Below are 54,807 nucleotides of genomic sequence, written 5' to 3' on the forward strand. Positions count from 1 at the left end.
CCCCCCCCCCCCCCCCGCGCCCCCGCCCACAAACCACCACCCCAAAACCCCAAGCCCCCCCCCCGGGGGCCTGGCCCACCACCGCCACCCCCGCCACGCCCCCGACCGCATGGGCCACCGCCCGGTCAGTCGGCTTGATCGCTGCCACCTGCCGGTCGGTCAGCATCTTTGCAACACGCGCCATCGAACCACCGTTCCGCCAATCCGTCCCGCCAATAGACATAAGATTTGCCGATAAGACGTGATAGGACGTGCAAGGGGTAGCCGACAGAAATTCGCGCAAGATATTGACAGAGTAGGAAAAAAATAGTGTCACCGCATCTTGACGCCTATCAGGGAATGACGCAGTTTGAATGCAGGGTCGCCCACCATTTTCTCCCCCCAATCGACGGCACCCCGACCCCGCTCCTCATGGCGTGATAAGGATCGCGCCCTCGATCCGGCGGGCTTCGGCGGCGCGGTGGACCTCGACGATGTCGGCCAGGGCAAAGCGGGCGCCGATGTCGACCGCGACATGGCCCCGCGCGGTGGCGTCGAACAGGTCGGCGGCGTTGGCTTGCAGATCCTGCGGATCGGCGTCGCGGGGAAAGATGCTGGTCGAGGTCAGATACAGCTCGCCCTTGGCGCGCAGCAGGCCCGGGTCGATGGCCGGCGGGGCGCCCGAGGCGGCGCCGAAGCTGACCACCGTCCCGCGCGGCGCGGATGGCGTCGGCCTTGTGCGGGCTGCCGGTGGTGCCCACGACCTCGGCCCCCAGCGCCGTCGCCCAGCGGGTCAGGATCTGGCCCACGCCCCCCGCCGCGGCATGGACGAGGATCAGGTCGCCCGGCTTCACCGGACAGGCCGCCCGCAGCAAGTATTGCGCAGTCAGCCCCTTGAACAGCAGCGTGGCCGCGGACTCGTCGCTGACGCCGTCGGGCAGCGGCACCAGCCGGTCGGCCGCGACGTTGCGGGCGTCGGCATAGGCGCCCAGCCCCGCCACCGCATAGGCGACCCGCTCGCCCGGCGCCGGGCTGGTGACGCCCGGGCCCACGGCTGCTACCACGCCCGCGGCCTCGAACCCCAGCGGCGAGGGGAATTGCAGCGGATAGACGCCGCTGCGCTGATAGACGTCGATATAGTTGAAGCCGATGGCGGTGTGGTGGACCCGCACCTCGCCCGCGGCGGGCGGGGGCAGGTGGGTGGAGGTCAGAGACATGACCTCGGGCGGGCCGGCGTTCGGAATGATGACCTGGCGCGTCGTGGTCTCGGCGAGGCTCCTGGTGCGGCGGGGGCGGGTAAGGCGATCCTAACTGGCCCGGGGTGATAGTCCACGTCCTGCGGGCGCCGGCGGCCGGTGTCGGGTTCCGGTCGGTTGCGATGATCGCTATGGTGCCGCCGGGGTCATGCGAGTGGGGCAGATGGTCAAGCGAACGGTCAAGGCAACGGAAACGACGAAGCCCGCGCGCAAACGCGCCGCGCCCAAGGCTGGGCCGGAGGCTTCGACCAGCGTCGAGCCCGCTGAGGCCGCGCCGGTCAAGCCGCGCGCCCGCAAGCCGGCGGTCAAGCGGGCCGTCGACGCCCCGGCGCCGACCGTCGAGGCACCCGCGCCGGCCTCCAAGCCGACCGACCCCGACCGCGCAGCGCAGCGGGCCGAGAAGCAGGCGGCCCGCGCCGCAGCCGCGGCAGAGCGCCAAGCCGCGCGGCAGGCCGAGCGCGCGGCGCGGCGGGCCGAGAAACAGGCGGCGCGGGGCGCACAGGGCCGCGGCGCCGAAGGCCGCGGCGCCGAAGGCCGGGGCGGTCAGGCCAAACCGAAGACCGGCGCCAAATCTGACGCGGGTGTCTCGAAGCCCGACCGCAACCTCGTCGACGCGGCCGCGCAGAAACCCGCCCCCCGCCTCGCGGCCCAGCAGGATTTCGACATCCTCATCGTCGCCCAGGGCGGCGGCATCGACCGCGAGGCGGCGATCCTGGCCGCCAGCCTGCGCCGCAACGCGCCAGGTTTCCGCGGCCGGCTGATCGTCGCCGAGCCGCAGCCCGAGGGCGCCTGGGCGGGGACCGATCCGCGCATGTCGGGGGCCGCGCGCGCGGCGCTTACCCAGTTCGGCGCCGAGATCCGACCGCTGGTCGCGCAGGATTTCGGCGAAAGCTACCCGCACGGCAACAAGATCGAGGCGCTGGGGCTGCTCGATCCCGGGCGGCCGTTCCTGTTCCTGGACAGCGACACGCTGGTGCTGGGCGAGATCGGCGCGGTGCCGTTCGACTTTGCCCGGCCCGCGGCCTCGATGCGGCGCACCAACACCTGGCCCGAGCCGCCCGCCTATCGCGAAACCTACGATTCGATCTGGCGGTCGCTGTATGACCGCTTCGGGCTGGACATGGACGGATCGCTGGACCTGACCCAGCCCGAGGAACACTGGGAGCGGTTCCTCTATTTCAACGCCGGCTGGTTCTTCGGCGTCGATCCGGCCGAGTTCGGGCGGCGGCTCCGCGACTGGGCGGTGGCGGTGCGCGACGAGCCGGGCGAGGCGCTGGCCTGCCAGTCGCTGGACCCGTGGCTGGACCAGATCGTGCTGCCGCTGGTCGTCCACAGCCTGGGCGGCGGGCGTCCGGGGCCGGAACTGGACGGGATGGACGGCGACGTCACCTGCCACTGGCGCAACCTGCCGCTGCTGTATGCCCGCGGCCCCCAGCGCGCCATCGACGAGGTCGAGGCGATCGCCGCGCTGCCGGAAATCGCGCCGCTGCTGGACGGCTGGGAACCCGCGCAGCGGCTGATCGGCGACGGGCTGGGGCGCCGGCGCATCCAGCCGATGTTCGCGCACGACGACCCCGCGCCCACCGAACAGTCCCTTCGGCACCGGCTGCGTCAGGCCGAGCTGTGGCTGGTGTGACGCGCCGCCGCGGTCCGTCACACGCCCACAGATTGCGCCGCCCGGCGGTCCTGGGCTAAGCGGGGCCGTCCCCAACCGCATGAGGTAGTCATGGATCCGCGCCGCGCCTCGGTCAGCCGCACCACCGCCGAAACCGAGATTTCGATAGCGGTGAACCTCGACGGCCGCGGCCACAGCCGCAGCCAGACCGGGGTCGGCTTCTTCGATCACATGATCGACCAGCTGGCCCGCCATTCGCTGATCGATATCGAGCTGACCTGCGCCGGCGACCACCACATCGACGACCACCACTCGGTCGAGGATTGCGGCATCGCCCTGGGGCAGGCGCTGCGCGAGGCGCTGGGGGACAAGCGCGGCATCCGCCGCTATGGCGCCTTCCACCTGGCGATGGACGACACGCTGGTGCGCGCGGCGCTGGACCTGTCGGGGCGGCCGTTCCTGGTCTGGAACCTGCCGTTTCCGGCAGAAAAGATCGGCTCGTTCGACACCGAGCTGGTGCGCGAGTTCTTCCAGGCGCTGTCCACGCATGGCGGCATCACTTTGCACGTCGACCTGCTGCACGGGCTGAACGCTCACCACATCGCCGAGGCCGCCTTCAAGGCCGTGGCGCGTGCGCTGCGCGAGGCGGTCGAGCCAGATCCGCGCATGGCCGGAGAGCTGCCCTCGACCAAGGGCGCGCTCTGATCCCATGCGCGTCGCGATCATCGACTATGACAGCGGCAACCTGCATTCGGCGGAAAAGGCCGTGGCGCTGGTCGGGCGCGACCGGGGGGCGGAGGTCGCGGTGACCTCGGACCCCGCGGCGGTGGCGCGCGCCGACCGGATCGTCCTGCCCGGCGACGGCGCCTTTCCGGCCTGCCGGGCGGCCTTCGACGCGGTGCCGGGGATGATGGAGGTGCTGAGCGAGGCCGTCCTGCGGCGCGGCGTGCCGTTCCTCGGCATCTGCGTCGGAATGCAGATGCTGGCCGACGAAGGGCTGGAATACCGGCCGACTCCGGGTTTCGGCTGGATCGGCGGGCGGGTTGAGCGGATCACCCCCGCCGACCCCGCGCTGAAGGTGCCGCACATGGGCTGGAACGACCTGCAGGTCCGCCGCCCGCATCCGATCCTGGCCGGCATCCCCGAGGCGGCGCACGCCTATTTTGTCCATTCCTGGCAGTTCCGGGTCGCCGATCCCGCCGATCTGGTGGCGAGCGTCGATTACGGCGGCCCGGTCACCGCGGTCGTCGCGCGCGACAATATCGTGGGTCTGCAGTTCCACCCCGAGAAATCGCAGCGCGCCGGGCTGCAGATGCTGGGCAATTTCCTCGACTGGCGGCCCTGAGGCGCGACGGGCGCTGCCTTATTCGTCCGAATCAGGCTCGGTCGGCGGGCCGAAGCGGGCGAGCATCCGGTCGCGGATCTGGTCGCGGACCTGGCGATAGATCGTCAGCTTGGCCTCGCGGCTTTCGCCCAGGCCCGTCGGGTCCATGATCGGCCAGTATTCCACGTCGAGGTGAAAATGCCGCGTCAGCTCCAGCGCCTGGCGCTGGCTGGCCGGGGTCAGCGCGATCACCAGGTCGAACTGGCCCAGGTCGTCGCCCCAGTCGCGCATCTCCTCGAAGCTGCGGGTGCGGTGGCGGGACAGCTCGACCCCGATCTCGTCGCAGACGGCGATGGCGAAGCCGTCGATCTCCATGTCGTTATGGACGCCCGCCGACTGCACATAGGCGCGGCGGCCATACAGCTTCTTCATCATCCCCTCGGCCATGGGCGAGCGGATGGCGTTGTGATCACAGCAGAACAGGACCGAGGCCGGGATCCGGGCCGCAGCGCTGTCCGGGGTTGCGCCGGGGTCCAACCGCTCAGTCCGACAGAAGCGCGCAGATCAGGGTGAACAGGCGGCGCGAGGTGTCGATGTCGATCGCGGCCTTGCCGTCCAGCCGCTCCTGCAGCGTCCGCGCGCCCTCGTTGTGGATGCCGCGGCGGGCCATGTCGATCGCCTCGATCTGCGCAGGCGGCAGGCGTTTCACCGCGTCGAAATAGCTTTCGCAGATCTGGAAGTAGTCCTTGACCACCTGCCGGAACGGACCCATCGACAGGTGGAACTCGGCCACCGGGTCGTCGGCTTCGGATTTCAGGTCAAAGACCAGCCGCCGGTCGCGCACCGCCAGCAGCAGCGCATAGGGCCCGGTGGGGGCCGGTGCGTCGCCCCGCGCGGGCAGGCGGATCGAGTTGTCCTCGAGCAGGTCGAAGATCGCCACGCGGCGTTCCTGTTCCATCTCGGGCGTGGCCGGGGGCAGGGCGGAATCGTCGATCTCGACACGGATCAGGCGGTCGGTGGACATAGGCTTCCCTTGCTTGGCAATCGCGCGCCCGCACCTTCCCCGGCGGGACGGGGTGAATCAAGGGGCCTCGTTCAGCGTGTCGAGCCGCACCTGCACCGAGCGGGCGTGGGCCGACAGCCCCTCGGACATCGCGAGCGTCACCGCCGCCGGGCCGATCGCCGCCAGCGCGGCCGGGTTCAGCCGCGACAGGGTGGTGCGCTTGAGGAAATCCAGCACCGACAGGCCCGAGGAGAACCGCGCCGAGCGCGCCGTGGGCAGCACGTGGTTCGGGCCCGAGACGTAATCCCCCGCCGCCTCGGGCGTCCAGCCGCCCAGGAAGATCGCGCCGGCGTGGCGGACCTGCGCCACCAGCGCCTGCGGGTCGTCGACGCAGAGTTCGAGATGCTCGGGCGCGATGCGGTCGCTGAGCGCGGCAGCCTCGGCCAGGTCGCGGGTGAGGATGACCGTGCCGTGATCGCGCCAGCTGGCCCCGGCGATGGCGGCGCGGGGCAGGGTGGGCAGGATGCGGTCCACGGCGGCGACCACGGCCTGCGCCAGGGCCGCGTCGGGGGTCATCAGGATCGCCTGCGCGTCGGCGTCGTGTTCGGCCTGCGCCAGCAGGTCCAGCGCCAGCCAGTCGGGATGCTGGGCGCCGTCGGCGATCACCAGCACCTCGGAGGGGCCGGCGATGCTGTCGATGCCGACCCGGCCGAAGACCTGCCGTTTCGCCGCCGCGACATAGGCGTTGCCCGGCCCGGTGATCTTGTCGACCGGGCGTATGGTTTCGGTGCCATAGGCCATCGCCGCGACCGCCTGCGCGCCGCCGACGCGCCAGATTTCATCGACGCCGGCGATGCGGCAGGCGAGCAGCACCAGCGGGTTGATCTCGCCCCCCGGGGTCGGCACGCAGACCGCCAGCCGCGGCACCCCGGCCACCCGCGCCGGGATCGCGTTCATCAGGACCGAGGACGGATAGCTGGCCTGGCCGCCCGGCACATACAGCCCCGCCGCCGCGACCGGCGTCCAGCGCCAGCCGAGTTCGGCGCCGGTCTCGTCGGTCCACAGCGCGTCGGGCGGCATCTGGCGGGCGTGATAGGCGCGGATGCGCTCGGCCGCGAGTTCCAGCGCGGCGCGGTCGTCGGCCGCGACGCCCGCACAGGCGGCGTCGATCTCGGCGGGGGTGAAACGCAGCCGGTCCGCGGTCAGGTCGGTGCGGTCGAAGCGGTTGGTCAGCTCGACCAGCGCCGCGTCGCCGCGCGCCCGGACCTCGGCGATGATCCCGGCGACCACGTCGCCTACATCGGCGGCATCCTCGCGCTTGGCGGCCAGCATGGCGGCGAAACCCGCCTCGAAATCGGGATCGGTGGTGGTCAGGGTGACGGGCATGAGCGTTCCTTCCGGCTTGGGCGCGGTGTTAGCGGCTGGGGGCAGGGGGCTCAAGCGAGGGGCGGTGCATCTCGATCTCGGCGATGCCGCGGTCATTGACGAAGGGCGCGCCGGTTTCGGTGAACCCTGCCCGGCGATAGACCGCGCGCGCGGCCGTATTCGCAAGGCCGACATGCAGCCCCAGCCGGACCATGCGCGCCGCGGCGGCCCGGTCGGCGATTTGCCGCAGCAACGCGGACATCAGGCCGCGGCGGCGGGCGGCGGGGCGGCTATAGACGGCGGTGATCCAGCCTATGTCCTCGGTCCCCGGCGTCCAGCCCGGCTGCCAGCCTACGACAGCCAAAGACTGACCGGGCGGCTCAGGTTTCGATCGCATCAAGACGCGCCGTGAAGTCAGACAGCGGCCGCACAGACCATTCCGCGAAGGTCGGATCGAACGCGTCCGGGGCCAGCCGCAAGGCTTCCAGCCGGATCTCGCGCCACGTGTCGGCCTGCACGGCCCTCACCTGCCAGATGACAGGCGGGGTCTCACTCATGCGCGGGCATGTCGCCCGACACCGCCCGATACGGGCGGGTCACGTCGCGCAGGTCGACTCCCAGGGCCTCGGCCTCGACGGCGATGGTGCCGTCGCCGGCAAAGCGCAGCAGCAGCGTGCCGGTGCCGTCCTCGCCCGGTTGCCAGGCGAGATCGAGCAGCGACAGCACCGTCGCCTTGTCGCGGTCGATGCCGTCATGGCGGACGCGGGTCACGTCGGCGGCGACGAGCAGGCTGCGCACCCGCTCGAACGGGCGGCGCTCGGCCCGGGCGGCGTCAGCGTCCTCCCACCGGAAGCGGTTGAGCAGCAAGGCGAAATGGCGGCTCTTGCGGTCCCAGACGATGTCGCCGACGGTCAGCACCGCGTCCTGCGCCAGCGCCGCCAGCACCGCCAGATCGTCGGTATCGGCGGCGCGCAGAGCCAGCGGCTGGTCGGGATCGGCATCGGCGAAGCGGGCGTCGGGCCGGGGATCGGACGCGTCAGTCATGGGCGGTCGGTTCCTTGATCCGTTCGATGTCAGCGCCGACGCCGCGCAGCTTGCGGACCACCTTCTCGTAGCCGCGATCCAGATGATAGACCCGGCTGATCAGGGTTTCCCCCTCGGCCGCGAGCCCGGCGAGGATCAGGCTGACCGAGGCGCGCAGGTCGGTGGCCATCACCGGCGCGCCCTTGAGCCGCTCGACCCCGGTGACGCGGGCGTGGCCGCCATGCACCTCGATCCGCGCGCCCATCCTGGTCAGTTCCGGGGCGTGCATGAAGCGGTTCTCGAAGATGGTTTCCTCAAGGTCGCTGACGCCCTCGGCGGTGCACAGAAGCGCCATCATCTGCGCCTGCAGGTCGGTCGGGAAGCCGGGGAAGGGCTCGGTGGTGACGTTCACCGCCCGGACCCCGCCGTTCTTGCGCGATACGGTCAGGCCGCGCGGGGTTTCGGTGACGGAAATCCCCGCCTCGTCAAGCTTTTCGCAGAAGGACTGCACCAGCTCGATCCGCCCGCCGAGACAGGTGACCTCGCCGCCGCAGATGGCGGGGGCGAGCATGTAGGTGCCCAGTTCGATCCGGTCGGTCACCACCCGGTGGGTCGCGCCGTGCAAGCGGTCGACGCCCTGGATGGTGATGGTCGAGCCGCCCTCGCCGTCGATCTGCGCGCCCATCGCGCGCAGGCAGCGGACCAGATCGACGATCTCGGGTTCGCGGGCGGCGTTCTTGAGCACCGTGGTGCCCTTGGCGAGCGTCGCGGCCATGACGATGTTCTCGGTCGCGCCGACGCTGGCAAAGCGCATCTCGTAGACCGCGCCCTTCAGCCCGCGGGGGGCGCGGGCGTGCAGATAGCCGTCCTGCAGGTCGATTTCGGCCCCCAGCGCCATCAGCCCCTCGATATGCAGGTCCATCGGCCGCGCCCCGATGGCGCAGCCGCCGGGCAGCGACACCACCGCCTCGCCGAACCGGGCAAGCAGCGGGCCCAGCACCAGGTTCGAGGCGCGCATCTTGCGCACGATCTCGTAATCGGCGGTGTGGCTGGTCAGGTCGTGGCTGGACATGGCCAGCACCTGGCCGTCCTGCAGGCTCGCGACCTCGGCCCCCAGCGAGCCGAGCAGCTCGGTCATGGTGCGGATGTCCGACAGCCGCGGCGCGTTGGTCAGCGTCAGCGGTTCCTCGGTCAGAAGCGTGGCCGGCATCAGCGTGAGGCAGGCGTTCTTGGCGCCCGCGATCGGAATCTCGCCGTTCAGCGGGCCGTTGCCGCGCACCAGAATCGTGTCCATCAGTCCTCGCTCGCTTCCCCGGAAGGCGCCGGGTCCGGGGGCTGACGCCCGGCCTGCGGCTTGTCAGTCATGCCTGTATCGTCGTCTATCGCGGCGCCTGTCTCCTCAGGGGAACCGGCCGCGCGGCCGCGCGCCTGCGCCTTGCGACGGGCCAGATTGGCCCGCAGCGCGGCGCCAAGGCGGGCGTCCCGGCCCTGGCCGGGGCGGTCTGTGCGACGGTCGCTGTTCATCCGCCCCTGTTAATCGCCTTGCCTAGTGTCGTCCAGCCGCAGCGGGCAGTCCGAGCGCGCAGCGCAGCCGGGCCAGCGTGTCGGGAACATCGCCCGAGACGTCGATCCGGGGCCAGTCGTCGGGCATCGCCGCCTGCGCGGCGATCTGGCGGTCCAGCACCGCGGCATCGGCGTCCGAGGCGCCGGCGCTGCGTGCCCCGATCCGCGCCCGCAGGACGCCCGGCGCCGCCGACAGCCAGATGCCGTCGAACCGATGCCCGCCCGCCGCCGCGGCAAGCGCCTCCCGGTCCGCCCGGCGGTCCAGAACAGCGGTGGCGATGACGGCCGCCTGCTGGTCCGCCAGCACCGCGACGCGGTCCGACAGGCCCGCATAGACGCGCTGCGACACGGCCGGGGCATAGGCCTCGGCGGGCAGCCGCCGGGTCGCGGCGACGCCGAACAGCGCCTTGCGGATGCGGTCGGTTTCCAGGATGCGCGCCCCCGGCGGCGGCGCGAGTTCCGGGGCCAACCTCTCGGCCAGCGTGGTCTTGCCGCTGCCCGACAGCCCGGCCAGCGCGATCACCCGCCCCCTGGCCGGGTCCAGCAGCGTCCGGGCCAGGTCGAGATAGCGCCGCGCGCGGCCCGCCAGATCGTCAAAGCCGGCCGCGCCCCGCGATTCCTCGGCCTGGGTGGCGGTGACATGGGCACGCACCGCGGCGCGGATCGCCATGAAGAAGGGCAGCAGCGTCCAGCCCGAGACGTCCTCGCCCTCGACCGCATCCATGTAGCGGTTGGCCAGCCGGTTCGCGTGCTGGTGCAGCCCGGTGTCCCACAGGTCCATCAGGATGAAGGCGAGGTCATAGAGCGTGTCGGTCGTGGCGAGGTCGTCGTTGAATTCCAGGCAGTCGAACAGCCGCGGCCGGCCCTGCCACTGGCAGATGTTGCGCAGGTGCAGATCGCCGTGGCAGCGGCGGACACGGCCGCCGCGGGCGCGGTCGTCCAGCCGCGCGGCGTGGCCGTCCAGCGCATGCCGGAACTGCGCCGACAGGCGGTCGACGTCGGGCGCGGGCAGGACATGGCTGGTCGCGAACCCGGCCTCGTTGACCGCCAGCACCCGGGCGACGCGCGCGGCGCCGGCGGGGTCGCCTGCGACCGGCGCGGCGGCGTGACGGGCGGCGATCTCGGCCGCCAGCGTCTCGATCGTCGGCAGCGGCAGCCGGCCCTCGGCGGCCATGACCGAAAACAGGTCGCGCTGGTCAAAGCGGGCCATCTCGACGACATGATCGACCGCGGCGCCGGGTCCGTCCCATTCCAGCCCGCCATCGTCGCGGCGGGTGATGCTGCGGACCTTGCGATAAAGCCCCGGCGCGGCGTCCCTGTTCAGCGCCACTTCCTTGCGGCAGGCGGCCAGGCGCAGATCAGGGGTCGAGAAATCGGCATAGGGCAGACGCACGGCCCGTTTCAGCTTCCACGCGAGGCCGGCGGACAGGAAGATCAGCGAGATATGCGTCTCGTGCCGTTCCCGGCCGCCCGCGGCGGTCAGGAAGGCGATGGCCTCGGACTGGTCCCCGGTCTGCATCAGCGTCGGGTGAGGCTGGCAGGCGCCGTCATACCGTGTCCAGATACAGCTCGACGGTTTCCTCGTCCGACAGTTCGGCCATGTAGTGCAGCTCCTGCCGCTTGGTCATGACCAGGTTGTCGATCAGGTGCTGGGGCAGGATGCGCTTGATTTCCGGGCAACGCTCGAAGGCGTCGATGGCGGCGCCCCAGCTGGCGGGCAGCTGGTCCAGCGCGTGGTCATAGGCGTTGCCGCTGATCGGCGGCGGGCAGTCCAGCCGGTCCTGCAGCCCGTTCAGCGCCGCCCCCAGGATCGCCGCGGTGGTCAGATACGGGTTCACGTCGCCGCCGGCGGTGCGGTGTTCGATCCGCCGCGCCTTGGGCCCCGACGAGGGGATGCGGATCGCCGAGGTGCGGTTTTCATAGGCCCAGCCGATGCCGGTCGGGGCATGGGCGTTCGGGACCAGGCGGTCATAGGAATTCTCGTGCGGGGCGAACAGCAGCGTCGATCCGGGCATCGCCCGCAGGCAGCCGGCGACGGCGTGGCGCAGCCGCTCGGACCCCGCATCGGTTCCGTCGTCGAAGATGTTGTCGCCATTCTGGTCCAGCACCGAGAAATGCATGTGCATCCCGTTGCCGTTGAACAGGTCATAGGGCTTGGCCATGAAGCTGCCGGCAAAGCCATAGCGCCGGGCCAGCCCCTTGACGAGCAGCTTGAACAGCCACGCATCGTCGGCGGCCTTCAGCGGGTCGGGCTGGTGCATCAGGTTGATCTCGAACTGACCGGGCGCCGCTTCGGAAATCGCGGTGTCGGCGGGAATGTCCATCGCCTCGCAGCTGTCATAGAGGTCGGTGAAGAACTTGTCGAAGGCGTCCAGCGCCCGCAGGCTGAGCGTCTCAGCGCCCGTCCGGCGCTTGCCCGACCGCGGTGAGGGCGGCACCTGCAGCAGCCCGGCCTTGCTGTCGTCGATGAGGAAGAACTCCAGCTCGGTCGCCACCACGGCGGTCAGGCCGGCGGCCTTGTAGCGTTCCACGACTCGGGCCAGCGCCTGCCGCGGATCGCCGTCATAGGGGCGTCCGTCGGGATGGAACATCCACAGCGGCAGCAGGCCGGTCGGCGCATCCAGCCACGGCATCGGCATGAAGCCGCGCTCGGTCGGCATCAGCAGGCCGTCGGGGTCGCCGGCCTCGAACACGAGGGGGGAGTTTTCCACGTCCTCGCCCCAGATATCCATGTTCAGCACCGAATAGGGAAACTTGGTCCCCTCGGTCAGCAGCTTGTCGGCAAAGCGCGCCGGTATCCGCTTGCCGCGCGCGACGCCGTTCAGATCGGCCGCCGCGACGCGGATCGTCTTGACCTCAGGGTGTTCCCTCAGCCAGTCCATGATGTCACCTGATCAGTTTCGGCCGATATTTCAGCCTGTGGGCAGCGCCCGGCAGATGCCGGTTGAGCCGCCGGTTGATGACCCCGAAGAGCGCGATGAGCCCCAGGGTCAGAAGGATGAAGTAACCCGCCACGATGGGATAGGCCACGAAGGGGTTGAAGGTCTTGTCGGCGAAATAGCTCGCATAATACAGGCTGTCGCCCATCTGCCGGATCGCCGGAAAGCCGGAAAAGAACACCAGCGTGGTGGCGTGGAACAGGAAGATCGCCTCGTTGGTATAGGCGGGCCAGGACAGCCGCAGCATGGTCGGCCAGACGATGCGCCGGAACCGCCGCCAGCCGGTAAGGCCGTAGGCCTCGGCGGCCTCGAGATCGCCCTTGGGGACGTTGCGCAGCCCGCCGTGGAAGATCTCGGCCGAATAGGCGGCGGTGTTCAGGATCAGGACGATCAGCGCCCCGGCCCAGGCGCGGGTCAGCCAGCCGGTGGGGATGGTCACGCCCAGGATCGTGAGGCCCGCCTTGGGCAGCAGGACCAGCGCCGAATAGGCCAGGAAGAACTGGATGAACAGCGGGCTGCCCCGAAAGACGAAGATGAACGCCTCGGCCGGGCGGCGCAGCCACGGGTTCCCGCTGGCTTTGGCAAGCGCCAGCGCCGTGGCGAGCACGAAGCCCACGGCCAGCGCGAGGACGCCGAAATAGATGTTCCAGATCATCCCCGAGCCGATCAGGGCGAATTGCTGGCACAGGTCGAAATCGCTGCGCGGCAGCGTCCGTTCGCCGATGCCGATGGCGCGCAGGCCGTAATCGGCGATGGTCTGGGCGCAGCTCATGCCGCCGCCCCGGCCTTGCGCATCGACTCTCCGGCCATCGTGGCCTGGCCGCGCGACAGCGCCCCCGAGAGGCGGTCGATCAGCCGTTGCGACACCCAGGTCATCAGCAGGTAGAACACCAGCAGCGCGAGGAAGTACCACACCCGCCAGTCGCCATGCGGATAGGCATAAGTCGAGGTTTTGGACCCGCCCAGTTCGCGCGCCCAATAGACGATGTCCTCGACCCCCAGCAGGAACAGCAGCGGCGTGGCCTTGATGAGGATCATCCACAGGTTGGACAGGCCCGGCAGGGCATAGGTCCACATCTGCGGGATCAGGATGCGCCGGTCGATCTGGCGCGGGGTCATGCCGTAGGCCTCGGCGGTTTCAAGCTGGGCGCGCGGCACCGCCTGCATCGCGCCATACAGCACGTTGGCCGCAAAGGCGCCGAAGACAAACGAGAACGCCACCACCGCCAGGGCGATGCCATACAGGTCGTGGACCCATTCCGGGCTGGTCGACTGCGGCAGCTTGGCGGCCGCGCAGACGACGAATTCGTTGCCCTGCCGCACCGGCACCGAGGGGTCACAATAGACACGCGAGCGCAGCCATTCGAACCCCTGGTCCAGCGCGATCGGCACGAACAGGAAAAAGATGATGTCGGGCACCCCGCGCACGATCGCGGCATAGGTCTTGCCCAGCCAGCGCAGCGGCGCGAGGCGCGACCGCGCGGCCATCGCGCCTGCAAACCCCATGCCAAGGGCGATCGGCGCGGTCACGGCAAGCAGCAGCAGCACCGTCCCGAAGGACAGATAGAACAGCCGGTGCGTGCCCGAGGTCAGATAGCACAGCATCCAGGCGAGGCCGTCGAGGGCCTTGGGGTCGGCGCATTGAGCGAACATGACTGAGGGGCCGCCGCCGTCCCGCTGGTCGCGGGGCGGCGACGGGATCGCGTCAGTTCGTGGCCGGCGCGGCGGCGCCCGCTGCGGGCGCGGTTGCCGCGGGGGCGGTTGCCGCAGGAGCGGCGGCATCCGCGGGCGCTGCCGGGGCCGGCGTGGCCGGCGCTGCCGCCGGCGTTGCGGCGGCCGGGGCGGCCTCGGCGGACATGCCGGCAAAGGTCTTGGCCTCGGGGCCGAACCACTTGCCGATCAGCGCGTCCAGGCTGCCGTCGGCCTTCATCTCGGCGATCGCCTTGTCGAACCGCGCCTTCAGCTCGGTGTCGGACTGGCGCATCCCGATGCCGATGCCTTCGCCCAGCGAGACGTTGTCCTGGCCGGTGACCCAGACCAGCTCACCGTTGGAGTCCTTCTGAAAGGGGGCGAGGAAGTCCTTGTCGGCAAACACCGCGTCGGCCTCGCCGTTGCGGACGGCGGCGATGCTTTCCTCGCCGGTGGCGAACTCGACCAGGGTCGCGCCGGTCTCGGCTACATGGCCGGCCTGGATGGTGTTGGTCTGCGCCGCGACCGTGCCGTTGATGTCGGCATCCGCCGTCTTGGCCAGATAGGCCGAGGGCGGCGGCGGGGTGTAGGCGTCCGAGAAGGCGATGGATTTCTTGCGCTCGTCGGTGATGTTCATCCCCGCCATGATGGTGTCATAGTTCGACGCCACCAGGTTCGGGATGATCGAATCCCAGTCGTTCTTGACCCAGGTGCATTCGGCCGCAATCTTCTTGCACAGCGCGTTGCCCAGCTCGATCTCGAACCCGTCCAGCTCGCCCTTGTCGTTGACGAAGTTGTAGGGAGGGTAGGCGCCCTCTGTCCCCATCCGCAGCGGCTCGGCCTGGGTCAGCCCCGCGGTCAGTGCCAGCGCGGCGGCGGCAAGCATCAGTTTCTTCATCGTCTTCTCCCGTTGGTTTGTCTCAGACAGCCATCGTGGCGCTGAGGAATTGGCGCAGCCGGTCGGTCCTGGGTGCGCGGAAAATCTGGTCTGGCGGGCCCTCTTCCTCGACTCGGCCCTGGTGCAGGAACAGCACGTGGTCGCTGACATCGGCGGCCAGCCGCATGTCGTGGGTGACGAGGATCATGGTGCGATGTTCGGCCGCCAGGTCCTTGATGACCTTGACGACCTCCTGCTGCAATTCCGGGTCCAGCGCGCTGGTCGGTTCGTCGAAGAGCAGCGCCCGAGGCTCCATGCACAGCGCCCGGGCGATGGCGGCGCGCTGCTGCTGGCCGCCGGACAGCTGCGCGGGCCAGGCGTCGGCCTTGTCGCCGATCCCTACCTTGGCCAGCAACGCCCGCGCGCGCGCCTCGACGGCGGCGGGGTTCTGGCGCAGCACCGTCACCGGCGCCTCCATGACGTTCTGCAGGATGGTCATGTGCGACCACAGGTTGAACTGCTGGAACACCATCGCGAGGTTGGTGCGCAGACGCCGCACCTGGGCGCGGTCGGCGGGCTGGCGTCCGGGCCCGGCCGAGGTCCAGCGCACGGGCTCGCCCTCGATCGTGATCTCGCCCTGCTGGCTGATTTCCAGCAGGTTGCAGCAGCGCAGCAGCGTCGACTTGCCCGATCCGGACGATCCGATCAACGCCACCACGTGGCCGCGCGGGGCGGACAGGTCGACGCCGCGCAGCACCTGCAGCGCGCCATAGGACTTGTGCAGCCCGCGGATACGGATGACGTCCGCCTGGGCGGGCTGGGACGGCGGGGACGAAGATGCAGTCGGCGCGGCGGTCATGGCCGCACCATGTGGCGCAATCCCCGGCCGGATTGCAACGGCCTCGTTGCCTGCGCGGGCGCGCGGCGGAGATCTGCCCGGATCGCGGGCATGGCGCGGCAAGGCAGGATCACGGGGAGGGGTCAGTCCTGACCGGCGGCCAGGCTGCGTTCGACGTCCTGCCGTGCCAGCGCGCTGTCGACGTCGTTCACGCCTAGCAGCTTGGCGGCCAGCCGCACCGCCGAATCCTCGTCGGCCGAGCGGTGGCCGTCGGCCAGCGCGATTTCCCACATCGCCGAAATGACCGCGTTGCGCTGGTCCAGCGGGATGCGTTCCTTGACCGCGCGGGTGAAGCGGACCGTGTCCGGCGCCTCGGCCTCGAGCATCTCGGCGGCGGCCCGGCGATCGGCGGCGGCGCCGGGGCTCAGCCGCGTGCGCTGGGCGAGAAGGGCGTCGATGCGGGCCCGTTCCTCGTCGTGATAGCGATGGTCGGCGCGCGCGATCCGCACCAGCAGGGCGGCGACGGCCATTTCCGCGTCGTCGGCCGACAGGCCGGACGCGGGCGGGTCTTCTCCGAAAAGGCGAGGCAGCAGGTTGCGGAACATGAGGCATGTATCGGGCCTAACCCGCCCGGTTGCAAGCTGATGAAGGTCAAGGGCTTCAGCCGGATGTTCCCGGATCGTCCCATCAATCGACGATGACCAGGTCGGCAGAGCTGACCGGCCGGCGCAGCGCCAGCGCCGCGTGGTATCCCGGGCTGCGATAGCAGGCATCGGCATCCGCGCGCGAGGCGAACTCGATCACCACGCTGCGCGGCCCCATCCGGCCCTCGACGACCTCCTGCGGCCCCCCGCGGACGATGAACCTGCCGCCATACCTGGCCAGCGCGGGGCCGTTGGCCTGCCGACAGGCCTCGGAGGCGTCGGGGTCGTCGACGGTCAGATGGGCAATCCAGCAGGCCTTGGGCATCGGCGTGCGTCAGTATTTCTCGGGGACGTACAACTCGCGCGGCAGCGTGTCGCGTTCGTAGTCCGGGTTGAACACGCGGTCGGGCAGGCTGATCGGTTCATGCGCGACGTCGGTATAGGGGATCAGCCCCAGCAGGTGGCTGATGCAGTTCAGACGCGCCCGCTTCTTGTCGTTGCCGGGCACGATGTACCACGGCGCCTCGGGGATCGAGGTGCGTTCCAGCATCTCTTCCTTGGCCTTTGTGTAGGATTCCCACCGGACCCGGGACTGCAGGTCCATCGGCGACAGCTTCCACTGTTTCAGCGGGTCGTGGATGCGCATCAGGAACCGCATCTGCTGTTCGACGTCGGTGATCGAGAACCAGTATTTCACCAGCCGGATCCCCGAGCGGACCAGCATCCGTTCGAATTCCGGCACGTCCTGGAAGAACTGCTCGACCTGCGGTTCGGTGGCAAAGCCCATCACCCGCTCGACCCCGGCGCGGTTGTACCAGCTGCGGTCGAACAGCACCATCTCGCCGCCCGCCGGCAGGTGCGGGACGTAACGCTGGAAATACCACTGCGTCTTTTCGCGGTCCGACGGCGCGGGCAGCGCCACGGTGCGGACCACGCGCGGGTTCAGCCGCTGGGTGATGCGTTTGATGACGCCGCCCTTGCCTGCGCTGTCGCGGCCCTCGAACAGCACGACGACCTTTTCCTTGGAGTGGCTGATCCAGTCCTGCAGCTTGATGAGTTCGGCCTGCAGCTTCAGCAGTTCGCGATAATAGACCTGCCGGGGCAGCGGGTTCGGATGCATTTCCTTGTAGGCCGCCGCGATCTGGCGGGGCAGCATCGCGTCCTCGAGGTCAAGCTCGAAATCCTCGTCAAGGCCTTCGTCGATGGCGAGCATGTCGAAATCGGGGGTCATCGGGCGATCCTGTGCTGGAGTGTCTCGGGCCGCATCCACCATGCAAATGTGGCGGGCATATTACAACGGGGTCGGGGACGGGGTCGGCCGAGCGCAGGTTTTGGGGCGGGTCAGTGACGGCGCGCCTCAGACGTCGTCGCCGGCAGCGAGACATGCGCATCGAGCGGCGGGTGCAGCCGGAAAGCGGAATGGCGTCATGCCGTGCCATGGGCAGAAAACGAAAAAGGCCCCGACGGGGCCTGGACGAAGTCAGCGTCACATTGTGGCGGAGGGGACGCGACTGGGAGCGAACCTTCTCTGGGCGGAGACCGGTAATGGACAAAGCCTCTAGCCGTGATACGTCGGAACCACTTAAGGCGGTCCAGGGATAGGGTGCGGCCTTCGAGCGCAGAGCGAACGGCCCCGGCTCCCCTATCAGATTCCTGAGAACCTGTTGATTGCAACGCTCAATGCACAAGCTGAAGCAGGCGCTTCAGCCTCAATCAACGCGCCTTTAGTCGCCAAAAGATCTCTACCCCGTCTTTGCTCCCGAATGCGTACGACAGCTTACAGCCGACATACGCCTTGTCGACGATCTTGTCCGGCGAGTAAGTAAAGCTAGCAGAGTTTGGAACATCAAGGTCCCAACTGCTGGAACGGGAGAGCGGCCCAGCAAGCACCAACGCAACATGCCCATGAGGATCGCCTGCCCGTACAGCGATCACCGGCTGTCCGTTCCTGGCACCCTCAGCAGCTTCTATAAGCACGTTCTGATCCGACGCGTTGCCGAGCTTTGTCCACATATCGCTGGAGCGCACGCGCTGGACTATCTCGTTTGCCGAAATCCACTGTGCATCATCTTCCGGCACGAAATCCGTCACTCCATAAGCACGCTCAAGTGCTCGGGTGAGAAACCAGTTGCACGCACTCGTGTCGTTGAGTTTCTGGCCTTCCACCGGAGTAGCGTTAGCTTGACAGGCCATCAACGTCATCAAATCCTCGTATATGGGGAGGCGATTCTCGCTACTCCAGTAGGTCGGATCACTCTCCATGCAGTTCTCTGCCTGAGCGGCGCCGGCGCCGCCAAAGACCAAGCAGGCAGTTGCAACAACTCGCACGTGCTTTTTCGAAAACGTGAAGAGTTTATTGGCGAGTGGCATGTTTCACCTCCTTGCTCGCCTTGCGCCGCTCTCCGCGCAAGCTAGTAAAAATTCCGGTACTCAGACGCAAGAAGCTCATGGTACTCCGACTCGCGTCACTCTTTTGTGGCTGGACCTTCCATAACCACGGAACCCTTTAGTTTGCCCTCTAATGACCTTACGCGCCAGGCCGGCGGAAGGTCCTCGCACCCTTGAGACACAGACTGCGATCGGGAACCCGGGTTGCGCCTAGGCTCTAAGCTCGCCCCGATTGATGCACATTCGACCGGAAGATTGCTTCTCCCGGCACTGACGAAGCTGAACTCGCCAGGGTGCGACGACTCGGCGCTCATAGTGACAGCCACCTCTGCCACTTCGTCCCCTACTTGATCCCCTGTGCCCGCTCCGATCGGCTCGGAGAGGAAGAAGTACGCAAACGAAATCTCGATGTCAGAGAGGTCAATCAGCCGCGCATTCCAAGGAACGACAAGCTCCCAATTCCCATACAGCGCATATCCTTCGAAAGGCATCCGAGCGGGCCGCTCATGAGACCAACGGCTGGCGATCCTCGATAAATCATGAGGCGCTCGCGCGCGAGCATATATAGCTGACGGCCCCTGTCTTCGGAAGGTCTCCCGAGAGAACCCATGTGCGGTTCGAACCAGACCAAATCCGGAGTTGGCTACGAGCACCTGCAGTTCGACCTCAGAATTTGCACTATCGATCCCAGATAATCCGATATCGATCGTCCTCGCATTCAGAAAAGAATCCGCAATGGTGCCGTCACCCGGCCCAACGACTATTGTCAAAACGTGCGAGGTGCCGGAGCTACCATGGTCCGCTGCCCAACTGAGAAATTCGCTCCACTCATCTGGCGACAGCCGACTCCGAACGCTGATTGGACCAGTGTCGCCGTAGTTTCCAAGAACGGAATTTCCGGGAAGGCACCCGTGCTCCCTGCAGATATCGGTGGCTAGTCGGTAAAGTTGCCGCCAATGCGTGAGAACAGAATCAGGAGAGCCCCTCTGTCGCTCCGATCGGCGATCAAACCACCTGAACAGATGGACGTCCCGATCGAGGACAAGCCGTGTAAGGTCGGGATCGTCGAGGATCAACTCTTTGATGACGCCTCGAGCTCCGGCATCGCCTCCAACCCATGCGGACAGGGAGGCTTCGAAGAGATCATATTCACGCCGCAGCATCTCCGCGAGGTAGAACACCTGTGGAAGGCGGCGGAGCGCTATCTCCTCTTGCCTCTGGCCGATCTCCAGAGCGACATCCTGTGCTGCAGCTAGCTCCTCGATTTGACTAACTGCCGCCTGGCGATAAATCTCATCTCGCTCTGCACCGGCCCTTATAGCTCCCAACGTGCGAGCAGCGTCGTCTAGGACCTCTGCCTGCCTGTACGCAGCTTGAGACAAACTAGCGATCTCGGAATCTAGAGAACGAGCTCTGCGCATGTTGGAGTCAAATTCTGCGACTGAATCCAAGTAGTCGCTCACCGCGAGACCGACAGTGCCTAGCCCCGGAAGCGCCGCATCCAGTGCTGCCTGGGCAAGCTGGCGAGTGGCCACATCTGTGAAAGCTGATTGCCATTCAAGCTGACCCGACGCTCCCGAGGCCGCAGAAAAAGCCATAGCTTCCTCGGCCAAGGAAGCCTTGATGGCGGCACCAACCTCAAGCGCCGCCAGCGACGTGGCGGCTTCATCTAACACATCGTCGGCAGCGATCTGGCGAACGAACCCAAGCATCTCATCCGCTTCGCCCCGCTCAGCGACCTCGAGAGCAAGCTCCCCGAAATCAGATATGCCGAGACTCGATAGGAAGAACTCTCGCAGATCAGTGGCGTCGCGCATCGCCGACACGGCAAATTCATGAGCCGCCGCCGTGGCCTCAGGCAGTGGAACGTCCGGAGGTGCACCCTTCGTTTCCCATACGAGGTCCCTTATAGATCCAAGCTGCACGGCATCACGATCAAGTCTTGCTATCAGATGACCGTCTGCCTCGCCAAATTGAACCTCCTGCAGACGAGCAGACAATTCCTGAGCCGAACGAGCAGAATAGCTTCTCCCCACGCCCTCCCCGATGTGCGCTTGGATTGCTTCCTGAACCGGATTAGGCAGACCTTCGAAGACACGTCGAGGCCAGATTTTAAACATCGCCTTAATGGCGCTTGCCCGAACTGGACTGTTGACTCCCTCTGTTGAGATGATCGCAAATTCCAGCATGCTGCTGGCAAAAAGCGCAAATTCGGCTTCATTCTCTGGGATGACGATGTCCGCGAGTTCCGAAGCAAGGTCAGGCGAGGTCCAATTATCTGATTGACCTAGGGCTGTCTGAAGAGCCGGGACCAATTCCCAAAACTCATCCTGGCGAAGTTGAGCTAGTTGAATAAGGCCTTCGACTGGCAGCGCTACTCTGATTGACTCCCGCATACGCTCGATCTCTGCCGGGAGAACAACCTCGCTATTTAGAACAGAGCGCCCTAGGTTGAGAAGCGAGTCAGCCGTTGGGTTCTCAACATACTCTTGCAAACTCGCGAAGCCACTGACGTATCCGTCCACCTCGCGCTTTAATTCCTCGATCTGCGACACATATTTTCTTACCTCGGAGATAGTCTCATTCAGCTCCAGAGCCGAAGCGGCGGAAGCCTGTACCTGGTTTAGTAGCGCAGCTTGGTCGTACAAACCGCTGTCAACTGCCACTCCAACTAACGCGCCCTCCACATCCCCGCTCCGAAGTGCGCTCACGATCTGTGGATCTACGCCCGTCGCCGAGACGACAGCCGCTGTCACTGCCGCCGCCGCGCGAAGGGCTGCCTGATCCGCCGCTTGCATGAAAGCTTCACGCTCAGCAACAGCCTCACCTATTCGTTCCTCGAGAGCAGCCTTCTTATTGGAAGCCAAGCGAACGCGCGCTTCGTATTGATCTTGCACCGCACGCTGCATCTCGGAAGCAGGAGCCGAAGCGCGCAGATCGGCGACCGCCTTGTGGCTCTGTGCGCGCACAAGACTCTTCAATATCTGGGCGTTGTCTTGTCCTTGGATGCTTGCATTTATTTCAGCATTGAGGGTCTCGAACTCCAGAAGCAACGAGTTCATGTTCGCGAGGTGGATGGCCGGTATTCCTGGTCGGGTAGTTAGCCCACTGCCCCAATAGTCGGCGCCGACGTCGAGTAATTCAATCCTGTAGCGTGCATCCGTAATGAGGAGTGACCGCGCGCTGGTTGCCCCTGCTGAAGAAAGCCCACTTATGCTTTCTAAAGTCTCCAGCGCCGACTTATACTCTGTCCTAGCATCGACGTGTTTGCGCTGCAGAAATAGCTCGTCTGCTAATGCCTTCTTGTAGTATCCAGAAAGAAGCTGGAGGTCGGGTCGATCAAAGCTTGGTAGCTCCGACAAGCGGTCCGGATTGATTATTGGCGCAACACGGATCAGGGAGGGATGACCTTCGGCCTCTTCGCTCCCATTCTCGTCCTGCGCCGAGACCGAGCCTCCAAAAAATGCAGTCAGGACGAGAGCGGTGCAAGCCGTCGCAAGTAGCCGCCCGAGCTTGTTCCGACGCAGAAAGATATTCTTCTGAGCGACAGCCATTGTGCCTACTCCGGCTCCGAGTCCATTGGATCGCATTCGCTCCGATCAGCAAGAAACGCGTCTTCCTGAGATACAATCAATTCCACCTTGCGATCGAGCCAATAGTTTTCCGGCTGCACCGAAGATGCATAACGATCTCCACATGCAAATAATGAGATTCGGCTACGGGAGATGTCTTTGGACGCTAACGCCTCGGCGACGGTCAATGCACGCGCTGACGATATCTGCTGGGTTATAGCTGAGCTTCCGCGTCGGTCGGAATGTCCAAAGATGTACGCCGTAGATTCGACGTGCGCTTCGAGCGCTTCATAAGCAACTTCAACTTGCGCATGCCCGAACTGTGTCAAAGAGGAAGCCTTCGACCCAAAGAAGATGTGGGCGACGGTGTCAGCCATGGCAGCGTGCCCGGCAATCAAACTCGAAGATGCTGCTAACGCTCTGGCAGCGGCCGTTGCAAACCGGAGGATCCGACTTGCAAAGGTATTGCGGGACGCGTATCTAAACGTCACAACCTATTCGCCCATGATTTTTGCAAACTCTGCTGTGCTCTTATTGTGAAATTTTGAGACGATCGCCTTTCCTAGCGCCTTTCGGTGCGCAACGTCGGTAAATCGAGGACTCGAAATTCCAACTGAACTCAGGTACGGCTTGGCGATGCTGCTCGCGTTGAAAACCTGCCATGCGCGAAAGAGGCAGTTATCTGCAGTGCTCTCGAGCTCTTTCCGTGTGCGTTCAGACAGATTTTTCGACCTGAGGATCCTTTCAACCGTGGCCTGTTCCAGTTCGACCATCGCGATGTCGAACTGGTAGGGCGTAACGCTATTTACCGGTCTTGCCTCACGTGGGTCCCGAGGCTCACGCCACTCGAACAGAAGGCGTTTGATCACGCCCATGTTCACTGAAAACAACTCTTTGTTGATCTCAGAAAGCAGCTGTATCGTTTCTGGGCTCATTGGAGCGCAGCGTTCGGCAGCCGCCTGCGCTACACCCGCGAGCGGCCCCAAATGATCGAAATTATCGATTAATTCAACGGCACCCAACTGCAATTGCGTCGTGACGAGAGTTGCTGCATGGAAGAACTTGATCTGCCGCAGATCTGGAGGCGTATTACGATCATGCTCAATAACAAAACTTATGAGGTCGTAATACGCGTGCCGCTGGGAAATCGACTGGTATTCGCCCGGGCGCATCTTGAGAGTGTTGTACCTTGCGGCGTCCAAAAACGTCCAAGCCAATCCATCACGCCTGTCTAGCGCAGCTTTCATCTGGGCGGCGGTGCTAAGTGCCCGTAGATCAAGGTACTGTATCCGATGCTGATAATGCCAGTCCGATGGCTCTCTGGCCTGCTTCGGAGCGCCCGGAGGAAGCTCTTTTGCCGTTGCTGAACTGAACGCGAATGCGCACGCAATGACAGCTACAATCGGATTCGAGAGCTTTCTCATTGTCCTGGCGGTGCTCCCAACAGAGATTCAAAGCGCCAGGAAGTTACCTCGCCGGCGTCTGAGGGTCCGATGAGGAGGCCAGTGTTCATCCCAGTTACCGCATAGAGAGGTTGACCTGGGGGGCCAGACGGAGACTTCGGGCTGATCTGCTGCTCTGCTCTGCTGAGTGAGTAGACCACGATTCCAGTCGCGGTTTCGGCAGCTACAAAGCCTGAGTTCCCACGCCACACCGCAGAAACTGCCGCCATTCCATCTCCGGTTTCTGGCGGCGGCGCAAATTTGCAAGCACCGCACGCAAGGGGCTTCAGGCCTTTCTCGCTGGCAAGGAAGGTTTCGACCTCTCCGGCTCCACCTTCCACTGAAACACGCACCAAGAGGCCACTTGCCGTCGAGAACAATTCATCCCTCGGATGGCGGTCCAAGCTTCCGAGGCGCCCTTCCGTGCCATAGATCACCCACTCTTCGTCGGTGTAGGACGCGAGAAACAGCGATCCGGGCTCCTCGCCGGAGATTATGCCGACTCGAGATATGTTCACGTTCTCGTCAATTAGGTAAGCGTGCATTTCACCTGAGCGGGCATCGAACACTTCGAATCGACGCTTCGGGACACCTGAGCCCGTACGCCGAATCAGCCCAATATTCTCATCGGTCCGGGAATCAGTACTCCTCTTCTGCGTCGCCAAGTACCATCTTGCATCCAAAGATCCGACGAGATCGTTGGAAAGGCTTTCTACAATCCCCTCCTTATTGATCTCTTCGGCGGCTATCACACGGCCTGCTGCGTTTGTGACCGCGGCAAGGATTTTGGTGTCAGCCGACTTGATGAACCAAGCTCCCCTCCGTCCCGATGTTCTCGGGTTTTCTCTCACCGTTTGGGGCGAGAGGATCTCGGAGAGCGATTGCGGATCCGGTCCGAGGAAGACGCTGCCGTCCCGACAGCCTAGAATGATTGGAGCCGGGTTAGGATCGTGCACGAGGAGATCGCTTACAACACACGTCTCGGGAACATCTTCGTGCTGGAGGACCAGGATCTGAGCCGGACTGGCGAAGCTAGCGCTCTCCGGAAGGCGGTAAACTCGAACTCCGATGCGGTCACTGCTCCTCCCGCCCAAGGCGGGGTCCCTCAAGTTTCCTTCTTCCGCTTGTGCGCCGCCTTCCCTATCACCACCCGTCGCCTGACTATTAAGGTCACCGTTGACATTCTGAACGACCATCAATCGATCAGCAGGTTTGATTAAGTGAAGGTTGCCCGAGATTGCATCAGCGTAAAAACTGCTAACGCGATCGACCGAGAGAACGCTGTCACGCAAGTCCTGCAAATCGCCAGCTGTAAACAGGCTCTGAGCAGCCAATAATCGCAGATAGGTGTAGCGGTCCCGATGCTCCCGTCGTCTTGCCTCCGAAGGGTTTGCCTGCAAAAATCTCTCGTATTCGTCGGCTCCCGCGCTCCAGTATGCAGCGGCCTCACTGAGGTCGTCATTCGAAGGAGGCGCACGTCGGGTTGCTACGGCACTTCCGATAAGGATGCTGTCATCGACGGCGTTCTTTATCGCGCCCCAATCCAGCGGTGGATCGGCTCTCTCGATCTCCTCCATCTCCGGCCCGTGGCGCTGCATTATCGTTCGAATATACTCATCCATATCGTTGTTCGCAGAATGGTACTTAAGCAGCATATTCTGGATGACGCGACTGCTTCGATCAAGCGTCAGCGCATATCGCAGGTACTGATGAGCATCGTTGCCGAAGGGTAGGCCTTCAGCATTTGAGTGAAACGCGTGTACGTGATCGATTATAGCTGAAACTATGACGGAGCGAATTCCGTTGGCGTCGTTCTGGAGTTGATCCCGTAGAGTATCATTTAAGAAGTCTTCGTCCATGAAATCTGCGTAGGCGATCACTCCATTTCGCAGCATGTCCGCGATGCCGGCTGCCCTCGCCTCACTAGAGACTGCGGCGCAAACTTCGAACTTTCCAGCGCTGCAGCGTTTCGCGGGGCAGGGCGTTCGCTCCGCATTTAGAACCCACCCTCGCGGTTCGAACGGAACGGTCACCTCCTGCAATGATCCCTGCTGCGGCAGGGGCACTGAAAGTTCCGCGTTATCGCTGCCTGCTGAAATCTGGTCCGGGCCGATCTGAACTTCGGCACCTCGCGTCGAGGCAAGAAAGAACTCGATCGGATACTGTTCTGTCACGCCCGTGATGTTTGGGGCGACGTAGTCTTCCCACGGGCAGCCGCTGAAGCATGATACAACGTCACTCTTGGCTCTTCGCCGTCTTGTCTCTTGATTTATGTTCGCAGTCTGGTCCGGCGTACGAAGATCGAACGCCACTGTTTCACCGGGATAAACTCGCAGACCTTCCGTGACGAAATTCGAAGGACTCTGCGTAGTAACGTCGATTACACCCTGACGGCTAGTACCGGCACATAGACTCTGCGAGTGCGCTTCGCTTCCACAAAGAATGGCTATTAGGACAACGAAAGGCTTATGACGAGCGAGCACTTCTGTACCACCTTCTCCGCTCAATCTAAAGATGCTCGATGAAGTGTCGGATTCTGTCAAGATGCTTCGCGTTCGGAGCGACAGTGGGAGGCTGGGTTGGCTTGCCTGGTCTGCCGCTCCGCTGGGAGATGGGGCGACCGAGGAGAAGAGGCCGATGAGAACGAAAGTCGCTTATCATCGTCGTCCCCGCTTCCAGTCGTCGAGCCGAGCGTAGATCGTGACCGCGATGCCGCCGAGTGCGACCGCGATGAACACCCAGCGCAGCGTATCGAGATACGGGACCAGCGGCAGGATCGCGGTCTGTGTGTCGGCCAGCACCTGCTGCGTCACTTCGACGCCAGCCGCGCCCAGCGTCGCCACGCCCGCCGCGCCACCGCCCTTCATCGTGCGGCTCTGCGCCAGCACCTCGCGCGCAGGCGGCTTCTCGGGCGCGAAGGGAACCGGCCGCGCCGGGAAGCGCTCGCCCCACTGGCGCGTAGGGCCGAGGTCGATGTGCATGAAGTCCGAGCGCGGGTAGAAGCCGAAGCCGAGGAACCCGACCTCCCGCGCCGCGGCCTCGAAGGCCACCGGGTCGTGGTTCGTCATGGCGATGTCGAAGGCGGCGCCATCGAGGTGCTTGGAGCGGGTCCGGGAACTAACGTTTCAAAAGAGATCGCTAAGCTCATATCTCTGGCGCAGCACTATGAATTTAATTCGGTGATGGTCGACGTGACGCGCAACGTCGACATCGCGGCAACGTTTGCCAGTAGCGACTGGGAGAGTGGAAAAAGAGCACGCGAGGGTGGAGGCGTTATCTACCGTTTTGACGCATTAATGATCGAAAAGGCGTCGGTTGATATGCTGAAAGGCGGGGTGCGCTCGCCCCTGCTAGGCCCACTTGCCCTGCTAGGCGTGACGGACGTCCATGAGATTGGGTTCGACCTGCAGCGGCCAGTGCGTCAGCAAGGCGGTAGTCTTTTTGGCCTTGAGACTGCTGCTGCGCATTTTCTTTTCCAAATGCACGGTGCCTTGGAGGCTTTCGTATTTGAGGAGGATGACGTAGGCGCGTACGACATCCCTGAGATGAACTATCTTAGACCGGCGGATGATCCGGGTCTTGCTGTGTTCGACATGAGTGCCCGAGACCAGGTCGAACCATTAACCGATGACGAAATCGCCGATGGCCTCCGCCGTGCTGGAAAGAGCGATAAGGAAGTGGCCCGCGCTTTATCATGGAGGCGCGATGGAATTATTTGACCCACCTTCTCCACGCAATTGCGGAGAGCTTTGCGCATCCCATCATTCGGGCGCTCCTTCAATATAGTTCGATATGCTTCAAGAGCTTAAATGTTCTGCGGCCGAAGATCGGGATTCTTTATCTGCCAATTTCAACCACCGATAGAATCCTGATCGTGGTGCGGCAGCTCACTCTTCAACCATAATCGCCGTTGCTGGGACGCCGAGCCGGTATCCACGGTTTCGCACCGTCGCAATCAGTGCCTTGCTCTCGGCATCGGTAAACCCAGCAGCCTTGAAAGCGTCACGCAACTCGCGGATCAAATCCTTGGCCTCGCGCGCAGTCGTGCCTTCGACATGGGATCCGGAGGCAACCTGATCGCGCGACAGCGCCTTTTCCAGCAGACGCTCGAACACGGGGAAGATCTGACGCGACAGAATGACGGAGCGACCGTTCCATTGAACCTCGGCCGTTGCCCTTCGCACTCGAAGCACGGGCGCCAGCGGGACCGGCACCAGTGCGGCGTCGTCGATTGCAGCGCCGAGGACGTTCGAGGCAGGCTTCAGTACCTTGAGGGTTTCGATCAAATGAAAGCCCGCATCGTAGTGTCGTCGCGCAGCCTCCGTTGGCAATTCCGGTGCGAGGAACTTGTACTTCCATCGGCTAGCGTCAGCATCGAGCCAAAATCTCCAAGCGTTCTAGCAGCAATGGATCGCTTGGCATTGTTGTCAAAAGAAAAGCACTTGGACAATCTTAAGTCAGATGGTGTTCCGGATGGTTCGACAGAGGGCGATCCCGCTGGTGAGTTCCGTGACGCGCTTCTTAAGTGCGTCTACGAGGGTATGCGCGTCATATAGGACGTTGCGATCCCCTCCTGCTCTGCCAGTTCGGCGATGGTAGCGAACTCACCCGATTTGAGCATCCGCTTCCAGCGGAAGGCTCGGGCCAGCGCCTTGACCAGTGTCTTGTCCGCCTTGCGGTCTGGCCGAACGCCATCGGGGAGGTGCATTTCCTTTCGGCCGCCGCGCTTCACGACACGGAACGGGACGTGGAGCGTCACGGTCTCGGGTATCGGCGCGCCGTGTGTCATGCGGCTACTGCCGTGTAGGCGACTACGACGACGATGACGAGATCAACCTTGTGGTCAGCCACGGCTCGATGGTCTCGACCATGCCGGTCGTCGAGGGCCAGGTCGAACGGGTGATCAGCGTGCGACAGATTTCCCACGCCGTGCTGCGGTACTCCGAGAACACCGGCATGCTACGACTGGCCCGCATCCGGAAGGCGCATCAACCCGAGATCGCGGAACTCTTCGCCTCGATCATCCTCGACAGGCCCGGCTTCTTCGACGGCGACGATGCGCAGGACCTCTATACCCTGCGCCCCGTCGAACTGGCCGGACCAAGCTTTGCCTTCGATGCCGCCTACGATCCGCTGATCGACAAGGTGCTGATCATCGAGGCGGCGGCCGACCTGATGGCGCCCGGCAAGAAGGAGTATTCCGCATCGGCGACGGGGCGCTGGCATCCGTGATCGGCACCGCGGCAGGGTTCGGCACAGCCCCGAAGCTCGCCGCGGAGAAGGTCTGGCGGCTCGGCGATACGCCATCGGGTCGGGCGGTGTTTCTTGCGCTGGAGCCGACGGCCCTGACCGGCGACGGCATCATCGCATCGTTGCACCAGGTGGCGCTGGGCTCGGACATCACGATCTGCGGATAGTATTGCCCACAGATAGTGAGGTGCGGTCACGCCGGGTATTGAAAGGTCAACGTCTGGGCTCTCGTGGTTTGAAATCGGCCAGCTCATCTCTGCGTAACCTCTTGCGCCAGCCGCGAGATAAACGAACATGCTTCGGAAACATGAGGTTCTCCATTGGGGATGCCGGAGTTTAAAACGGGTTTGAGTTCCATCAGTCTTGATTCCCCTTATCTATGTCCGTCTGGAGCACCGCGTCTGCCGAAAACACGGCTACACATCGCGTTGTTCTTCGGTCAGGTTTGCTCTAGGTTCGCAACACAAGGTAAGACCGCGCGGAACTCTAAGCAATGACCGACGTGTTCGATCCGCAGACGCGGTCAAGGATCATGGCGAGCGTTAAGCAAAAGGACACCGCTCCCGAGATCGCCATTCGCAGTGCGCTTCACAAGAAGGGCTTCCGCTACCGTCTTCACTCGAAAAAGGTCTATGGAAGGCCCGACTTGGCCCTTCCCATGCACCGCGCCGTCATCTTCGTTCACGGCTGCTTCTGGCATCGGCATCATGGATGCCGCTACGCCTCTACACCGTCGACTCGCGCGAACTTCTGGCAGGCAAAGTTCGAGGCGAACGTTGCTCGGGACAGCGCCGTCCGTGGAGTGCTGCTTGCGGCGGGTTGGCGTGTGGCGACGATCTGGGAGTGTGCCCTGCGAAAGCCCGAACAGGCCTCGCTAGCCACCGAGCGTCTTTCAGCATGGCTACTGACTGAAACTGACACGCTCGAGCTCGGCGAAGTCGAGGTTTCGGCACCCACCAGTGAAGGCGACGATGCCGGCTCTTCCAGCTGATTGATCCAGCCCGGCCGGGCTATGATGCGCCTCTTGAATGTTCGATCCGAGTTCCTTCTTGCGAACGCCACTGGCGTCGGAAAGTTTAGCCCATATATCCGCATTTCCTATGTTTTCAGAGGCTTGCAAGCTATTCACCAAATCCGCGCAGTCATCAGGTCTGGAGAATATCGGCCCTGAGAGACCGCTTCCGGGCCTCCTCGCAGCAGGGGCAGTGCTCAGCCCCTCCCGCATAACCCTCGAAAACAACGGAAAAATCCGGCCGCAGCCGGATCGAGAGAACGCTTTCGCGAGGGCAAGTGGCGGAGGGGATGGGTCTGGAATCCAACCTTCTCCAGTCTAACTTATTGATTTTAATATACTTATGCGTCGTTTCCCAGGCTGCACTTCTGGCGCATCCGCGACCGAACTACGTCGCGAAGACGACAATCATCTAGTGGCACTATCTTCGGCTGTTCCAGCGTGACACACCGCCTTGACGATCTTCGGTCGAGCGCCTGACTAGCTCCCCATCGCCCTTGGACCGAACAGGATGACCGCCGCACCGAAGAGGCAGATCGCCCCGCCTGTCAGGTCCCAGGCGTCCGGCCGCTGCTTTTCGACCATCCAGAGCCAGAGGAGCGATGTGGCGATGTAGACCCCGCCGTAGGCCGCATAGGCGCGCCCGGCGAAGTCGGATGGGGCGAGCGCGAGCAGCCATGCGAAGGCGGCGAGGCTCGCCACTCCGGGGACAAGCCAGATGGCGCTCGCCCCCTGCCGCATCCAGGCCCAGACCGCGAAGCAGCCCGCGATCTCGGCCAAGGCGGCACCGGCATAGATGGCGAATGTGCCGGGCGCGGTCATGGACTGGACTCGCTCTCCGGATGGCGGTGGTCGGTGGAGCAGAGGGAATGGTCGCCCAGCACCTCGATCACCCGGCAATCGGCAATCTTGCCGCCCACGCATTGCACGACCATCCGCTCCAGTTCGGCCTTCAGCGCCGTCAGCCGCGCGAGGCGGCGCTCCACCTCGGCAAGCTGCGCGCGCGCGATGGCGTCGGCTGCGACGCAAGGCTGTTCGGGATTGTCCGAGAGGCTGAGAAGGTCACGGATCGCCTCGAGCGTGAAGCCGAGGTCCCGTGCGTGGCGGATGAACGCAAGCCGTTCCAACGCCTTGCGTCCGTAGAGCCGCTGGTTGCCGGCGCTGCGCCCGGCCTCCGGCAGAAGCCCGATCTGTTCGTAGTAGCGGATGGTCGGAACCTTCACTCCGGCCTGCGCCCCGAGTTTTCCGATGGTCAGCATCAGATTCCCCTTGAAGCTATAGTTGCTAGAGACATTAGCTTCCCGACTCGATGAAGACAATCGCCCCGCGCGGGCCGAGGATTGACGATGGCCGAAGCACGAAACGAGACCGTCTGCGACTGGACCGTGAGGGGCATGGATTGCGGATCCTGCGCCACCAAGATCAAGGATGCGGTGTCGCGCCTGCCGGGAGTGAGCGGTGTCGAGGTCGCCATCATGTCGGAACGTCTCCGTCTGACCCTCGACGAGGCGCAAACCGGGCGGGACAGGATCGAGAGCGCCGTTCGTGCGCTCGGCTATGAGATCGCGCCACGGGCAGCATCGGCGAGGAAGGACTTTGTGCTGCCCGCGACGCCGACGGCAGGGGCGCCTGGCGAGAGGGATGGCGGGGCAGATCAATCGGGCCACGACCATGACGGTCATGACCATGCGACGCACGGGAAGGTTTCGCCGCGTGACGACTCGGGCCATGGCAGCCCGGGCCATGTCCACGACGACCCCGCCGACCGGGGCAAGCCCTGGTACCAGACCGGAAAGGGCAAGCTGGTCATCTTCACGGCAGTCCTGCTCGGCGCGGCCTGGATCGTCGAGTTGATCGCGCCGGACATCGGCCGATGGGCTTTTGTCGCGGCCTGCCTCATCGGGGTTGCTCCGGTCGCGCGGCGCGCCTTCGCGGCGCTGCGGATGGGCCAACCCTTCACCATCGAGAGCCTGATGACGATTGCCGCCGTCGGCGCGCTGTTCATCGACGCGGCGGAAGAGGCAGCGCTGGTCGTGTTCCTCTTCGCGGTCGGCGAGGTGCTTGAAGGTGTGGCGGCGGGCAAGGCGCGCGACGGCATCCGGGCCCTGGCCAAACTGGTGCCCAAGACGGCGCTCCTCGAAGTGAACGGCACCACGCGCGAGGTTCCTGCGGCGAGCCTGGCCATTGGCCAGACCGTCCTGGTACGCCCGGGCGACCGCATCCCGGCGGACGGCGAGATCGTCGAGGGCACCTCTGGCGTCGATGAAAGCCCGGTCACCGGCGAAAGCGTGCCAAGGACGCGCGGACCCGGGGATGCGGTGTTTGCCGGGGCAATCAATACCGAAGCGGCCCTCCGTGTGGCGGTGACAAAAGGGGCCGAGGATAACACGATTGCGCGGATCATCCGGCTGGTCGAGGAAGCCGAGGAGGCGCGCGCGCCGACGGAACGCTTCATCGACAGGTTCAGCCGCTGGTACATGCCGGCCATCGTTGCCGTCTCGTCGCTGGTCGTGCTGGTGCCGCCACTGGCCTTCGGCCAACCCTGGGATACCTGGGTCTATCGTGGCCTGGCGCTGCTTCTGATCGGCTGCCCCTGCGCGCTGGTGATCTCGGTTCCGGCCTCGATCGCCTCGGCGCTGTCCTCCGGCGCGCGGCGTGGGCTGCTGATGAAAGGCGGCGCGGTGATCGAGGCGGCGTCCAAGGTCGGCTGGGTCGCCTTCGACAAGACTGGCACCCTGACGCATGGCCGGCCGCAGGTGACCGATGTGGTGCCCTTCGGCAAGACGACCGAGGCCGAGCTTCTGGCTGTCGCCGCGGGCGTCGAGACGGGGTCGAGCCACCCGTTGGCGGTCGCCATCCTGAACCGGGCGAAGGACGCGGGCGTCGCGCCGCTCGCCGCCAGCGAAGCCAAGGCACTGATGGGCAAGGGCGTCGTGGCGACAGTCGACGGCGCCCCGGCCTGGGTCGCCTCGCCCCGCTACGCCATGGACAACGGCGGCCTTGACGGGCTTGGACTGCGCCAGGCGACGATCTTCGAAGAGGAGGGCAAGACCGCCGTCGCGGTGTTCCGCGCCAAGTCCCCGCTCGGCCTGATCGCGATGCGCGACGAGCCGCGGGCGGATGCGAAGGATGCCGTGCGCCAGCTGACTGCGATGGGCCTGACCCCCGTCATCCTGACCGGCGACAACCCGCGGACGGCGGCGGCGATCGCGGGCGGCCTTGGCCTGAAGTTCGAGGCCGACATGCTTCCCGAGGACAAGCTCGCCTATATCCGCGAGATCGGGGCGAAGGACGGCGTCATGATGATCGGTGACGGCATCAACGATGCGCCCGCCCTGAAGCAGGCGTCGGTCGGCGTCGCCATGGGATCGGGCACCGATGTGGCGCTGGAAACCGCCGATGCGGCGATCCTGCGCGACCGCGTGACCGACATTCCCGCAACCATCCGCCTCTCGCGCGCGGCCATGGCCAACATCCGTCAGAACGTCACCATCGCGCTGGGGCTGAAGGCGGTGTTCCTCGTCACCTCGGTCCTCGGCCTGACGGGCCTCTGGATCGCGATCCTGGCCGATACGGGTGCGACGGTGCTGGTGACGCTGAACGCGCTGCGTCTCTTGCGGTTCAACCCCGAGCGCGAGGCGTGAGGCGATGATGTCGGCTTTCGGCTGGGCCGCGCTGGCCCTTCTCTTCGGCTATCTGGCACTGTTCCTCTGGGGGACCACGGCGGCGACGCGGGCGGCGGGCAGGCCGGTCTGGCTGTTCGGGCAGGCAAGGGGACGCGAGCGGCTGGCCGCCTTCGGGTTTCGTGCGGCCTTCGTGCTTGCCTTCTTCGGGCCGCTTCTCTGGCTGGCATGGCCTGCGCTGCACAAGGCCGATCCGCTCTGGACCGAAGGCCGGAGGGTTGCCGCCGGGTTGATCGGTGTCTTCCTCGCGGGCGTGGGGGCGATGGTCGCCTTTGCGGCACAGATGTCGATGGGCGCCTCCTGGCGGGTGGGGGTCGTGCCCGGCGCGACGGGCGCCCTCGTCACGGGCGGGCTCTACCGCTACAGCCGGAACCCCACCTTCGTGGGGCAGTTCGCCTTGCTGGCCGGTGTCGCGCTCGCGGTGTCATCGCTGCCCACTGTCGTCGCGCCGCTCGTCTTCCTGTGGTCGGCTGTCACACAGGTGCGCACGGAGGAGACGGCCCTGCGGGCGGCACTCGGGGCGGACTACGACCGCTACACCGCCGCCGTGCCGCGCTGGATCGGGCTGCGCCAGGGAACCGCTCCATGACCCGACCTGCGATTGTGGTGCTGGCCACGGTTCTGCTCGACCAGACCACCAAGGCGGCCGCGCTCTCCGGCCTGGTGCCCGGCCAGCCCGTTGCCATTCTTCCCGGTCTCGACCTGACGCTCGGTTTCAACGAAGGCGCGAGCTTCGGCCTCCTGTCCGGTCCGATGTCCGGTCGGCCGCTGCTGATGGCCGCCGTGACCGCCGGGCTGACGCTGGTGTTCGCCGTGATGGCCCTGCGCGCGCGCCATCCGGTCGAGCGCACGGGGTTCGCCCTGATCGTCGGCGGGGCGATTGGCAACATCATCGACCGGCTGCGGCAGGGTGCGGTGACGGACTTCCTCGACGTCTTCTGGCAGGACTGGCACTGGCCGACGTTCAACGTCGCGGACATGGCGATCACCTTGGGAGCGGCCTGCCTCCTCGCGTCGTCCCTGCCACAGCGCCGCCGCAAGGAGCCCGTTCGTGACCAAGGCTGACGCTGACACCCCGCCCCGGGACGACCTTGCGGTGACGACTGCGTTCGTGATCGCTCTTGCCGCCACCCTCGGGGCTCTCTTCATCGGCGAGGTGCTGGGGCAGATGCCCTGCACCCTGTGCTGGTACCAGCGTATCGCCATGTTCCCGCTGGTCCCGATCCTTGGCCTGTCGATCTGGCGGGGCGACCGCCTGGCGCGGGTCTATGCCCTGCCGTTCGGAATCGCCGGGCTGGCGCTCGCGGCCTGGCATTCCGGACTTTATGCGGGGCTCCTGCCTGCTCCGGTCGTTCCCTGCACCGAGAACGGCCCTTCCTGCTCGGGCCCGGCGCAGGTGATCCTGGGATTGCCCATTCCTTACCTTTCGCTGGCGGCCTTTGCCGCCATCCTTGCCTGTCTGATCCTTCCAAGGGGGACCCGCGCATGAATCGCCGCACTGTCTTGATCGGGGCCTCAGCCCTTGGGCTCGTCGCTTTCGGGGGCGGCGCCTTTGTCGTGAACACCCGGCGTCAGGCAGACGCCGATGCCCGCGCCGCCGCTGCGCCGCCCGTGGACGCAGCACTCCTCGACCGCCCCTACTCGCCCAGCTTCGGCCCGGCCGATGCGCCCGTCACGCTGGTCGAGTTCTTCGACCCCTCCTGCGAGGCCTGCCGGGCGTACCATCCGGTCATCAAGGAGATCCTCCGGCTGTTCCCGGATCAGGTCCGCGTTGTGCTGCGCTATACCCTGTTCCACGAAGGGTCGGACGAGGCTGCCCGGATCCTCGAGGCGGCGCGGATGCAGGGCAAGTTCGAACCGGTGCTTGACGCCCTGTTCGAAGAGCAGCCGGGCTGGGCGGTCCACGGGGCGCCCGAGATGGACGTGGCCTGGGAGATCGCCGGGAATGCGGGCCTCGATCTGGACCGGGCCGAGACGGACAAGCTCTTTCCCGGCATCACCGGAACGATCAACCAGGACATGGCGGATGTCGAAGCCCTGGACATCCGGCAGACGCCGACCTTTTTCCTGAACGGCAAACGGCTGGAGAACTTCAGCGCGGAAAGCCTGATCGCCGATGTGCGCTTCGCCGTCGAGAACGCCTGACGCCGCCGTCAGGACTTGCTGGCGAAGGCCGCGAAGAGGGCCAGCGTGCGCGCGCTGACGTGATGCTCGATCCCCTCGGCGTCGCGCTCGGCGGTTTCGGGGTCGAGGCCCAGGCTCAGCAGGAACCGCAGCACGATCTCGTGCCGCCGACGGCACTCCCGGGCCAGCGCGCGGCCCTCGTCGGTGAGGAACACGGACCGATACCGCGCCCGGGTGATCAGGCCCTCCCGGGCCAGACGGTCGAGCGTCTTGGTCACCGTCGGGACCCGGACGCCAAGCCGCGCGGCGATATCCACCGGCCGCGCCTCGCCGTGGTCGTGGATCAGTTCGGCGATCAGTTCGACATAGTCCTCGGCAAGCTCGCGGCTGCGCGCCGCGCGCACGCCCTGGAACGCCTCGGCCCGCAGGTCGGCGGCTCGGTCATCGGTGCCCATGCGGTTCTTCGGATCGATCCCTGTCATCGCAGAAGCATCGCACGGGACGGATTGACAAGTAAAGCCATGGGGAGAATTGTTAGCACCATCTAACATATTGCGCCCGGCCTTTGCGGACGCGTCCTTCTGGGGCTTCCATCCATGCCGATCCACGCCTGGCGTACCGACAGCACCACGCCGTCCCTGTCCGAAGTGTTCCGTTCGATCGCAGTGCCGCGCGGCGCGTCGCCCTTCCGCCGGTTCCTTGCCTTCATCGGACCGGGCTACCTCGTCGCGGTCGGCTACATGGACCCCGGGAACTGGGCCACCTCGCTCGCCGGGGGGGCGGCCTTCGGCTACACGCTGCTCTTCGTTGCGCTGTTGTCGAACATCATGGCGATCCTTCTGCAATCGCTCTGCGCGCGGCTCGCCATCGCCTCGGGCCGCGACCTGGCGCAGGCTTGCCGGGATGCCTTTCCGCGCTGGGTGTCGGTGCCGCTCTGGCTGTTTGCCGAAGCGGCGATCATCGCCACCGACCTCGCGGAGGTGATCGGCACGGCCATCGGCCTGAACCTTCTGTTCGGCATCCCGCTCGAGATCGGCATCTTCATCACCGCGGCCGACGTGTTCCTGATCCTCTGGCTGCAGAACAAGGGATTTCGGTGGATCGAGGCCTTCATCATCGCACTTCTGGCGGTGATCGCGGCCTGTTTCTTCGTGCAGATCGCGATGGCCGACCCCGACTGGGGCGCGGTGATCGCGGGCTTTGCGCCCTCGACCGAGATCGTGACCAATCCGCAGATGCTTTACATCGCGCTCGGCATCATCGGCGCGACCGTGATGCCGCACAACCTGTACCTCCATTCCGGGATCGTGCAGACCCGGGCCTTCGGACAGGATCCGGGCGGCAAGCGCGAGGCGCTGCGGCTTGCGACCTGGGATTCGACCATCGCGCTGATGCTGGCGCTTCTGGTCAACTCGTCGATCCTGATCCTCGCCGCCGCGACGTTCCACGCCAGCGGCACAACCGAAATCGTCGAGATCGATCAGGCGCATGCGTTGCTTTCGCCGCTGCTTGGCAGCGCCATCGCCCCGACCCTGTTCGGCATTGCGCTTCTGTGCTGTGGGCTGAACGCGACCGTGACAGCCACGATGTCAGGGCAGATCGTGATGGAAGGGTTCATCGCCTTCCGCATCAGCCCGGTGTTGCGGCGGCTGATCACCCGGCTGATCGCCATTGTCCCGGCGATGGCCGTGATCCTGCTTTACGGCAGCGAGGAGACCGGCCAGCTCCTGATCCTGAGCCAGGTCGTGCTGTCCTTCCAGCTTCCCTTCGCCATCGTGCCGCTGGTGATGTTCACGGCAAGCCGGGCCAAGATGGGCGATCTGGTGGCCCCCCGCTGGCTTACCGCGCTCTGCGCGCTGATCGCGGTCACGATCATCGTGCTGAACATCAATCTGCTGGCGACGGTTCTGCTCGGCTGACGCCTCATCTTTCCGTGACACCGGGCTTTTTCGCTTGAACCTCAAGCCGCTGGAGGGTTCAGGCACGCCGCATCATAGACAGGGACCGCATGAGACTGACAACATTCCAGAAAGCCCTTTGGGCAGCCGCGGGCCTGGCCTGTCTGGCCTATGGAACCTGGGTTCTGGTGGCCGATCCGGCAACCCCGCCCCGGGCCGAGGCCGCGTTTCGCCCGGTGTTCTCGTTGCCCGACGCCGAGGGCCGGATCCGCACCGAGGCGGACTTCGCGGGAAAGCACCTTCTGGTGTTCTTCGGCTTCACGAGTTGTCCGGACGTGTGCCCCACCACGCTGTCCGAAGTCGCGCAGGTCATGGATGACCTCGGACCGGACGCCGACAAGGTGCAACCGATCTTCATCTCCGTCGATCCCGCCCGCGACCGCCGTCTGGGGCTTGCCGCCTACACATCCGCCTTCCACCCGGCGATCCTGGGCCTCGCCGGTGACGAGGTGCAGACGCGCGCCGCCGCGGAGAGCTTCCACATCTACTTCGAACGCCAGGACGACGCGGCCGCGCCGGATGGCTACACCATGTCGCACAGCCCGGCGCTCTACCTGATCGGGCCCGATGGCGACTGGCTGCGCCAGTTCGCCTACGGCACGCCCGCCAGTGACATCCTGAATGACCTTCGCTCCAGACTGTGAGGCTCCATGAGAACCCCCATCCTTGCCGCCCTTCTGTCCCTTGTCGGCCTGCCGGCCCTGGCCTGCGAAACCTTCACCATCGGAAATCTGATGATCGAGCACGCATGGTCCCGCGCGACGATCGGCGCCGACCGCCCCGGCGTGCTCTATGTCGAGATCACCAACACAGGCAGCGTCGATGACGCGCTGATCGGCATCGCGACGCCCGTCGCGGGAATGCCGATGCTGCACGAAACCGTCGTGATGGACGGCGTCGCCTCGATGCCGCACGCCATGTCGGTTCCGGTTCCGGCGGGACAGACGGTGGCGCTGGCGCCCGGGGGCTATCACGGAATGCTGATGGGCCTGACCACCACCCTGAAGGAAGGCGAGGGCTTCCCTGTGACATTGACCTTCCGCGACGCGGGCGAGGTGACGGTGCCGGTCGAGGTCCTGTCCATGCGTGCGGAGGGGCCGGATTGCGAACACGCAGGGCAGTGATCCTCGGCCTCGGCGGGGTGGCGGGGGCGCTGGCTTTCACGCTCGGCCTCGGGGCATGGCGCAGCCGCGGCACCGCGCCTGCCACAGACCCACGTCTGCCTTTGCCGATCGCCGAAATGGACTTCACGCTGACCGACCAGCGCGGCGCAACCGTCCGGCCGTCCGACTGGATCGGGCGCCCGACCATGATCTTCTTCGGCTTTACCTTCTGTCCCGACGTCTGTCCGACCACGCTCAGCGACATCTCGGGCTGGCTCGAGGATCTCGGTCCCGAGGCTGACCGCCTGAACGTCACCCTGATCTCGGTGGACCCTGAACGCGACACGCCGGCGGTCCTGTCCGACTACCTCGCGAATTTCGATCCGCGCATCACCGGCCTGACGGGCCCGCTGGCCGAGGTCGAACGCGCCGCCGCGGGATTTCGCGCGTGGTTCGAGAAGGTGCCGCGCGATGGCGATTATACGGTCAACCATACAGCCGGGGTGTAGCGGCCGCAGACCTCGTCGAAATGAGCCTGGCTGTAGGGCTGGTCCTCGCGCAGCGCCGGGTTCGGCCCGCCGATGAACACCGCGAAGTCGCGGCATTCCTTCCAGGTGCGGGGTCGGAGCGTGTCGATCTCCAGCCCCTCGACCGCCAGATCCCCGGCCTCGAGGTCGAGGAAGAGCGTGGTCGAGGCATTCAGCGTCCAGAGCAGGCTGGTCTTGCCGATGCCGGACCGGCCGAAGATGACGCCCTTGATTCCCTTGCGCTGCGCGAGCCGTTCGTCGGCGCCGATGATGGGAAGGGCCATCACTGGCCCTCCTTCTTCATCACCGACGCGGCGGCGCGATCTGCGCCGATGCATCCGGCCTCGCGGGCGAGCTTGTAGAGGCGCTTCAGCGCGTCGGCGCGGCGGTAGGCGGCCGTGCTCTCGCGCTCCGCCTCCACGATCGCGAAGGCGATCTCGTCGACGGTCGCCTCGACGACTGGCAGCGGCTCGCGCGGCTCGTCACCGGCGCGCTGCGGGAAGGCGATGGTTTCGGGGAGGTCTTCGAGCGCGTAGCTCGCTTTGCGAAGACGGTTGATGTCGTTCGGTTGGTCCGGCATGGCGTTTCTCCGTGGGATGATGTGATCGAGGAGGCGCATCACGCGGCCTCGCGGACGTCGGGCGCGGGCTCGGCGACGTAGATCGCCAGCAGCGGCGTCCCGTCGGCATGGGCGCCGGCGTCCTCGATCTGATAGTTGCGGTTGGGCTCGCAGACCTCGGTCAGCTCCCAGCGGCGATAGAGCCCCGGGAGACGCCTGAAATCCTCGAGCGACAGATCGGCAGTGCGGTTCATGCGTGTCTGCTTTCGGTTGGAGGGAAGGCGCTCGGGGCGCTCGAATGGGAAAAGCCACCGGCGGGACCGGATCGGGACATCCGTTCAGGGGATTTCCTCGAGGGCGTCGTGCAGCCGGCGCATGGCGCGCTGGTACCGCTTGCGGGCGGCGGCCTCGGTCAGGCCCAGTTCGACGGCGATCTCGGCCTGGGAGAAGCCCTCGATCGCCACGCGGATCACCAGCAGGGCGTCGTCGCCGAGCAGCTTCCGCACGGCGCCGTTCAGCCGTGCGTACCCGGCCGCGCCGATGCCGCTGTCACCGCTGTCCGCCACCTCGTCGGGATCGGCGCTGCTGGCGAGATGTTCGCGCGCCAAGTCGCGCCGGCGCATGCGGATCATGTCGCGCTCGACGTTGCGCAGCACCGTGGCCGCGATCCAGTTGACGCGCCCGGCCCAGCTCGTCGGGGCTGCCTGGCGCGAGGGGAAGGGAGTCGGCATGGAAGTGCTCCTCTATTGCTTGGAGCACCTCAATCGTCGTCAAAATATCGGACCGTCCCCCGCGATAATTCGGACGAGGGTCCGACCTTGTGGCTCTGAAACAGAACGGTCAGTCGGTCTTCAGCCGCCAGTGGCCTCGACGGTTGCGCTACCAGATGACGGTCGAGGAGAAGGCCCGCTTCCTCGACGCGGCACCGCATCTGCTCGACGACATCCAAGCGATCGACCAGGCGCTGGGGCGCGAGCCGGAACTGGACTGGAACAAGGTCTGGGGGAGCATTGAGAAGCTGTTGAAGAAGCGCGAGTCCCGCTGGCGCACACCCGAGGTCAAGCTGTTCCGCAACGTGTTCACCCAGAAGGACCCGGAGGCCGAGCGCGTCAAGGCGGCATCGCCTGCCCGGCCGTGCCGGTGCAGCGATCCGCCGTCCTGGTGCAAGCCGAAGGCGCGCAGGCCGAAGGCCGAAGTTGCGGCGGTGCTGCTCTAGCCGGTCTGTCCCCGGCCTCTTGGGGCCGGGGGCGGAAGGCTGCGACCTGCTTGCAGGTCGTGGCCTAGGCGGTGCTGCCGGTGACGCTGTGGCGGCGCTGTGGCGGCGCTGCGGGTCGCTCGCTCGTGGGTGCTGCAAGCGCGGTTCTCGGCCTCGTAGCGGGCCAGCAATGCGCGCTGCATCGCCTCAACGATATGCTCCGGGGTGTCGGTGTGTTCGTCCATCATTCAACAAAACCTATTGCACAATGCGGCAAGAGTGCTTACGGTCGCTTAGGGCGGCACGGTGCCGCTTACTCTGTGAAAGGATCCCGCTATGGCGGAAAAAACCGTGTCCATGACGTTCGTTTGCGAACCCGAATTGCGCAAGGCGTTCGTTGATCTGTGCCGCGCTGATGACCGGCCAGCTTCCCAAGTGCTGCGGTCGCTCATGCGTGAGTATCTGGAAAAGAAAAGCCAAGGTCGGCTCCCTCTGAAAAATGTGGGCGGCAATGGCGCTTAATCTGATCGTCGCGGCGCTTGAGCGCGGCCCGGCGTCTCCTACGGATGCCCTGGTGCTGATCGCTATTTGCGATAGCGCCGACAAGGTGTCCGGTGAAGCGTGGCCGTCGCTGCGGTCGCTGGCTCAAGCGGCGCGGGTGACGCCGCGCGCGGTTCGTTCGATCCTTGCCCGGCTCGTCTCTGACGGCTGGATTGAGATTGAGCGGCGGCATCGTGCCAACGGGTCGCAAGCGTCCAATCTCTATCGCGTGAACCTCGCGCTGCTGGGCGAGTTGCGACCCCCCCCGGAAGCTGCTTCCTCCCTTGAACCTTCACATCACAAAGAACCTAAGCGCGGCGGTCGCCGCGCAAGGGAAATTGCTGGTGAGAGAAAAGGGAAGGCGTCGGCGTGGTCGCCTAAGCCTGCTGCCTCGGCGTCTGCGGCAAAGCCTGCGCCCGAAGCTGACGTGCTGGCCTTTTATGCCGACTTGGTGATCCGCAAAGCGCCGGGTGTACGTTTTCCTTCGGCATCTGCCCGATAGGGCGGCGATGGAGGAGTTCGTCGACCAGACCAAGACGCTTGTCGGTGCTCTTGGATGGGATCTGTTCCGCGAGATGCGCGGCAGGGCCGCTGAACCGCTGGAGCAACTGACTACTACCGCGGGCGATCCGAGCCCGGTTTTCTTCTTCAGGGGGGAAGGCTTCTCCGCGGAAATGATGATCTCTCGATCGGGCGATTTTGTCGTGAAGGCAGGTTCCAAGGCCCGCGCTCGTACTACGCCCACTATCCCCAAGGGCACTCTCGCGCTTCGGGAGACGCTTCTGGAATCGGGCGTCCTTCGCGCAGACGCCAGCACGTTAGTCTTCGCCAGCGACTACAGTTTCACTTCAGCGTCTGCAGCAGCAGCAACGGTCATCGGAGCCAGCGCGAACGGACGCATACTGTGGAAGTTAGCCGATGGGCGATGCTACGCAGATTGGGAAGCTGAGGGCACGTTGCCCCAAGGCGAGCATAAGGCGAATGGATGAAGCGGGGTTGGATCACGGTTCCTTTCGCATGCGGATGCAACTTGCGAACGGTTGCCGCGGAAGGAGAAAATTGTACGAACAAAATCATAGTGTTATTGCGCTGAACCATAGGGGGATGGTTGACGGGTCCAGAGAATAACTGCTCTGAGAGACAACCTTCGGTTCTGCTGACACTTGGGCCGGTTGACAGCCCCACCCGCATAACCCTCGAAAACAACGGAAAATTTCGGCCGCAGCCGGATCGGGAGAACGCTTTCGCGAAGGCAAGTGGCGGAGAGGGTGGGATTCGAACCCACGGAACCCTTGCAGGCTCAACGGTTTTCGAGACCGCCCCGTTCGACCACTCCGGCACCTCTCCGCGCTTCTGGGTGGTGAGCGGGGGATTTAGAGGGGTGGGGGTTGAAGCGCAAGGGCTTTCGCTGAAAAATCCGTGCGCCAACAGCCATCGCCCGGGGAGCCTACGTCCATGACACCAGCACGACCCCGACGGCGCGCGGCCGGGGGCTCTCGGGGGCTGTGGCTTCCGGTCCTCCTGCTCGGTCTCCTCTCTCTGGGGCTGTCGCCGGCAGCGGGTCAGGGCGTGCCTGCGCCGATGCCCGGAACCGCCCCGCAGGTCACGGCCGAGGTGACGGCCGAGCGGGTGGTGGCGGCGCTGGGGCTCGACCAGCTGGCCGAAGCACTGGCGGCCGAGATCGTGACGGCGGGCGATCCGCTGGGGCCGCCACCCGTGGCGGCTCCGGGGCAAGGGGCGGATGCCGGGTGGCGGACGATCGCCGGCCAGGTCGCGCCGGTCGGCCGCGTCCGCGCCGGGCTGCGCGCCGAGGTCGGCCGCGCGCTGGAGACGCTCGATCCCGCGGCGCGGGCCGCGATCGAACCGTCGCTGGTCTTCTGGGAATCCGATCTCGGGCGGCGGGTGCTCGCGCTGGAATTCGCGGCGCGCGCGGCGATGGCCGATCCGGCCGCCGATGCCGCGGCGCGGGCGGAATTCGCCGCGGCGGCGGGCCGCGAGCTCCCGCGCGTCGAGGAGGTCCGGCAGCTGATCGCGGCGGCGGATCTGGTCGAACCGGCGGTCGCCGCGTCGATGAACGTCGCGCTGGCGGTGATGGAGGGGATCGCGGACGGCGCCGACCTGCCGCCGGACCTGCTGACGGCCGATGTTTGGGACATGGAACCCGAGATCCGCGCCGAGCAGGCGGCCTGGATCGAGGCGCTGATCTTCCTGTCCACCGGGCCGCTGGACGGGCCCGAGCTGGACCGCCTGATCGCCGAGACGGCGACGCCCGGCGGGCAGCGGCTGAACCGGATCGTGGACGGGGCGGCGACCGAGGTGCTGGTGCCCATCGCCCGCGACCTCGGCCGCGCCTCGGCGCACCGCAGCAAGGGGTCCCGGCTGTGAGCGGGCGGGTGCTGCTGGCGGGCATCCTCGCCGATCCGGCGGTGCTCGCCGCCCTGGGGCTGAAGCCGCGGGGCGAACCCGTGGCGCTGCCGGGGCGGTTGTCGGCCGCGCCGTCGGCGGGGCTCGCGGCGGACAGTTGGCCGCGCTGGGACCGCAACGCGGCCGGGCATGTCACCGCCGTGCCGATCGACAGCACCCCGGACCTGGCGCGATATGCGGCGATCATGGGGCTGGCGCCCGCGCTGCACGGTGATACGCCGGTGCTGGGCGTCGGTGACACGGGGGATGACGCCACCGGGGAAGCAGACCCCCGGCTCGCGGCCGAGATCGCCGCGGACCTGCTGGCCCAGCCCGCCGACCAGACGCCCGAGAACCTGCGCGCCCGGCTGCCGATGATCGCCTGGCGCACCGCCTCGCGCCTGCGCGCGCAGGCCGAGCGGGGTGCCCCCGACGCCCCCGGACCCGCCGAAGTGGACCGGGTGCGGATCGAGGCCCGCGCTACCCCCTATGCCCGCTATTTCGCCGTCGAGGAGCTGCTGCTGCGGCACCGCCTGCACCTGGGCGGCTGGTCCGATCCGCTGCTGCGCGCGGTCTTCGTCTCGGGCGACGCCGTCGTCGTGCTGCCCTGGGACCCGGTGCGGGACCGGGTGCTGCTGGTCGATCAACTGCGCGCGGGGCCGGTGGCGCGGGGCGACGCCCAGCCCTGGCTTTACGAACCCGTCGCCGGCCGCATCGACCCGGGCGAGACGCCGCAATCCACCGCCCGCCGCGAGGCGATGGAAGAGGCCGGGGTCACGCTCGGCGCGCTGTTCCCGGTGCCCGGCCATTACCCCTCGCCGGGGATCATCGCCGAGTTCATCTATGGCTTCGTGGGCGTGGCCGACCTGCCGGACGATGCGGCGACGGTGTCGGGCCTAGACGCCGAGGGCGAGGACATCCGCGGCCACCTGGTCGACCGCGCCGAGCTGACCCGGATGGCGCTGGACGGGCGGATCGTGAACGGGCCGCTCTTGATCCTCGCGCTGTGGCTGGACCGGATGGCCGACCGCCTCAAGGCCGCTGATCCGCCGCGCTGACGAGCGCCAACGATTCCGTGTCGGGGGCCGGCGATCGGGCGGCGACGGGTTGCCGCGCTGGTCCGACGCTGGTTTAACGGCCCAAACAGCGAGAGGCCCGACACCATGCGCAACGCTCCCGATCTGGCGGCCGCCATCGGCCGCACGCCGCTCATCCGGCTGAACCGCGCCTCGGAGGCGACGGGCTGCGAGATCTGGGGCAAGGCCGAGTTCATGAACCCCGGCCAGTCGGTCAAGGACCGGGCGGCGCTGTATATCGTCAAGGACGCCGTGGCCCGCGGCGAGCTGCGCCCCGGCGGCACCATCGTCGAGGGCACGGCCGGCAATACCGGGATCGGACTGGCGCTGGTCGGGGCCTCGATGGGGTTCCGCTCGGTCATCGTGATCCCGGAAACCCAGAGCCAGGAAAAGAAGGACATGCTGCGTCTGGCTGGCGCCGAGCTGGTCGAGGTCCCGGCCGCCCCCTACAAGAACCCGAACAACTACGTCCGCTATTCGGGCCGGCTGGCCGAGGCGCTGGCCCGCACCCTGCCCGAGGGCGCGATCTGGGCCAACCAGTTCGACAACGTCGCCAACCGGCAGGCGCATCTGGAAACCACCGGGCCCGAGATCTGGGACCAGACCGGCGGCCGGGTGGACGGCTTCATCTGCGCGGTGGGCTCGGGCGGGACGCTGGCGGGCGTGGGCATGGCGCTGCAGCCCAGGGGGGTCAGGATCGGCATCGCGGACCCCGAGGGCTCGGCGCTGTTTTCCTGGTACACCGACGGCGAGCTGAGCGCGCCGGGCAATTCCATCACCGAAGGGATCGGGCAGGGGCGGGTGACCGCCAACCTCGAGGGCTTCACGCCCGATTTCGCCTGCCGGGTGCCGGACGGCGAGGCGCTGCCGATCCTGTATGACCTGCTGGAACATGAGGGGCTGTGCCTTGGCGGGTCGTCCGGGATCAACGTCGCCGGCGCGATCCGCATGGCGCGCGAGATGGGGCCGGGCAACACCATCGTCACGGTGCTGTGCGACTATGGCACGCGCTACCAGACCAAGCTGTGGAACCCGGCCTTCCTGCGCGAGAAGGGGCTGCCCGTGCCGCACTGGCTGGAACCGCGCGACAGCGCGCTGCCCGACGTGACCGAGGAGTGATGCACGATGATCGCTGACCGGGCGCATACCCGCTTTCGCGGCCAGACGGGCCTTGCCGCCCGGCTTGCCCTCCGGCTTGCCCCCCGGCTGGTCGCCGCGCTGGCCGCGCTTTGGATCGCGCTGGCGGTGCCGGTCGCGGCGCTGGCGCAGGACGAGCCCGACTATGCCAGCTGGGAACAGGCGGCCAGCCGAGGCGAGGATGTCGTTGAGGCAGGAACCGCCTCGACCCCGACGCTCGAGGCGCTGCGGGCGGATATCGTGGCCTGGCGCGACCAGTTCGTCGCCGCGCAGTCGATCAACGCGCCGCGCATCGCGGCGCTCAAGGACCAGATCGCGGCCCTTGGCCCGGCGCCGGCCGAAGGCGACAGCGAGGCGGCCGACATCGCCGCCCGCCGCAAGGACCTGAACGACCAGCTGGCGCAGCTGCAGGCGCCGGGCCTGCGGGCGGTCGAGGCCTACAGCCGCGCCGACAGCCTCATCAAGGCAGTCGACGATCAGACCCGGGTGCGCCAGGCCGACCGGATCCTGCGGCAAAGCCCCTCGCCGATGCTTCCCTCCAGCTGGATGGCGGCGGCGTCCGAGGGGCTCAAGGTCGTCACCGGGATCATCGGCGACGTCCGCGACCGGACCTATGGCGCGGCGGGGCAGGCGCTGATCGGGCGGCTGCCGCTGATCGCGCTGTACCTGGCGGCGGCGCTGGGGCTGCTGATCTTTGGCCGGCGCTGGATCGATTCGCTGCCCTTGCGGCTGGGGTCGCGGGCCAGCGAATACGCGCGCGACGCAGTCGCCTTTGCGGTCTCGCTGGGGCAGATCGTGATCCCGACGGCGGGCGCCTATCTGCTGACCCGGGCGCTGGACACGACCGGGCTGGCGGGTGCCTGGGCGCGGCCGATCCTGATGGTGCTGCCAGTCGCGGCGCTGATCCTGTTCGGCGGCCGCTGGCTGTCCAGGCGGTTCTTTCCGCTGACCGGCGATCCGCCGATCTGCTATCCCGAGCTGCAGCGGCAGCGCGGGCAGTTCTATGGCACCGCGCTGACCGCCGCCTATGCCGTCCACCACATCGCGGCACAGGCGCTGCTGCCGCTGTCGGGGTTCCGGCGCGAGGGGCCGGCCGGCAGCCGCATCCCGCTGGACGTGAGCGAGGCCGCGGCCGGGGTCTGGCACCTGCCGATCATCGTCGTGGGCGCGCTGCTGCTGTTCCGGCTGGCGCTGGTGCTGCGCCACCGGCCCGAGCTGTCGGGGTCGGACATGCCCGGCTATCCCGGCAAGGTCATGGCGGGCCTGGGCGCGGTCGCGCGGATCATCGCCATCGCCGCGCCGCTGCTGGCGCTGGCGGGCTTCGTCACCCTGGCGAACGCGACGCTGTGGTCGACGGTCCTGACCATCGGCCTGGCGATGCTGGTCATCGTGCTGCAGGAATTCGCCACCGACCTGTGGGCTGTCGTCAAGCGCGACCGCAACATCTCGCGCAATGCCCTGGCGCCGGTGCTGATCGGCTTTGCGCTGGTCATCGGGGCGCTGCCGGTGCTGGCGCTGATCTGGGGGGCAAGCCCCGCCGACCTGCGCGAGGGCTGGACGCAGCTGCGCCAGGGCGTCTCGCTGGGCGGCGTGCGGCTGTCGCCGGGCGCGGTGCTGACCTTCCTCATTGTGTTCACGCTGGGCTACATGGTGACCCGAGTGGTGCAGGGGACGGTGCGCACCTCGATCCTGCCCCGGACACGGCTGGACGCGGGGGCCAAGAATGCCGCCGTGTCGGGGCTGGGCTATGTCGGCATCTTCCTTTCGGCGCTGCTGGCCATCACTTCAGCCGGCATCGACCTGTCGAGCTTGGCCATCGTCGCTGGCGCCCTGTCGGTGGGCATCGGTTTCGGCCTGCAGAACATCGTGTCGAACTTCGTGTCGGGGATCATCCTGCTGGTCGAGCGGCCCGTGGCGGTGGGCGACTGGATCCAGGTCGGGACCGCGCAGGGCTACGTCAAGCGCATCTCGGTGCGCTCGACCCAGATCCAGACCTTCGACCGGACCGACGTGATCGTCCCGAACTCGGACCTGATTTCCAAGGAGGTCACCAACTGGACCCGCGGCAACCAGCAGGGCCGGATCATCGTCAAGGTCGGCGTCGCCTATGGCAGCGATACCCGCAAGGTGACCGAGATCCTGCGCCGGATCGCCGAGGACCAGCCGACCGTCCTCATCAACCCGCCGCCAACGATCCTGTTCATGGGCTTCGGCGCCGACAGCCTGGATTTCGAGATCCGGGCGATCCTGTCCGACATCAACCAGGGCGTCTCGGTCCAGAGCGAGATCCGCCACCAGATCATCGAGCAGTTCGCCGCCGAGGGAATCGAGATTCCCTTCGCCCATCGCGAGGTGCGGATCGTCAATGCGGGCGATCTGTCGGCGCCGGTGCCGGGGCGGCCGAAAGCCCCCCCTGCCGCGTCCGCCGCCGCAGCGGCGAAGCCCGGCCAGGGCCAGCCGGCGCCCGTGCAACCCACGGGTGACGAGGATCAGGATCCGCGGATCAGCATGGCCACGTCATCGGGGCTGGAAGGAGCCTCTGGCGGCAGCGATGGGGACGGGGGCGGCGAGCGGTAGCGGGCAGGGGGCCCGGACGGCCCCCGCGCCCGCGGTCCCGGTCAGCTGTCGCTGGACCCGGCGGCATCGTCGGCCGCCCCGCCGCCGACAGGGCCGTCCGCGGGTCCTTCATCCCCCTGGCCCTCGTCGCCCTGATCGGCGACGCGGGCGACGGAGACGACCTCTTCCCCCTCGGCGGTGTTCAGGACGCGCACGCCCCCGGCCGAGCGGGACCGGAAGCTGATTCCGTTCACCGGCACCCGGATCGACTGCCCGGTTGAGGTCGCCAGCATGATCTGGTCGTCCAGGGACACCGGGAAGCTCGCAACCAGCGGGCCGCCGCGCATCGCCTTGTCCATCGCCATGACGCCCTGGCCGCCGCGGCCGCGCACCGGATAGTCGTGCGAGGACGACAGCTTGCCGGCGCCCCGCGCGGTGACGGTGAGGATCAGGTCCTCATGCGCCGACATGCCGGCATAGCGGTCCTGCGACAGGGCGGCCTCGGCCACCACCTCGTCCTCGTCCGGCTCGGCGCCGTCGTCCAGCGCGCCCTCGACGGCGCGGCGCATCTTGATGTAGGCCGCGCGTTCCTCGGGCGTGGCCTCGAAATGGCGGATGATCGACATCGACACGACCCGGTCCCCCTTGGCCAGCCGGATGCCCCGCACCCCCGTGGAATCGCGGCCCTTGAAGATCCGCACGTCGGTGGTCGGGAACCGGATCGCCCGGCCCTGCGCGGTGACCAGCATCACGTCGTCGTCTTCGTCGGCGATGCGCGCGTCCACCAGGCTGACGCCCTCGGGCAGCTTCATGGCGATCTTGCCGTTGCGCATGACGTTGGTGAAATCCGACAGCGCGTTGCGGCGCACGTCGCCGTCCGAGGTGGCAAAGACCACCTGCAGCCCGTCCCATTCATCCTCGGGAACGTCAACCGGCATCAGCGCCGCGATCGAGGTGCCGCCGTCGATCGGCAGGATGTTCACCAGCGCCTTGCCGCGCGCCGTGCGCCCGCCCAGCGGCAGCCGCCAGGTCTTGAGCCGATAGACCATCCCGTCGGTCGTGAAGAACAGCAGTTCGGTGTGGGTGTTGGCGACGAACAGGGTCGTCACCACGTCGTCTTCCTTGGTCGCCATCGAGGCGAGCCCCTTGCCGCCGCGCCGCTGGCTGCGGAATTCGGTCAGCGCGGTGCGCTTGATGTAGCCGCCCGAGGTGATGGTGACGACCATGTCCTCGCGCTCAATCAGGTCCTCGTCGTCCAGATCGCCCGCCCAGTCCACGATCTCGGTGCGGCGGGGGACGGCGAACAGTTCCTTCGCCTCGGTCAGCTCGGCCGAGATGATGCCCATGATCCGCTCGCGCGAGGCGAGGATCGCCAGATAGTCGCGGATGCTGTCAGCCAGCACCCGCAGCTCGTCGGTGACCTCCTGCACGCCCAGCTGGGTCAGGCGCTGAAGGCGCAGTTCCAGGATGGCGCGGGCCTGCGCCTCGGACAGGTTGTAGGTGCCGTCGTCGTTGACGGGGTGCAGCGGGTCGTCGATCAGCTTGAGATATTCGACGATCTCATGCGCCGGCCAGCGCCGTCCCATCAGCCGCTCGCGTGCTTCGGCGGCGTCGGCCGAGGCGCGGATCGTCGCCACCACCTCGTCGACGTTGGAGACCGCGACGGCCAGACCGCACAGGATATGGCTGCGCTCGCGTGCCTTGCGCAGCTCGAAGGCGGTGCGGCGGGCGACGACTTCCTCGCGGAAGGTGATGAAGTGGGTGAGGAAGTCGCGCAGCGTCAGCTGTTCGGGGCGGCCGCCGTTCAGGGCCAGCATGTTGGCGCCAAAGGACGACTGCATAGGCGTGAAGCGGAACAGCTGGTTCAGCACAACCTCGGCGGTGGCGTCGCGCTTCAGTTCGATGACGACGCGGATGCCGTGGCGGTCGGATTCGTCCTGGACATGGGCGATGCCCTCGATCTTCTTGTCCTTGGCGAGTTCCGCGATGCGTTCGATCAGCGTGGCCTTGTTCACCTGGTAGGGCACGTCGTCGAGGATGATCGCCTCGCGCCCGGCCCGGATCGTCTCGGTCCGGGTGCGGGCCCGCACCACGATCGAGCCGCGGCCTTCCAGATAGGCCTTCCGCACGCCGGAACGGCCGAGGATGATGCCGCCGGTCGGAAAGTCCGGGCCAGGGACGATCTCCATCAGCCGTTCGGTCGGCAGGTCCGGGTTCTCGATCAGCGCGAGCGTCGCGTCCACAACCTCGCCGAGGTTGTGGGGCGGGATGTTGGTCGCCATGCCGACGGCGATGCCGCCCGCGCCATTGACCAGCATGTTCGGAAAGCGCGCCGGCAGGACGGTCGGTTCGCGGTCCTTGCCGTCATAGTTGTCCTGGAACTCGACCGTGTCCTTGTCGATGTCCATCAGCAGCCAGTCGGCAGCCTTGGCCATGCGGACCTCGGTATAGCGCATCGCCGCCGGCGCATCGCCGTCCATGGAACCGAAGTTGCCCTGCCCATCCAGCAGCGGCAGCGACATGGAAAAATCCTGCGCCATCCGCACCAGCGCGTCATAGATCGCGCTGTCGCCGTGGGGGTGATATTTCCCCATCACGTCGCCGACCGGGCGGGCCGACTTGCGATAGGGCTTGTCATGGGTGTTGCCGGTTTCGTCCATCGCGAACAGGATGCGGCGGTGGACCGGCTTCAGCCCGTCGCGCAGGTCGGGGATCGCGCGGGCCACGATGACCGACATGGCGTAGTCGAGATACGAGGAGCGCATCTCCTCGGCGATGTCGATGGTGGGGCCGTCGTGCGGCATCACGCTGCCCGCGGCCGGGCCGTCCCCCCCGCCGTCGCCTCCGCCGTCGCCCCCGGTGGCGTCGTTCCCGGTCGCGTCGGTCAGATCATCGTCGTTGGGATCGGAGGGGGTCTCGGCCACGGGTTCTGCCTCAATATATCGTTGCCCCGCGGTCTATCACCCACCGTCCGTGGGTTCAACGACAGGATGGCGAATGCGGCGGGCCGTCAGCGAGGGTTTTCGTCGCACGACTGCGGTGGGATCCCCTCTGCGCCACGAAAAAGTGCCGCGCAATCCTGCGCGGCGCTCATAAAGGGACCAGGGGCAGGGGCCTTACAGCCCGGCCTCGCGGAACGAATTGCACTGGGCCAGATCGCCCGACTCCAGCCCGCGACGCAGCCACGTCATCCGGTCTTCGGCCGAGCCGTGGGTGAAGGCGTCGGGCATCGGCGCGCGGCCGGCCTTCTCCATCAGGATGTCGTCGCCCACAGCGCGGGCGGCGTTGATGGCCTCCTCGATGTCGCCCTGCTCGATCGTCCCGAACTTGTCGTATGCGGCGCGCGCCCAGATGCCGGCGAAGCAGTCCGCCTGCAGTTCGGTCAGCACCGACAGCCGGTTCGAATCCGCCTGGCCCACGCGCGAGCGAAGTTCGTTCACCTTGGACAGGACGCCGATCTGGTTCTGCACATGGTGCCCGATCTCGTGCGCGATCACGTAGGCATAGGCGAAATCGCCGCCGGCGCCCATCTTGGACTGCATCACCTTGAAGAAGTCGGTGTCCAGATAGACCTTGCGGTCACCGGGGCAGTAGAACGGCCCCATCGCCGCCGACGCGCCGCCGCATGCCGACTGCACCGCGCCCGAGAACAGCACGAGGCTGGGTTTCTGGTACTGCATGTTGGCCTGCCGGGCCAGCACGTCGGTCCAGATCTCCTCGGTATCGGCCAGCACGACCGAGACGAACTGCCCCAGCTCTTTCTGCTCGGCGGTCAGCTCGCGCTGTTGCGAGGCCGAGGGCGCCTGCTGCGACATCCCGCCGACCAGCGGCGAGATGTCCACGCCGAAGAAATACCCGACGGCAAGCACGATCAGCATGCCGACCAGGCCGATCCCGCCGACCCCGGAGGTGCCCATGCCGCGCCGGTCCTCGATGTTGCTGCTGCCGCGACGGCCCCGCCATTCCATATGTCGTCCTCCGATGAAGTCTGGCCAAGGCGCTGGCGCTTGGATTTTGGCCGCCTGCGAAACGGTTACGCGGGGTTGACGGTTCCCGCAAGCCGGGGAATTGAGACGCAGCGCGGCTGCAGGGCGGGATGGACGGATGTTCGACTGGGTGGTTTCGGTGATTTCCGGCTGGGGCTATCCCGGGGTCTTTGTCTTGATGTTGCTGGAAAACCTGTTCCCCCCGATCCCGTCCGAGGTCATCATGCCGCTGGCCGGCTACCTTGTGGGCGAGGGGGGGCTGGCGCTGGCCCCGACCATCCTCGCGGGCACGCTGGGGTCGGCTCTCGGCACCTCTCTCTGGTATGTGATCGGGGCCTGGATCGGGCCTGAGCGGCTGAAGCGCTGGGCCGCGCGGCGCGGGCGGCTGCTGACCCTGTCGCCGTCGGACGTGGATACCGCGCAGGCGTGGTTCGACCGGCGCGGCGGGATGGCGGTGCTGATCGGGCGGATGATCCCGGCGGTGCGGACGCTGATCTCGGTCCCCGCCGGCATCGCGCGGATGCCGCTGCCGCGGTTCCTGGCCTTCACGCTGCTGGGCAGCGCGCTGTGGACCGGGGTGCTGACCGGGGCGGGGCTGCTGCTCAGCGCGAATTATGCGCGTGTCGCGGATGTGATCGACCCGCTGTCAAAGCTGGTCGTCGCCGCCGTGGTGCTGGTCTATCTGTGGCGCGTCGTCACCTGGCGCCCGCATTGACACCCACACCCACGACCCACGCCCACGACTTGTCGACCCAAAGGACGATGCGATGATTGCGACCCTTTCCGCCCGCCGCCTGGCGCTGCTCGCCGCCGCCACGTCGGCCGTTCTGCTGATCGCGGCGCTGATGTTCCAGGCCGCCGGCTACAAGCCGTGCGAACTGTGCATCCTGCAGCGCTGGCCGCATCTGGCCGCGGTGATCGTCGGGGCGATCATCCTGTTTTCGGGCTTCCGCCGGGGCTGGGCGCTGCTGGGGATGCTCGCTGCCGCGGCGGCGGCGGCGATCGCGCTGTACCACGCCGGGGTCGAGCTGCACTGGTGGCCCGGGCCCGCGGCCTGTTCCGGGGGTCTGGGCGATATCGGCGCGGTCAGCGCCTCGGACCTGGTCAACCGCATCCGGTCGTCGCAGGTGGTGCGTTGCGATCAGCCGGCGCTGTTGATCTTCGGGCTGTCGATGGCCGCGTGGAACGCGCTCGCCTCGGCGGGGCTGACCGTGCTGTGGGGGCTTTCGGCGATCCGCGCCGGGCGCTGAGGCGTCAGGCGCGGCCCAGCATCCGGGTGCCGGCGCTCCACAACGGGGTGAACACGGCCTTGGCGAGCGGGATCAGCAGCAGGCCAAGCGCCAGCCCGAAGATCCCGTCGAAGAACGCGGTGACCGCCCAGGCGACCACGCCCGGCGCGGCCGGGACCGCGTGGGCTGCGACCTCGGCGGCGTGGTGGATCCAGTCATAGGGCGCCGAAAACCCCAGCACGTCCAGCCCGTGCAGGACGATGTTGCCGCCCACCCACAACATCGCGGCGGTCCCGATGATGGTCAGCGTTTTCATGAACCCGGGCATGATCTTGACGATGCGCCGACCGGCCGACCCCAGGAATCCCTTGCGCGTGCGGGCCAGCGCCAGGCCGTAATCGTCCGCCTTCACGATCAACGCCACCGCGCCATAGACGGCGACCGTGATCGCCACGGCGACCGCGAACAGCACCACTCCCCGCATGACGATCCCCTGGTCCGGGGGGATGGTGGCGAGGGCGATGGTCATGATCTCGGCTGACAGGATGAAGTCGGTCTTGATCGCGCCGGCGACCTTTTCCTCTTCCAGATGCGTGGGATCGCCCGCCTCTCCGGTATAGCTGTCATGCGCCGCCTCGCCGGGATGGATCGCGTGCCAGACCTTCTCTGCCCCCTCGAAGCACAGATAGGCACCGCCGATCATCAGCAGCGGGGTGATCGCCCAGGGCGCGAACTGCGACAGGATCAGCGCGATCGGCAGCAGGATCACCACCTTGTTGAAGATCGAGCCCTTGGCGATCTTCCAGACGATCGGCACCTCGCGGTTGGCGTCGAAGCCATGGACGTATTTCGGCGTGACCGCCGCATCGTCGATCACCGCGCCGGCCGCCTTGGCGCCGGCCTTCATGGACATGCCGGCGACGTCGTCGACCGAGGCCGCCGCAACCTTGGC

At 66.5% G+C, this 54,807-nt stretch carries 58 protein-coding genes, 1 tRNA gene and 4 pseudogenes (1 of these 63 only partly in view); 26 read left to right on the forward strand and 37 right to left on the reverse strand.

Going from position 1 to position 54,807, the window contains the following annotated elements; translation table 11 throughout:
• Positions 1-409: 409 nt before the first annotated feature.
• Together IC63_RS18720 and IC63_RS19220 are read right to left on the reverse strand one after the other, a co-directional pair.
• Positions 410-685 (reverse strand): MDR/zinc-dependent alcohol dehydrogenase-like family protein, encoded by a 276-nt coding sequence (locus tag IC63_RS18720; protein WP_232222530.1) that lies wholly within the window; start codon positions 683-685, stop codon positions 410-412.
• 238 nt (positions 686-923) lie between these two features.
• Positions 924-1,196, reverse strand: a pseudogene (locus IC63_RS19220) (alcohol dehydrogenase catalytic domain-containing protein); the annotation flags it as partial.
• Positions 1,197-1,398: 202 nt separating this feature from the next.
• Here IC63_RS19220 and IC63_RS06510 point away from each other — a divergent pair.
• The 3 genes from IC63_RS06510 to hisH all read left to right on the forward strand — a co-directional run bounded on the left by IC63_RS06510 (position 1,399) and on the right by hisH (position 4,195).
• Positions 1,399-2,871, forward strand: coding sequence for a hypothetical protein (locus tag IC63_RS06510; RefSeq protein WP_232222531.1), 1,473 nt, complete (start codon positions 1,399-1,401; stop codon positions 2,869-2,871).
• A gap of 90 nt (positions 2,872-2,961) precedes the next feature.
• The gene (gene hisB / locus IC63_RS06515; RefSeq protein ID WP_036718210.1) at positions 2,962-3,555 is read left to right on the forward strand and encodes an imidazoleglycerol-phosphate dehydratase HisB; all 594 of its coding nucleotides are present in this window, start codon (positions 2,962-2,964) and stop codon (positions 3,553-3,555) included.
• A 4-nt stretch (positions 3,556-3,559) separates the two neighbouring features.
• Positions 3,560-4,195, forward strand: a complete 636-nt coding sequence (hisH, locus tag IC63_RS06520; RefSeq protein ID WP_036718212.1) for an imidazole glycerol phosphate synthase subunit HisH — start codon at positions 3,560-3,562, stop codon at positions 4,193-4,195.
• 18 nt (positions 4,196-4,213) lie between these two features.
• On the opposite strand, the gene IC63_RS06525 is transcribed toward hisH, so the two are convergent.
• From IC63_RS06525 to IC63_RS06620, 22 genes and pseudogenes are all read right to left on the reverse strand, one after another.
• The gene (locus IC63_RS06525; protein ID WP_052041925.1) at positions 4,214-4,711 is read right to left on the reverse strand and encodes an arsenate-mycothiol transferase ArsC; all 498 of its coding nucleotides are present in this window, start codon (positions 4,709-4,711) and stop codon (positions 4,214-4,216) included.
• Between the two features lie 4 nt (positions 4,712-4,715).
• Complete coding sequence (locus IC63_RS06530) at positions 4,716-5,198, reverse strand: UPF0262 family protein (protein ID WP_036718214.1); 483 nt, start codon at positions 5,196-5,198, stop codon at positions 4,716-4,718.
• A 57-nt stretch (positions 5,199-5,255) separates the two neighbouring features.
• Positions 5,256-6,563: a histidinol dehydrogenase gene (gene hisD / locus IC63_RS06535; RefSeq protein WP_036718217.1), complete on the reverse strand. Its 1,308-nt coding sequence runs from the start codon at positions 6,561-6,563 to the stop codon at positions 5,256-5,258.
• 28 nt (positions 6,564-6,591) lie between these two features.
• Positions 6,592-6,939 carry a GNAT family N-acetyltransferase gene (locus IC63_RS06540; protein ID WP_084115572.1) on the reverse strand — a complete coding sequence of 116 codons (348 nt, stop codon included), beginning with the start codon at positions 6,937-6,939 and terminating at the stop codon, positions 6,592-6,594.
• Positions 6,923-7,099: a hypothetical protein gene (locus IC63_RS17985; RefSeq protein WP_156965380.1), complete on the reverse strand. Its 177-nt coding sequence runs from the start codon at positions 7,097-7,099 to the stop codon at positions 6,923-6,925. Before IC63_RS17985 ends, IC63_RS06540 begins: the two co-directional genes overlap by 17 nt.
• Positions 7,092-7,586, reverse strand: coding sequence for a DUF2948 family protein (locus tag IC63_RS06545; protein WP_036718222.1), 495 nt, complete (start codon positions 7,584-7,586; stop codon positions 7,092-7,094). Before IC63_RS06545 ends, IC63_RS17985 begins: the two co-directional genes overlap by 8 nt.
• A complete protein-coding gene (murA, locus tag IC63_RS06550; protein ID WP_036718225.1) occupies positions 7,579-8,859 on the reverse strand; it encodes a UDP-N-acetylglucosamine 1-carboxyvinyltransferase in 1,281 nt (426 codons plus the stop codon). The genes IC63_RS06545 and murA overlap by 8 nt, the downstream gene beginning before the upstream one ends.
• Positions 8,860-9,111: 252 nt before the next feature.
• Positions 9,112-10,647, reverse strand: coding sequence for a bifunctional aminoglycoside phosphotransferase/ATP-binding protein (locus IC63_RS06560; protein ID WP_052041926.1), 1,536 nt, complete (start codon positions 10,645-10,647; stop codon positions 9,112-9,114).
• 28 nt (positions 10,648-10,675) lie between these two features.
• On the reverse strand, positions 10,676-12,013 hold the full coding sequence (locus tag IC63_RS06565) for a glutamine synthetase family protein (protein ID WP_036718229.1): 1,338 nt from the start codon (positions 12,011-12,013) through the stop codon (positions 10,676-10,678).
• Position 12,014: 1 nt separating this feature from the next.
• The gene (locus tag IC63_RS06570; RefSeq protein ID WP_036718230.1) at positions 12,015-12,839 is read right to left on the reverse strand and encodes an ABC transporter permease; all 825 of its coding nucleotides are present in this window, start codon (positions 12,837-12,839) and stop codon (positions 12,015-12,017) included.
• On the reverse strand, positions 12,836-13,720 hold the full coding sequence (locus IC63_RS06575) for an ABC transporter permease (RefSeq protein ID WP_036718232.1): 885 nt from the start codon (positions 13,718-13,720) through the stop codon (positions 12,836-12,838). Before IC63_RS06575 ends, IC63_RS06570 begins: the two co-directional genes overlap by 4 nt.
• A gap of 211 nt (positions 13,721-13,931) precedes the next feature.
• Positions 13,932-14,654, reverse strand: a pseudogene (locus IC63_RS06585) (transporter substrate-binding domain-containing protein); the annotation flags it as partial.
• Between the two features lie 22 nt (positions 14,655-14,676).
• A complete protein-coding gene (locus IC63_RS06590; RefSeq protein WP_052041927.1) occupies positions 14,677-15,492 on the reverse strand; it encodes an ABC transporter ATP-binding protein in 816 nt (271 codons plus the stop codon).
• A 122-nt stretch (positions 15,493-15,614) separates the two neighbouring features.
• On the reverse strand, positions 15,615-16,076 hold the full coding sequence (locus IC63_RS06595; RefSeq protein ID WP_036718233.1) for a tellurite resistance TerB family protein: 462 nt from the start codon (positions 16,074-16,076) through the stop codon (positions 15,615-15,617).
• An 82-nt stretch (positions 16,077-16,158) separates the two neighbouring features.
• Positions 16,159-16,440: a DUF1330 domain-containing protein gene (locus IC63_RS06600; protein ID WP_036718235.1), complete on the reverse strand. Its 282-nt coding sequence runs from the start codon at positions 16,438-16,440 to the stop codon at positions 16,159-16,161.
• Positions 16,441-16,449: 9 nt separating this feature from the next.
• Entirely contained in the window at positions 16,450-17,346 is an 897-nt protein-coding gene (ppk2, locus tag IC63_RS06605; RefSeq protein ID WP_036718239.1) for a polyphosphate kinase 2, read from the reverse strand.
• 482 nt (positions 17,347-17,828) lie between these two features.
• Positions 17,829-18,485, reverse strand: coding sequence for a hypothetical protein (locus IC63_RS17990; RefSeq protein ID WP_156965382.1), 657 nt, complete (start codon positions 18,483-18,485; stop codon positions 17,829-17,831).
• 95 nt (positions 18,486-18,580) lie between these two features.
• Complete coding sequence (locus IC63_RS17995; RefSeq protein ID WP_156965383.1) at positions 18,581-22,057, reverse strand: hypothetical protein; 3,477 nt, start codon at positions 22,055-22,057, stop codon at positions 18,581-18,583.
• Positions 22,058-22,062: 5 nt separating this feature from the next.
• A complete protein-coding gene (locus tag IC63_RS17380; protein ID WP_084115578.1) occupies positions 22,063-22,452 on the reverse strand; it encodes an OmpA family protein in 390 nt (129 codons plus the stop codon).
• A 117-nt stretch (positions 22,453-22,569) separates the two neighbouring features.
• Positions 22,570-23,499 carry a hypothetical protein gene (locus IC63_RS18000; RefSeq protein WP_156965384.1) on the reverse strand — a complete coding sequence of 310 codons (930 nt, stop codon included), beginning with the start codon at positions 23,497-23,499 and terminating at the stop codon, positions 22,570-22,572.
• Complete coding sequence (locus tag IC63_RS18005; protein ID WP_156965385.1) at positions 23,496-25,376, reverse strand: hypothetical protein; 1,881 nt, start codon at positions 25,374-25,376, stop codon at positions 23,496-23,498. The genes IC63_RS18000 and IC63_RS18005 overlap by 4 nt, the downstream gene beginning before the upstream one ends.
• Positions 25,377-26,174: 798 nt before the next feature.
• Positions 26,175-26,639, reverse strand: a pseudogene (locus IC63_RS06620) (DUF882 domain-containing protein); the annotation flags it as partial.
• Between IC63_RS06620 and IC63_RS06625 the strand changes: the two are divergent.
• Positions 26,574-27,236, forward strand: coding sequence for a hypothetical protein (locus IC63_RS06625; protein WP_156965386.1), 663 nt, complete (start codon positions 26,574-26,576; stop codon positions 27,234-27,236). The pseudogene IC63_RS06620 and the gene IC63_RS06625 sit on opposite strands and share 66 nt — an antisense overlap.
• Before the next feature lie 168 nt (positions 27,237-27,404).
• Here the strand turns inward: IC63_RS06625 and IC63_RS06630 are convergent, their stop codons facing one another.
• Complete coding sequence (locus IC63_RS06630; protein WP_036718251.1) at positions 27,405-27,803, reverse strand: helix-turn-helix domain-containing protein; 399 nt, start codon at positions 27,801-27,803, stop codon at positions 27,405-27,407.
• 254 nt (positions 27,804-28,057) lie between these two features.
• Positions 28,058-28,306: pseudogene (locus IC63_RS06635) on the reverse strand (hypothetical protein); the annotation flags it as partial.
• On the opposite strand from IC63_RS06635, the gene IC63_RS06640 reads away from it, so the two are divergent.
• From IC63_RS06640 to IC63_RS06650, 3 genes are all read left to right on the forward strand, one after another.
• Positions 28,300-28,749, forward strand: a complete 450-nt coding sequence (locus IC63_RS06640; protein ID WP_156965387.1) for a hypothetical protein — start codon at positions 28,300-28,302, stop codon at positions 28,747-28,749. The pseudogene IC63_RS06635 and the gene IC63_RS06640 overlap by 7 nt on opposite strands.
• A complete protein-coding gene (locus IC63_RS06645; RefSeq protein ID WP_036718258.1) occupies positions 28,746-28,934 on the forward strand; it encodes a hypothetical protein in 189 nt (62 codons plus the stop codon). The genes IC63_RS06640 and IC63_RS06645 overlap by 4 nt, the downstream gene beginning before the upstream one ends.
• 326 nt (positions 28,935-29,260) lie before the next feature.
• Positions 29,261-29,758 carry a very short patch repair endonuclease gene (locus IC63_RS06650; RefSeq protein ID WP_036718259.1) on the forward strand — a complete coding sequence of 166 codons (498 nt, stop codon included), beginning with the start codon at positions 29,261-29,263 and terminating at the stop codon, positions 29,756-29,758.
• Positions 29,759-30,259: 501 nt separating this feature from the next.
• Here IC63_RS06650 and IC63_RS06655 read toward each other — a convergent pair.
• Entirely contained in the window at positions 30,260-30,601 is a 342-nt protein-coding gene (locus IC63_RS06655; protein ID WP_036718263.1) for a YnfA family protein, read from the reverse strand.
• Entirely contained in the window at positions 30,598-31,038 is a 441-nt protein-coding gene (locus tag IC63_RS06660) for a MerR family transcriptional regulator (protein ID WP_036718265.1), read from the reverse strand. The genes IC63_RS06655 and IC63_RS06660 overlap by 4 nt, the downstream gene beginning before the upstream one ends.
• A gap of 87 nt (positions 31,039-31,125) precedes the next feature.
• Here IC63_RS06660 and IC63_RS06665 point away from each other — a divergent pair, with 87 nt between their 5' ends.
• From IC63_RS06665 to IC63_RS06685, 5 genes are read left to right on the forward strand one after another with little or no spacing between them, the layout of a single operon-like run.
• Positions 31,126-33,423: a heavy metal translocating P-type ATPase gene (locus IC63_RS06665; protein WP_036718267.1), complete on the forward strand. Its 2,298-nt coding sequence runs from the start codon at positions 31,126-31,128 to the stop codon at positions 33,421-33,423.
• A 4-nt stretch (positions 33,424-33,427) separates the two neighbouring features.
• Positions 33,428-34,051, forward strand: coding sequence for a methyltransferase family protein (locus IC63_RS06670; protein ID WP_232222532.1), 624 nt, complete (start codon positions 33,428-33,430; stop codon positions 34,049-34,051).
• A complete protein-coding gene (gene lspA / locus IC63_RS06675; protein ID WP_036718269.1) occupies positions 34,048-34,527 on the forward strand; it encodes a signal peptidase II in 480 nt (159 codons plus the stop codon). Before IC63_RS06670 ends, lspA begins: the two co-directional genes overlap by 4 nt.
• Positions 34,514-34,951 carry a disulfide bond formation protein B gene (locus IC63_RS06680; RefSeq protein WP_021096158.1) on the forward strand — a complete coding sequence of 146 codons (438 nt, stop codon included), beginning with the start codon at positions 34,514-34,516 and terminating at the stop codon, positions 34,949-34,951. The genes lspA and IC63_RS06680 overlap by 14 nt, the downstream gene beginning before the upstream one ends.
• Entirely contained in the window at positions 34,948-35,607 is a 660-nt protein-coding gene (locus IC63_RS06685; RefSeq protein WP_021096157.1) for a DsbA family protein, read from the forward strand. The genes IC63_RS06680 and IC63_RS06685 overlap by 4 nt, the downstream gene beginning before the upstream one ends.
• 8 nt (positions 35,608-35,615) lie before the next feature.
• Here IC63_RS06685 and mntR read toward each other — a convergent pair whose 3' ends face one another.
• Positions 35,616-36,068: a manganese-binding transcriptional regulator MntR gene (mntR, locus tag IC63_RS06690; protein WP_021096156.1), complete on the reverse strand. Its 453-nt coding sequence runs from the start codon at positions 36,066-36,068 to the stop codon at positions 35,616-35,618.
• Between the two features lie 114 nt (positions 36,069-36,182).
• Here mntR and IC63_RS06695 point away from each other — a divergent pair, with 114 nt between their 5' ends.
• The 4 genes from IC63_RS06695 (at position 36,183) to IC63_RS06710 (ending at position 39,156) form a co-directional block, all read left to right on the forward strand.
• Complete coding sequence (locus IC63_RS06695) at positions 36,183-37,505, forward strand: Nramp family divalent metal transporter (protein ID WP_021096155.1); 1,323 nt, start codon at positions 36,183-36,185, stop codon at positions 37,503-37,505.
• An 89-nt stretch (positions 37,506-37,594) separates the two neighbouring features.
• Complete coding sequence (locus IC63_RS06700) at positions 37,595-38,188, forward strand: SCO family protein (RefSeq protein WP_036718271.1); 594 nt, start codon at positions 37,595-37,597, stop codon at positions 38,186-38,188.
• 6 nt (positions 38,189-38,194) lie between these two features.
• The gene (locus IC63_RS06705; protein ID WP_036718272.1) at positions 38,195-38,668 is read left to right on the forward strand and encodes a copper chaperone PCu(A)C; all 474 of its coding nucleotides are present in this window, start codon (positions 38,195-38,197) and stop codon (positions 38,666-38,668) included.
• Positions 38,665-39,156 (forward strand): SCO family protein, encoded by a 492-nt coding sequence (locus IC63_RS06710; protein WP_232222533.1) that lies wholly within the window; start codon positions 38,665-38,667, stop codon positions 39,154-39,156. The genes IC63_RS06705 and IC63_RS06710 overlap by 4 nt, the downstream gene beginning before the upstream one ends.
• Here the strand turns inward: IC63_RS06710 and IC63_RS06715 are convergent.
• From IC63_RS06715 to IC63_RS06730, 4 genes are all read right to left on the reverse strand, one after another.
• Positions 39,126-39,458 (reverse strand): AAA family ATPase, encoded by a 333-nt coding sequence (locus tag IC63_RS06715; protein ID WP_036718317.1) that lies wholly within the window; start codon positions 39,456-39,458, stop codon positions 39,126-39,128. The two genes, IC63_RS06710 and IC63_RS06715, sit on opposite strands and share 31 nt — an antisense overlap.
• The gene (locus IC63_RS06720; protein WP_156965388.1) at positions 39,458-39,793 is read right to left on the reverse strand and encodes a hypothetical protein; all 336 of its coding nucleotides are present in this window, start codon (positions 39,791-39,793) and stop codon (positions 39,458-39,460) included. Before IC63_RS06720 ends, IC63_RS06715 begins: the two co-directional genes overlap by 1 nt.
• Positions 39,793-39,987 carry a hypothetical protein gene (locus IC63_RS06725; RefSeq protein ID WP_018303655.1) on the reverse strand — a complete coding sequence of 65 codons (195 nt, stop codon included), beginning with the start codon at positions 39,985-39,987 and terminating at the stop codon, positions 39,793-39,795. The genes IC63_RS06720 and IC63_RS06725 overlap by 1 nt, the downstream gene beginning before the upstream one ends.
• 84 nt (positions 39,988-40,071) lie before the next feature.
• On the reverse strand, positions 40,072-40,464 hold the full coding sequence (locus IC63_RS06730; protein ID WP_232222534.1) for an RNA polymerase sigma factor: 393 nt from the start codon (positions 40,462-40,464) through the stop codon (positions 40,072-40,074).
• An 89-nt stretch (positions 40,465-40,553) separates the two neighbouring features.
• Between IC63_RS06730 and IC63_RS18730 the strand changes: the two genes are divergently transcribed.
• The 4 genes from IC63_RS18730 to IC63_RS06740 all read left to right on the forward strand — a co-directional run bounded on the left by IC63_RS18730 (position 40,554) and on the right by IC63_RS06740 (position 42,457).
• Positions 40,554-40,949 (forward strand): hypothetical protein, encoded by a 396-nt coding sequence (locus tag IC63_RS18730; RefSeq protein ID WP_232222535.1) that lies wholly within the window; start codon positions 40,554-40,556, stop codon positions 40,947-40,949.
• Positions 40,950-41,264: 315 nt separating this feature from the next.
• The gene (locus IC63_RS17385) at positions 41,265-41,450 is read left to right on the forward strand and encodes a hypothetical protein (protein WP_084115582.1); all 186 of its coding nucleotides are present in this window, start codon (positions 41,265-41,267) and stop codon (positions 41,448-41,450) included.
• On the forward strand, positions 41,440-41,970 hold the full coding sequence (locus tag IC63_RS17390; RefSeq protein ID WP_198026269.1) for a helix-turn-helix domain-containing protein: 531 nt from the start codon (positions 41,440-41,442) through the stop codon (positions 41,968-41,970). Before IC63_RS17385 ends, IC63_RS17390 begins: the two co-directional genes overlap by 11 nt.
• Before the next feature lie 7 nt (positions 41,971-41,977).
• Positions 41,978-42,457: a DUF4357 domain-containing protein gene (locus IC63_RS06740; protein ID WP_232222536.1), complete on the forward strand. Its 480-nt coding sequence runs from the start codon at positions 41,978-41,980 to the stop codon at positions 42,455-42,457.
• 268 nt (positions 42,458-42,725) lie between these two features.
• Here IC63_RS06740 and IC63_RS06745 read toward each other — a convergent pair.
• Positions 42,726-42,815 (reverse strand) — tRNA-Ser (locus IC63_RS06745).
• A gap of 234 nt (positions 42,816-43,049) precedes the next feature.
• On the opposite strand from IC63_RS06745, the gene IC63_RS06750 reads away from it, so the two are divergent.
• From IC63_RS06750 to IC63_RS06765, 4 genes are all read left to right on the forward strand, one after another.
• Positions 43,050-43,853 (forward strand): hypothetical protein, encoded by an 804-nt coding sequence (locus IC63_RS06750; protein WP_036718279.1) that lies wholly within the window; start codon positions 43,050-43,052, stop codon positions 43,851-43,853.
• Entirely contained in the window at positions 43,850-44,929 is a 1,080-nt protein-coding gene (locus IC63_RS06755; protein ID WP_156965389.1) for an NUDIX domain-containing protein, read from the forward strand. The genes IC63_RS06750 and IC63_RS06755 overlap by 4 nt, the downstream gene beginning before the upstream one ends.
• A 105-nt stretch (positions 44,930-45,034) precedes the next feature.
• Positions 45,035-46,066 (forward strand): cysteine synthase A, encoded by a 1,032-nt coding sequence (locus IC63_RS06760; protein WP_036718282.1) that lies wholly within the window; start codon positions 45,035-45,037, stop codon positions 46,064-46,066.
• Positions 46,067-46,072: 6 nt separating this feature from the next.
• Positions 46,073-48,661 (forward strand): DUF3772 domain-containing protein, encoded by a 2,589-nt coding sequence (locus IC63_RS06765; RefSeq protein ID WP_084115586.1) that lies wholly within the window; start codon positions 46,073-46,075, stop codon positions 48,659-48,661.
• A 41-nt stretch (positions 48,662-48,702) separates the two neighbouring features.
• On the opposite strand, the gene gyrA is transcribed toward IC63_RS06765, so the two are convergent.
• Both gyrA and ypfJ read right to left on the reverse strand, forming a co-directional pair.
• Positions 48,703-51,444, reverse strand: coding sequence for a DNA gyrase subunit A (gene gyrA / locus IC63_RS06770; protein WP_052041928.1), 2,742 nt, complete (start codon positions 51,442-51,444; stop codon positions 48,703-48,705).
• Positions 51,445-51,756: 312 nt separating this feature from the next.
• On the reverse strand, positions 51,757-52,608 hold the full coding sequence (gene ypfJ / locus IC63_RS06775; RefSeq protein WP_036718284.1) for a KPN_02809 family neutral zinc metallopeptidase: 852 nt from the start codon (positions 52,606-52,608) through the stop codon (positions 51,757-51,759).
• A 136-nt stretch (positions 52,609-52,744) separates the two neighbouring features.
• Between ypfJ and IC63_RS06780 the strand changes: the two genes are divergently transcribed.
• Entirely contained in the window at positions 52,745-53,341 is a 597-nt protein-coding gene (locus tag IC63_RS06780; RefSeq protein ID WP_036718287.1) for a DedA family protein, read from the forward strand.
• 52 nt (positions 53,342-53,393) lie between these two features.
• Positions 53,394-53,876 (forward strand): disulfide bond formation protein B, encoded by a 483-nt coding sequence (locus IC63_RS06785; protein WP_036718290.1) that lies wholly within the window; start codon positions 53,394-53,396, stop codon positions 53,874-53,876.
• 4 nt (positions 53,877-53,880) lie between these two features.
• On the opposite strand, the gene IC63_RS06790 is transcribed toward IC63_RS06785, so the two are convergent.
• Positions 53,881-54,807: the 3' portion of a DUF808 domain-containing protein gene (locus IC63_RS06790; protein ID WP_036718291.1), read on the reverse strand. 42 nt of this gene lie beyond the right edge of the window; the window shows 927 of its 969 coding nt (coding positions 43-969); its start codon lies off the right edge, out of view; it ends in the stop codon at positions 53,881-53,883.

The organism is Paracoccus sphaerophysae (assembly GCF_000763805.1).
Classification (GTDB): domain Bacteria; phylum Pseudomonadota; class Alphaproteobacteria; order Rhodobacterales; family Rhodobacteraceae; genus Paracoccus; species Paracoccus sphaerophysae.

Coding starts and splice junctions, on each gene's coding strand:
- IC63_RS06510 (WP_232222531.1), top strand. CDS start 1,399: ATGGTCAAGCGAACGGTCAAGGCAACGGAAACGACGAAGCCCGCGCGC.
- hisB (WP_036718210.1), top strand. CDS start 2,962: ATGGATCCGCGCCGCGCCTCGGTCAGCCGCACCACCGCCGAAACCGAG.
- hisH (WP_036718212.1), top strand. CDS start 3,560: ATGCGCGTCGCGATCATCGACTATGACAGCGGCAACCTGCATTCGGCG.
- IC63_RS06530 (WP_036718214.1), bottom strand. CDS start 5,198: ATGTCCACCGACCGCCTGATCCGTGTCGAGATCGACGATTCCGCCCTG.
- hisD (WP_036718217.1), bottom strand. CDS start 6,563: ATGCCCGTCACCCTGACCACCACCGATCCCGATTTCGAGGCGGGTTTC.
- IC63_RS06540 (WP_084115572.1), bottom strand. CDS start 6,939: ATGCGATCGAAACCTGAGCCGCCCGGTCAGTCTTTGGCTGTCGTAGGC.
- IC63_RS17985 (WP_156965380.1), bottom strand. CDS start 7,099: ATGAGTGAGACCCCGCCTGTCATCTGGCAGGTGAGGGCCGTGCAGGCC.
- IC63_RS06545 (WP_036718222.1), bottom strand. CDS start 7,586: ATGACTGACGCGTCCGATCCCCGGCCCGACGCCCGCTTCGCCGATGCC.
- murA (WP_036718225.1), bottom strand. CDS start 8,859: ATGGACACGATTCTGGTGCGCGGCAACGGCCCGCTGAACGGCGAGATT.
- IC63_RS06560 (WP_052041926.1), bottom strand. CDS start 10,647: ATGCAGACCGGGGACCAGTCCGAGGCCATCGCCTTCCTGACCGCCGCG.
- IC63_RS06570 (WP_036718230.1), bottom strand. CDS start 12,839: ATGAGCTGCGCCCAGACCATCGCCGATTACGGCCTGCGCGCCATCGGC.
- IC63_RS06575 (WP_036718232.1), bottom strand. CDS start 13,720: ATGTTCGCTCAATGCGCCGACCCCAAGGCCCTCGACGGCCTCGCCTGG.
- IC63_RS06590 (WP_052041927.1), bottom strand. CDS start 15,492: ATGACCGCCGCGCCGACTGCATCTTCGTCCCCGCCGTCCCAGCCCGCC.
- IC63_RS06595 (WP_036718233.1), bottom strand. CDS start 16,076: ATGTTCCGCAACCTGCTGCCTCGCCTTTTCGGAGAAGACCCGCCCGCG.
- IC63_RS06600 (WP_036718235.1), bottom strand. CDS start 16,440: ATGCCCAAGGCCTGCTGGATTGCCCATCTGACCGTCGACGACCCCGAC.
- ppk2 (WP_036718239.1), bottom strand. CDS start 17,346: ATGACCCCCGATTTCGACATGCTCGCCATCGACGAAGGCCTTGACGAG.
- IC63_RS17990 (WP_156965382.1), bottom strand. CDS start 18,485: ATGCCACTCGCCAATAAACTCTTCACGTTTTCGAAAAAGCACGTGCGA.
- IC63_RS17995 (WP_156965383.1), bottom strand. CDS start 22,057: ATGGCTGTCGCTCAGAAGAATATCTTTCTGCGTCGGAACAAGCTCGGG.
- IC63_RS17380 (WP_084115578.1), bottom strand. CDS start 22,452: ATGGCTGACACCGTCGCCCACATCTTCTTTGGGTCGAAGGCTTCCTCT.
- IC63_RS18000 (WP_156965384.1), bottom strand. CDS start 23,499: ATGAGAAAGCTCTCGAATCCGATTGTAGCTGTCATTGCGTGCGCATTC.
- IC63_RS18005 (WP_156965385.1), bottom strand. CDS start 25,376: ATGGACGAAGACTTCTTAAATGATACTCTACGGGATCAACTCCAGAAC.
- IC63_RS06650 (WP_036718259.1), top strand. CDS start 29,261: ATGACCGACGTGTTCGATCCGCAGACGCGGTCAAGGATCATGGCGAGC.
- IC63_RS06655 (WP_036718263.1), bottom strand. CDS start 30,601: ATGACCGCGCCCGGCACATTCGCCATCTATGCCGGTGCCGCCTTGGCC.
- IC63_RS06660 (WP_036718265.1), bottom strand. CDS start 31,038: ATGCTGACCATCGGAAAACTCGGGGCGCAGGCCGGAGTGAAGGTTCCG.
- IC63_RS06665 (WP_036718267.1), top strand. CDS start 31,126: ATGGCCGAAGCACGAAACGAGACCGTCTGCGACTGGACCGTGAGGGGC.
- IC63_RS06670 (WP_232222532.1), top strand. CDS start 33,428: ATGATGTCGGCTTTCGGCTGGGCCGCGCTGGCCCTTCTCTTCGGCTAT.
- lspA (WP_036718269.1), top strand. CDS start 34,048: ATGACCCGACCTGCGATTGTGGTGCTGGCCACGGTTCTGCTCGACCAG.
- IC63_RS06685 (WP_021096157.1), top strand. CDS start 34,948: ATGAATCGCCGCACTGTCTTGATCGGGGCCTCAGCCCTTGGGCTCGTC.
- mntR (WP_021096156.1), bottom strand. CDS start 36,068: ATGACAGGGATCGATCCGAAGAACCGCATGGGCACCGATGACCGAGCC.
- IC63_RS06695 (WP_021096155.1), top strand. CDS start 36,183: ATGCCGATCCACGCCTGGCGTACCGACAGCACCACGCCGTCCCTGTCC.
- IC63_RS06700 (WP_036718271.1), top strand. CDS start 37,595: ATGAGACTGACAACATTCCAGAAAGCCCTTTGGGCAGCCGCGGGCCTG.
- IC63_RS06705 (WP_036718272.1), top strand. CDS start 38,195: ATGAGAACCCCCATCCTTGCCGCCCTTCTGTCCCTTGTCGGCCTGCCG.
- IC63_RS06715 (WP_036718317.1), bottom strand. CDS start 39,458: ATGGCCCTTCCCATCATCGGCGCCGACGAACGGCTCGCGCAGCGCAAG.
- IC63_RS06720 (WP_156965388.1), bottom strand. CDS start 39,793: ATGCGCCTCCTCGATCACATCATCCCACGGAGAAACGCCATGCCGGAC.
- IC63_RS06725 (WP_018303655.1), bottom strand. CDS start 39,987: ATGAACCGCACTGCCGATCTGTCGCTCGAGGATTTCAGGCGTCTCCCG.
- IC63_RS06730 (WP_232222534.1), bottom strand. CDS start 40,464: ATGCCGACTCCCTTCCCCTCGCGCCAGGCAGCCCCGACGAGCTGGGCC.
- IC63_RS17385 (WP_084115582.1), top strand. CDS start 41,265: ATGGCGGAAAAAACCGTGTCCATGACGTTCGTTTGCGAACCCGAATTG.
- IC63_RS17390 (WP_198026269.1), top strand. CDS start 41,440: ATGGCGCTTAATCTGATCGTCGCGGCGCTTGAGCGCGGCCCGGCGTCT.
- IC63_RS06740 (WP_232222536.1), top strand. CDS start 41,978: ATGGAGGAGTTCGTCGACCAGACCAAGACGCTTGTCGGTGCTCTTGGA.
- IC63_RS06750 (WP_036718279.1), top strand. CDS start 43,050: ATGCCCGGAACCGCCCCGCAGGTCACGGCCGAGGTGACGGCCGAGCGG.
- IC63_RS06760 (WP_036718282.1), top strand. CDS start 45,035: ATGCGCAACGCTCCCGATCTGGCGGCCGCCATCGGCCGCACGCCGCTC.
- IC63_RS06765 (WP_084115586.1), top strand. CDS start 46,073: ATGATCGCTGACCGGGCGCATACCCGCTTTCGCGGCCAGACGGGCCTT.
- gyrA (WP_052041928.1), bottom strand. CDS start 51,444: ATGCCGCACGACGGCCCCACCATCGACATCGCCGAGGAGATGCGCTCC.
- ypfJ (WP_036718284.1), bottom strand. CDS start 52,608: ATGGAATGGCGGGGCCGTCGCGGCAGCAGCAACATCGAGGACCGGCGC.
- IC63_RS06780 (WP_036718287.1), top strand. CDS start 52,745: ATGTTCGACTGGGTGGTTTCGGTGATTTCCGGCTGGGGCTATCCCGGG.
- IC63_RS06785 (WP_036718290.1), top strand. CDS start 53,394: ATGATTGCGACCCTTTCCGCCCGCCGCCTGGCGCTGCTCGCCGCCGCC.